Annotated in this window: 51 protein-coding genes and 3 pseudogenes (1 of these 54 running past the window's edge); 28 read left to right on the top strand and 26 right to left on the bottom strand. The window is 63.7% G+C overall.

The genetic code is table 11. The features are described from left to right. Positions 1 to 266, bottom strand: the 5' portion of a protein-coding gene (locus RFN28_RS27640) for a hypothetical protein (RefSeq protein WP_320290303.1). 25 nt of this gene lie to the left of the window's left edge; 266 of the gene's 291 nt are visible here — the first part of the coding sequence; its start codon is at positions 264 to 266; its stop codon lies beyond the left edge, outside the window. A gap of 24 nt (positions 267 to 290) precedes the next feature. Beyond that, positions 291 to 527 (bottom strand): hypothetical protein, encoded by a 237-nt coding sequence (locus tag RFN28_RS27635; protein WP_320290302.1) that lies wholly within the window; start codon positions 525 to 527, stop codon positions 291 to 293. Positions 528 to 654: 127 nt separating this feature from the next. On the opposite strand from RFN28_RS27635, the gene RFN28_RS27630 reads away from it, so the two are divergent. The 5 genes from RFN28_RS27630 to RFN28_RS27610 all read left to right on the top strand — a co-directional run bounded on the left by RFN28_RS27630 (position 655) and on the right by RFN28_RS27610 (position 4103). Continuing rightward, positions 655 to 1395 (top strand): competence/damage-inducible protein A, encoded by a 741-nt coding sequence (locus RFN28_RS27630; protein ID WP_320290301.1) that lies wholly within the window; start codon positions 655 to 657, stop codon positions 1393 to 1395. Positions 1396 to 1537: 142 nt separating this feature from the next. Next, on the top strand, positions 1538 to 2371 hold the full coding sequence (locus tag RFN28_RS27625) for a universal stress protein (RefSeq protein ID WP_320290300.1): 834 nt from the start codon (positions 1538 to 1540) through the stop codon (positions 2369 to 2371). Between the two features lie 113 nt (positions 2372 to 2484). Next, positions 2485 to 2985 (top strand): xanthine phosphoribosyltransferase, encoded by a 501-nt coding sequence (gene gpt, locus RFN28_RS27620; protein WP_040969463.1) that lies wholly within the window; start codon positions 2485 to 2487, stop codon positions 2983 to 2985. A gap of 206 nt (positions 2986 to 3191) precedes the next feature. After that, complete coding sequence (locus tag RFN28_RS27615; protein WP_320290299.1) at positions 3192 to 3680, top strand: NUDIX hydrolase; 489 nt, start codon at positions 3192 to 3194, stop codon at positions 3678 to 3680. A gap of 111 nt (positions 3681 to 3791) precedes the next feature. Next, positions 3792 to 4103, top strand: coding sequence for a PilZ domain-containing protein (locus RFN28_RS27610; RefSeq protein ID WP_320290298.1), 312 nt, complete (start codon positions 3792 to 3794; stop codon positions 4101 to 4103). Positions 4104 to 4147: 44 nt separating this feature from the next. On the opposite strand, the gene RFN28_RS27605 is transcribed toward RFN28_RS27610, so the two are convergent. The 4 genes from RFN28_RS27605 to RFN28_RS27590 all read right to left on the bottom strand — a co-directional run bounded on the left by RFN28_RS27605 (position 4148) and on the right by RFN28_RS27590 (position 9293). Further along, entirely contained in the window at positions 4148 to 5953 is a 1806-nt protein-coding gene (locus tag RFN28_RS27605; RefSeq protein WP_320290297.1) for an ABC transporter ATP-binding protein, read from the bottom strand. A gap of 371 nt (positions 5954 to 6324) precedes the next feature. Beyond that, positions 6325 to 6732: a GNAT family N-acetyltransferase gene (locus RFN28_RS27600; RefSeq protein ID WP_320290296.1), complete on the bottom strand. Its 408-nt coding sequence runs from the start codon at positions 6730 to 6732 to the stop codon at positions 6325 to 6327. 22 nt (positions 6733 to 6754) lie between these two features. After that, positions 6755 to 8467: an NAD+ synthase gene (locus RFN28_RS27595; protein ID WP_320290295.1), complete on the bottom strand. Its 1713-nt coding sequence runs from the start codon at positions 8465 to 8467 to the stop codon at positions 6755 to 6757. A 106-nt stretch (positions 8468 to 8573) separates the two neighbouring features. Further along, positions 8574 to 9293, bottom strand: a complete 720-nt coding sequence (locus tag RFN28_RS27590) for a DNA-3-methyladenine glycosylase I (RefSeq protein WP_320290294.1) — start codon at positions 9291 to 9293, stop codon at positions 8574 to 8576. 151 nt (positions 9294 to 9444) lie between these two features. Here RFN28_RS27590 and RFN28_RS27585 point away from each other — a divergent pair, with 151 nt between their 5' ends. Both RFN28_RS27585 and RFN28_RS27580 read left to right on the top strand, forming a co-directional pair. Beyond that, entirely contained in the window at positions 9445 to 10008 is a 564-nt protein-coding gene (locus RFN28_RS27585) for a DUF1003 domain-containing protein (RefSeq protein WP_320290293.1), read from the top strand. After that, positions 10005 to 10613 carry a DedA family protein gene (locus RFN28_RS27580; protein ID WP_320290292.1) on the top strand — a complete coding sequence of 203 codons (609 nt, stop codon included), beginning with the start codon at positions 10005 to 10007 and terminating at the stop codon, positions 10611 to 10613. Before RFN28_RS27585 ends, RFN28_RS27580 begins: the two co-directional genes overlap by 4 nt. Positions 10614 to 10746: 133 nt before the next feature. Here the strand turns inward: RFN28_RS27580 and RFN28_RS27575 are convergent, their stop codons facing one another. Further along, positions 10747 to 11106, bottom strand: coding sequence for a diacylglycerol kinase (locus RFN28_RS27575; protein ID WP_320290291.1), 360 nt, complete (start codon positions 11104 to 11106; stop codon positions 10747 to 10749). Between the two features lie 76 nt (positions 11107 to 11182). Then, the gene (locus tag RFN28_RS27570; RefSeq protein WP_320290309.1) at positions 11183 to 11602 is read right to left on the bottom strand and encodes a GFA family protein; all 420 of its coding nucleotides are present in this window, start codon (positions 11600 to 11602) and stop codon (positions 11183 to 11185) included. A 322-nt stretch (positions 11603 to 11924) separates the two neighbouring features. On the opposite strand from RFN28_RS27570, the gene RFN28_RS27565 reads away from it, so the two are divergent. The 3 genes from RFN28_RS27565 (at position 11925) to RFN28_RS27555 (ending at position 14194) form a co-directional block, all read left to right on the top strand. Beyond that, entirely contained in the window at positions 11925 to 12995 is a 1071-nt protein-coding gene (locus tag RFN28_RS27565) for a GGDEF domain-containing protein (protein WP_320290290.1), read from the top strand. 94 nt (positions 12996 to 13089) lie between these two features. Then, positions 13090 to 13467: an antitoxin Xre/MbcA/ParS toxin-binding domain-containing protein gene (locus RFN28_RS27560; RefSeq protein ID WP_059185195.1), complete on the top strand. Its 378-nt coding sequence runs from the start codon at positions 13090 to 13092 to the stop codon at positions 13465 to 13467. After that, entirely contained in the window at positions 13427 to 14194 is a 768-nt protein-coding gene (locus RFN28_RS27555; protein ID WP_320290289.1) for an RES family NAD+ phosphorylase, read from the top strand. The genes RFN28_RS27560 and RFN28_RS27555 overlap by 41 nt, the downstream gene beginning before the upstream one ends. Positions 14195 to 14278: 84 nt before the next feature. Here RFN28_RS27555 and RFN28_RS27550 read toward each other — a convergent pair whose 3' ends face one another. The 4 genes from RFN28_RS27550 to RFN28_RS27535 form a co-directional block, all read right to left on the bottom strand. Further along, complete coding sequence (locus RFN28_RS27550) at positions 14279 to 14983, bottom strand: hypothetical protein (RefSeq protein WP_320290288.1); 705 nt, start codon at positions 14981 to 14983, stop codon at positions 14279 to 14281. A 190-nt stretch (positions 14984 to 15173) separates the two neighbouring features. After that, entirely contained in the window at positions 15174 to 16547 is a 1374-nt protein-coding gene (locus RFN28_RS27545; RefSeq protein WP_320290287.1) for a class II 3-deoxy-7-phosphoheptulonate synthase, read from the bottom strand. Positions 16548 to 16885: 338 nt separating this feature from the next. Continuing rightward, positions 16886 to 20383 carry a transcription-repair coupling factor gene (mfd, locus tag RFN28_RS27540; RefSeq protein WP_320290286.1) on the bottom strand — a complete coding sequence of 1166 codons (3498 nt, stop codon included), beginning with the start codon at positions 20381 to 20383 and terminating at the stop codon, positions 16886 to 16888. A 7-nt stretch (positions 20384 to 20390) separates the two neighbouring features. Further along, positions 20391 to 20678: an FAD assembly factor SdhE gene (locus RFN28_RS27535; protein ID WP_320290308.1), complete on the bottom strand. Its 288-nt coding sequence runs from the start codon at positions 20676 to 20678 to the stop codon at positions 20391 to 20393. A gap of 314 nt (positions 20679 to 20992) precedes the next feature. Between RFN28_RS27535 and recG the strand changes: the two genes are divergently transcribed. Continuing rightward, entirely contained in the window at positions 20993 to 23101 is a 2109-nt protein-coding gene (recG, locus tag RFN28_RS27530) for an ATP-dependent DNA helicase RecG (protein ID WP_320290307.1), read from the top strand. On the opposite strand, the gene RFN28_RS27525 is transcribed toward recG, so the two are convergent. Together RFN28_RS27525 and RFN28_RS27520 are read right to left on the bottom strand one after the other, a co-directional pair. Next, on the bottom strand, positions 23053 to 23808 hold the full coding sequence (locus RFN28_RS27525; RefSeq protein WP_320290285.1) for a DUF502 domain-containing protein: 756 nt from the start codon (positions 23806 to 23808) through the stop codon (positions 23053 to 23055). The two genes, recG and RFN28_RS27525, sit on opposite strands and share 49 nt — an antisense overlap. Positions 23809 to 23892: 84 nt before the next feature. Continuing rightward, a pseudogene (locus tag RFN28_RS27520) lies at positions 23893 to 24193 on the bottom strand (HigA family addiction module antitoxin). A 237-nt stretch (positions 24194 to 24430) separates the two neighbouring features. On the opposite strand from RFN28_RS27520, the pseudogene RFN28_RS27515 reads away from it, so the two are divergent. Further along, positions 24431 to 24719 (top strand): annotated as a pseudogene (locus RFN28_RS27515) (GIY-YIG nuclease family protein). Positions 24720 to 24868: 149 nt separating this feature from the next. Here RFN28_RS27515 and glmS read toward each other — a convergent pair. Further along, entirely contained in the window at positions 24869 to 26692 is a 1824-nt protein-coding gene (gene glmS, locus RFN28_RS27510; protein ID WP_320290284.1) for a glutamine--fructose-6-phosphate transaminase (isomerizing), read from the bottom strand. Positions 26693 to 26996: 304 nt separating this feature from the next. On the opposite strand from glmS, the gene RFN28_RS27505 reads away from it, so the two are divergent. After that, positions 26997 to 27392 carry an MAPEG family protein gene (locus RFN28_RS27505; RefSeq protein WP_320290283.1) on the top strand — a complete coding sequence of 132 codons (396 nt, stop codon included), beginning with the start codon at positions 26997 to 26999 and terminating at the stop codon, positions 27390 to 27392. Between the two features lie 125 nt (positions 27393 to 27517). Beyond that, positions 27518 to 27790 carry a hypothetical protein gene (locus RFN28_RS27500; RefSeq protein WP_320290282.1) on the top strand — a complete coding sequence of 91 codons (273 nt, stop codon included), beginning with the start codon at positions 27518 to 27520 and terminating at the stop codon, positions 27788 to 27790. Positions 27791 to 27793: 3 nt separating this feature from the next. Here RFN28_RS27500 and glmU read toward each other — a convergent pair whose 3' ends face one another. Together glmU and RFN28_RS27490 are read right to left on the bottom strand one after the other, a co-directional pair. Next, positions 27794 to 29161 carry a bifunctional UDP-N-acetylglucosamine diphosphorylase/glucosamine-1-phosphate N-acetyltransferase GlmU gene (gene glmU, locus RFN28_RS27495; protein WP_320290281.1) on the bottom strand — a complete coding sequence of 456 codons (1368 nt, stop codon included), beginning with the start codon at positions 29159 to 29161 and terminating at the stop codon, positions 27794 to 27796. A 160-nt stretch (positions 29162 to 29321) separates the two neighbouring features. After that, positions 29322 to 30068 carry a cytochrome c biogenesis CcdA family protein gene (locus RFN28_RS27490; RefSeq protein WP_320290280.1) on the bottom strand — a complete coding sequence of 249 codons (747 nt, stop codon included), beginning with the start codon at positions 30066 to 30068 and terminating at the stop codon, positions 29322 to 29324. 165 nt (positions 30069 to 30233) lie between these two features. Between RFN28_RS27490 and RFN28_RS27485 the strand changes: the two genes are divergently transcribed. The 9 genes from RFN28_RS27485 to rpmG all read left to right on the top strand — a co-directional run bounded on the left by RFN28_RS27485 (position 30234) and on the right by rpmG (position 39754). Continuing rightward, positions 30234 to 30611: a COG4315 family predicted lipoprotein gene (locus RFN28_RS27485; RefSeq protein ID WP_320290279.1), complete on the top strand. Its 378-nt coding sequence runs from the start codon at positions 30234 to 30236 to the stop codon at positions 30609 to 30611. A gap of 262 nt (positions 30612 to 30873) precedes the next feature. Then, positions 30874 to 33441: a type I DNA topoisomerase gene (gene topA / locus RFN28_RS27480; RefSeq protein ID WP_320290278.1), complete on the top strand. Its 2568-nt coding sequence runs from the start codon at positions 30874 to 30876 to the stop codon at positions 33439 to 33441. A 6-nt stretch (positions 33442 to 33447) separates the two neighbouring features. Further along, positions 33448 to 35757: a ribonuclease R gene (gene rnr / locus RFN28_RS27475; RefSeq protein WP_320290277.1), complete on the top strand. Its 2310-nt coding sequence runs from the start codon at positions 33448 to 33450 to the stop codon at positions 35755 to 35757. After that, complete coding sequence (locus RFN28_RS27470; RefSeq protein ID WP_320290276.1) at positions 35757 to 36203, top strand: DUF983 domain-containing protein; 447 nt, start codon at positions 35757 to 35759, stop codon at positions 36201 to 36203. Before rnr ends, RFN28_RS27470 begins: the two co-directional genes overlap by 1 nt. 188 nt (positions 36204 to 36391) lie before the next feature. Continuing rightward, positions 36392 to 37132 carry an NUDIX hydrolase gene (locus tag RFN28_RS27465; protein ID WP_320290275.1) on the top strand — a complete coding sequence of 247 codons (741 nt, stop codon included), beginning with the start codon at positions 36392 to 36394 and terminating at the stop codon, positions 37130 to 37132. 20 nt (positions 37133 to 37152) lie between these two features. After that, entirely contained in the window at positions 37153 to 38328 is a 1176-nt protein-coding gene (locus RFN28_RS27460; RefSeq protein ID WP_320290274.1) for an MFS transporter, read from the top strand. A 204-nt stretch (positions 38329 to 38532) separates the two neighbouring features. Further along, positions 38533 to 39018, top strand: coding sequence for a YqfO family protein (locus RFN28_RS27455; RefSeq protein WP_320290273.1), 486 nt, complete (start codon positions 38533 to 38535; stop codon positions 39016 to 39018). A gap of 47 nt (positions 39019 to 39065) precedes the next feature. Next, a complete protein-coding gene (locus tag RFN28_RS27450; protein ID WP_320290272.1) occupies positions 39066 to 39428 on the top strand; it encodes a YybH family protein in 363 nt (120 codons plus the stop codon). Between the two features lie 158 nt (positions 39429 to 39586). Next, positions 39587 to 39754 carry a 50S ribosomal protein L33 gene (rpmG, locus tag RFN28_RS27445; protein ID WP_006201775.1) on the top strand — a complete coding sequence of 56 codons (168 nt, stop codon included), beginning with the start codon at positions 39587 to 39589 and terminating at the stop codon, positions 39752 to 39754. Between the two features lie 106 nt (positions 39755 to 39860). Here the strand turns inward: rpmG and RFN28_RS27440 are convergent, their stop codons facing one another. The 4 genes from RFN28_RS27440 to RFN28_RS27425 form a co-directional block, all read right to left on the bottom strand. Beyond that, positions 39861 to 40238 (bottom strand): hypothetical protein, encoded by a 378-nt coding sequence (locus RFN28_RS27440; RefSeq protein ID WP_320290271.1) that lies wholly within the window; start codon positions 40236 to 40238, stop codon positions 39861 to 39863. Beyond that, positions 40235 to 40876 (bottom strand): hypothetical protein, encoded by a 642-nt coding sequence (locus RFN28_RS27435; RefSeq protein WP_320290270.1) that lies wholly within the window; start codon positions 40874 to 40876, stop codon positions 40235 to 40237. The genes RFN28_RS27440 and RFN28_RS27435 overlap by 4 nt, the downstream gene beginning before the upstream one ends. A gap of 841 nt (positions 40877 to 41717) precedes the next feature. Continuing rightward, positions 41718 to 43091: a PleD family two-component system response regulator gene (locus RFN28_RS27430; RefSeq protein ID WP_320290269.1), complete on the bottom strand. Its 1374-nt coding sequence runs from the start codon at positions 43089 to 43091 to the stop codon at positions 41718 to 41720. A gap of 21 nt (positions 43092 to 43112) precedes the next feature. Continuing rightward, entirely contained in the window at positions 43113 to 43484 is a 372-nt protein-coding gene (locus RFN28_RS27425) for a response regulator (protein WP_027166515.1), read from the bottom strand. 239 nt (positions 43485 to 43723) lie between these two features. Here RFN28_RS27425 and RFN28_RS27420 point away from each other — a divergent pair, with 239 nt between their 5' ends. Continuing rightward, a complete protein-coding gene (locus RFN28_RS27420) occupies positions 43724 to 44023 on the top strand; it encodes a DUF3572 domain-containing protein (RefSeq protein ID WP_320290268.1) in 300 nt (99 codons plus the stop codon). Continuing rightward, on the top strand, positions 44020 to 44673 hold the full coding sequence (locus tag RFN28_RS27415; protein ID WP_320290267.1) for a hypothetical protein: 654 nt from the start codon (positions 44020 to 44022) through the stop codon (positions 44671 to 44673). The genes RFN28_RS27420 and RFN28_RS27415 overlap by 4 nt, the downstream gene beginning before the upstream one ends. Positions 44674 to 44685: 12 nt before the next feature. Here RFN28_RS27415 and RFN28_RS27410 read toward each other — a convergent pair whose 3' ends face one another. Together RFN28_RS27410 and RFN28_RS27405 are read right to left on the bottom strand one after the other, a co-directional pair. Continuing rightward, positions 44686 to 46248 carry a hypothetical protein gene (locus RFN28_RS27410; protein WP_320290266.1) on the bottom strand — a complete coding sequence of 521 codons (1563 nt, stop codon included), beginning with the start codon at positions 46246 to 46248 and terminating at the stop codon, positions 44686 to 44688. 101 nt (positions 46249 to 46349) lie between these two features. Beyond that, entirely contained in the window at positions 46350 to 46925 is a 576-nt protein-coding gene (locus RFN28_RS27405; RefSeq protein WP_320290265.1) for a GNAT family N-acetyltransferase, read from the bottom strand. A 65-nt stretch (positions 46926 to 46990) separates the two neighbouring features. Here RFN28_RS27405 and RFN28_RS27400 point away from each other — a divergent pair, with 65 nt between their 5' ends. Continuing rightward, positions 46991 to 48319, top strand: a complete 1329-nt coding sequence (locus RFN28_RS27400) for a DNA polymerase IV (protein ID WP_320290264.1) — start codon at positions 46991 to 46993, stop codon at positions 48317 to 48319. A gap of 24 nt (positions 48320 to 48343) precedes the next feature. Here the strand turns inward: RFN28_RS27400 and RFN28_RS27395 are convergent, their stop codons facing one another. After that, the gene (locus tag RFN28_RS27395; RefSeq protein ID WP_320290263.1) at positions 48344 to 48847 is read right to left on the bottom strand and encodes a hypothetical protein; all 504 of its coding nucleotides are present in this window, start codon (positions 48845 to 48847) and stop codon (positions 48344 to 48346) included. A 176-nt stretch (positions 48848 to 49023) separates the two neighbouring features. Here RFN28_RS27395 and RFN28_RS27390 point away from each other — a divergent pair, with 176 nt between their 5' ends. After that, positions 49024 to 49911: a DMT family transporter gene (locus RFN28_RS27390; RefSeq protein WP_320290262.1), complete on the top strand. Its 888-nt coding sequence runs from the start codon at positions 49024 to 49026 to the stop codon at positions 49909 to 49911. Position 49912: 1 nt separating this feature from the next. On the opposite strand, the gene dnaE is transcribed toward RFN28_RS27390, so the two are convergent. Both dnaE and RFN28_RS27380 read right to left on the bottom strand, forming a co-directional pair. Further along, entirely contained in the window at positions 49913 to 53440 is a 3528-nt protein-coding gene (gene dnaE, locus RFN28_RS27385) for a DNA polymerase III subunit alpha (RefSeq protein WP_320290261.1), read from the bottom strand. A 92-nt stretch (positions 53441 to 53532) separates the two neighbouring features. After that, on the bottom strand, positions 53533 to 55545 hold the full coding sequence (locus tag RFN28_RS27380) for an acetyl-CoA carboxylase biotin carboxylase subunit (protein ID WP_320290260.1): 2013 nt from the start codon (positions 55543 to 55545) through the stop codon (positions 53533 to 53535). Between the two features lie 266 nt (positions 55546 to 55811). Here RFN28_RS27380 and RFN28_RS27375 point away from each other — a divergent pair. Then, positions 55812 to 55994: pseudogene (locus RFN28_RS27375) on the top strand (alcohol dehydrogenase catalytic domain-containing protein); the annotation flags it as partial.

The following is a 55994-nucleotide window of genomic DNA, read 5'->3' as shown; positions in this document are numbered from 1 at the left end:
ACGTTCAGCCCGGCATTCGCATTGGGTCCGGCCGTGTCCGAGGCGCATGGGCCGACGGGTCCCTGATTGCCGAGGCTGTCGAGCCCAGCAGCTTCCCCATTAGAATAGATGCTGCCGGTGGTGTAAGGATCGACCGGCACCCGCTCGCGCGAGACAGGACGATCGCTGTGCCACCACCACCACCACGCGTCGTCGGACGACTGCGCCATTGCCGAGCCGGCCATGCCCAGCACGAGCGCAGAGGCTGCAAGAACTTTCGTAAGCATCGGAGTCTCCATTCGGTTGATCGCCTAAGTATTGATGGCAGCGCGAATGAAACCCTGGGTTGGATAAGAGGTTCCAAGAGAAAATCCGGGTAGAGCAAGTTGCTCGACACGTTTGTGTGACGACATCGTGCGCCGCCGCGGAATAGGACGTGGCTGATCGGCGCAATTGCCGTCGAGTTCAGGCCGCGCCGGCAAACGCACGACGCCAGCCGCCGCAACCAGCAGCCCGCCGATCAGCCACGACAAGATCGATATCAGCATTTTCCACCCGAGCCAGACCGTCGCACTTACCCGCAACCGGCTCTGCCACAAGAGCCCGGCCTGCCTGCGCATTGCAGCCGGCTGCCCGCCGCGTTATCTCAGGCGACCTTTGTCGCCGGAGTGAGCCATGCCTGAAATCGTCACCGCCGCCATGCTTGTCATCGGCGACGAGATCCTCTCCGGCCGCACCAAGGACAAGAACATCGGTCACCTCGCCGACATCATGACCGCGATCGGCATCGACCTTAAGGAAGTCCGGATCGTTCCCGACGAGCAAGACGAGATCGTTGCCGCCGTGAACGCGCTGCGCGCCCGCTACACCTATCTCTTCACCACCGGCGGCATCGGCCCGACGCACGACGACATCACCGCGGACTCCGTCGCCAAGGCCTTCGGCGTGCCTTGCGAATACGATGCCAAGGCCTACGGTATGCTCGAAGCAAGCTATGCCCAGCGCGGCATCGAGTTCACCGAGGCGCGCAAGCGCATGGCACGCATGCCGCGCGGCGCCGACCACATCGACAACCCGGTATCGATCGCGCCCGGCTTCCGCATAGGCAATGTTCACGTGATGGCCGGCGTTCCCTCGATCTTCCAGGCGATGCTCGACAATGTCGTGCCGACGCTGAAGACGGGCACCAAGATGCTCTCGGCCACCGTGCACTGCCCGTTCGGCGAAGGCCTGGTCGGCGGGCCGCTGGCCGAGATCCAGAAAGCGCATCCCGACACCATCATCGGCTCCTACCCGAAATATGGCGAAGGCAAGTTTTGGACCGAGCTCGTGGTCCGCGCCCGCAGCGAAGAGGCTCTCGAGGCCGCGCGCAAGGACGTTGAGGCCATGGTGGCGGGCTTGTCGGCCGCCAGCTGACCCAGGCCGCGAGGTCACCGCCGGCCGGAACCAAGCTGGATACGTCAGCGTTTTCTTCTCGGCATGCAACGGGCAGAAAAAGCTCGTCTGCGTTGCCAGGGCTGAAGGCGCATCTTGCGCCGACACTTGTTCGGGGGACAACATGCGCTTCAAGACAATCGTCGCCATTCTGCAGAACGAGCAGGACGCCGAGCGCGTGCTCGACTGCGCCATTCCGCTGGCCGAGCGGTTCGAGAGCCATCTCGTCGGCATCCATGCCGAGGCGCTTCCTGTCCCCTATACGTCGGCCACCGGTTTCCCCGATACGGAATTCCTGCAAGTCTCGGCCGAGATGAACAAGGAGCGCGCCGAAAAGCTGCAGGCGGTCTTTCTCAGGCGCATCGAGGATTCCGGCCTGTCCTTCGAATGGCGCAGCCTGGAAAGCTTCTCCGGCGACAGCGCGCTGGCCGGCATATCGAGCGTGCGCGCGGCGGACCTGATCATCGCCGCGCAGCGCGAGACCGGCGGCGATCCCGGCGCCGATGTCGACACGCTGGTCTATGACGCCGGCCGACCGGTGTTGGTCGTGCCGCATGCCGGGCCGCTCGTCACCACCTTCAGGCGGGTGCTGCTTGCGTGGAACGGCAGCAAGGAGGCGGCTCGCGCCGCATTCGACGCCCTGCCCTTCATCAGCGAAGCGGACAAGACCGACATCCTCGTCATCGATCCTCCGGAGACGCTGGACGAGGCTTCGGAGGCGGCGGGCGCCGAGATTGCGGCTGCCATGTCCCGTCATGGCGCCAATGTCAGCGTTTCGGTGCAGAAGTCGGATGGGGCCTCGGTCGACGACATCATCCAGCAGAGGATCGCCGAATCCGGCGCCGATCTTTTGGTGCTCGGCGCCTACAGCCACTCCTGGCTACGCCAACTTCTGTTCGGCGGCGTCACCCGCACCGTGCTCCGCACGGCAAACATAGCGGTCTTCCTGGCACGATAAGTCCACAGCCATCGCTGGTTGCCACCTTGCCAAGGCTGGCGCTTTCCGGCTAATTCCGCCTGCATTCCATTGTAATTGCGCGCTGCGGCGCGCGCCTGCGGAGTGCGCGAACCATGTCCCTTCCCGAAAAAGCCTTCCCAGTCTCCTGGGACCAGTTCCACCGCGACGCCCGCGCGCTTTCCTGGCGGCTCTCCGGCGCCAACAAGGGTCAGTGGAAGGCGATTGTCTGCATCACACGCGGCGGCCTGGTGCCGGCAGCCATCATCGCACGCGAGCTTGGCATCCGCGTCATCGAGACGGTCTGCGTCGCCTCCTATCACGACTACACGAGCCAGGGCCAGTTGCAGGTGCTGAAGGAGATCTCCCCGTCGCTTCTTGCCGAGGACGGCGCAGGCGTCCTGATCATCGATGACCTCACCGACACCGGCAAGACGGCGGGCATCGTGCGCGCCATGATGCCGAAGGCGCATTTCGCGACCGTCTATGCCAAGCCGAAGGGCCGGCCGCTGGTCGACACTTTCGTCACCGAGGTCAGCCAGGACACCTGGATCTACTTCCCCTGGGATATGGGCTTCACCTACCAGAAGCCGATCGCCGACGATCACGCCGGCTGAGTGGACGGCATATTTTCCAAAGAATCCGGCTTCGAAGGCACGTTCGCACTACGGGATCGCGTCCGATGAGCACAACTACTTTGTGATCCCGACTTTTTCTGGTGGGATTTTCCCGATCGAGTGAAGTTTTTTACTTTTAAAGCCCATAATTCGCCGTAAGATTCGTGAGGTGGCAAACGATTCTGGAGGCTGGGGCAGCTTCTGCAATGTTGACGAGGCCGACGACGCACAACCAGATGACCGAGAGGGTCCGGCGGCTCTTCGGCACGGCGCCGTGTCGCCTGCAGGTTGCCGCCTTGCCCTGGCGCGAAGGTGACAACGGCGTCGAGATCATGCTGATCACCAGCCGCGACACCGGGCGCTGGGTTCTGCCCAAAGGTTGGCCGGAAGCCAGGGAGCCTCTCTGCGAGGCTGCCGCCCGCGAAGCGGGCGAGGAGGCGGGATTGCACGGCACCGTCTCGCATCTCGAGGCCGGCCGCTACTTCTACGGCAAGGTCCTGGCATCCGGCGAGGAGGTGCCTTGCGAAGTCCTGGTGTTTCCGCTCGAGGTCGACCGCGTGGCCGACCGGTGGAAGGAGAAGCGCGCCCGCACCCGCAAATGGGTCGGCTCCGCCGAGGCCGTTCGCATGGTCTACGAGCCCGATCTTTGCCAGATCATCGCCTATTTCTGCGCCGACCCGCATAGATTCGCCTAAGTCCTCGATATATAACTGAATATGCAACTTGATGGGCAGGCCGCGCGTTGCCGTGCGGGAAGATCGGTGCTTTGCTTGTTGCAGTGCCGATTCGGTTAACGGCGTAGATCGATGACAAACACCGCGCAACCACTCGAAGAAAATTCCGGCGAAGACCGGCGCGAACACCGCCAGCGCGTGCTCAAGGGCGGGACGATTATAACCAGTATTCAGAATTCCGAGGTGAACTGCACGTTGCGGAATCAGCACGCCGACGGCGCCGAATTGAAGGTCGCGCCGGAAGCGCGCGTTCCCGATCGTTTCCTGCTCTACGTGCCGGTCGATGGCGTGGCCTATCGCGCGGAAGTCCGCTGGCGCCGCAACGACCGCGTCGGTGTCAAGTTCACTGGCACGGAGCCTAAGCCGAAGCTGCATTACGGCTGACAGCAGGCAAGAAGGCATCCGACCGAAGCCGGATACCTTTCGTTTCACATGACGAGTCCCTTGGTTAGTTCGAGCGCCTGGCGCTCGAACAGCCGCCTGTAGACGCCGCCGTTCAGTCGGATCAGCTCGTCATGCGAGCCTTCCTCGATGATGCAGCCGCGGTCGAAGACCAGCAGCCGGTCGAGCGCACGCACGGTCGAGAGCCGGTGCGCGATGACCAATGTCGTGCGTCCGACCATCAGCCGTTCCATCGCCTCCTGGATCAGCACCTCCGATTCCGAATCGAGGCTCGATGTCGCCTCGTCGAGGATCAGGATGCGCGCGTCGGCCAGGAAAGCGCGCGCGATCGCCACACGCTGGCGCTCGCCGCCCGACAGCTTCACGCCGCGCTCGCCGACCAGGGTTCCGTAGCCCTTGGGCAGGTTGACAATGAAGTCGTGCGCGCTGGCGAGCTTCGCCGCATGCTCGATCTCGGCCCGCGTGGCGCCCGGCCGGGCATAGGCGATGTTCTCGGCCAGCGACCGGTGGAACAGGATCGGCTCCTGTTGCACGATGGCGATCTGGCTGCGCAACGATGCCTGCGCCACCTGCGAGATGTCCTGGCCGTCGATCCCGATCCGGCCCCCATTCACGTCATAGAGGCGCTGGATCAGCTTGACGAAAGTCGTCTTGCCCGATCCCGAATGCCCGACCAGTCCGATGCGTTCGCCCGCGGCGATCTCGACCGAGAAGTCGCGATAGAGCGGCAGCCGGTGATTGCCGTAGTGGAACGTCACCCTGTCGAAGGCGATGCGGCCCTTCGCGATCCGGATCGGCACGGCACCAGGCAGGTCCTCGATGCCGAGCGGCTCGGACTGAAAGTCGACCAGTTCCTCCATATCGTTGATCGAGCGCTGCAGGTTGCGGATATGCGTGCCGATGTCGCGCAGATAGCCTTGCAGGACGAAGAACGATGTCAGCACGAAGGCGACATCGCCGGCGCTCGCCTGCCCCCATGACCACAGCATGAGAGCGAGGCCGATGATGGCGGCTCTCAGCAGCATCAGCATGGCGCCTTGCGTCGTGCCGTTGGCCGTGCCGCGCACCCAGGTGCGGCCGGTGCGCAGGCGCCATTTGGCGACGACGCGGGCAAGCCGCGCCTCCTCGCGGACTTCGGCGCCAAAGCCCTTGACCACCGCGTTGCAGCTCACCGCATCGGCCAACGCGCCGCCGAGGCGCGTATCCCAGCTGTTGGCAAGGCGCGCCGCCGGCGCCACATAGCCGAGCGACAGCATGGCGGTGACGGCGATGAACAGCACCGAGCCGGAGGCGACCACCAACCCCATCATCGGCCAGAACCAGCCGAGCAGCAGCGTCGAACCGACCAGCATGACCAGCGACGGCAGCAGCGCGATCAGGATCGTGTCGTTGAGCAGGTCGAGCGCCCACATGCCGCGCGTGATCTTGCGCACGGTCGATCCGGCAAAGCTGTTGGCGTGCCAATCCGTCGAGAAGCGCTGTACCCGGTGGAAGGTATCCGCGGCGATGTCCGACATCATCTTGAGCGTCAGCCCGACGATCCAGATGAAAGCGGCATTGCGCAGCACGACGCCGGCAAGCGCCAGCGCCATCAGGATGGAGAACGCCCCCATTGCGGCGTGCCAAGCCACCTCGTCGGCGCCGGCGCTGCTGGCGACCGCGTCGACCAGCCGGCCAGAGTACAGCGGCGTCAGCACGTCGGCGAGCGTCGAGAGCAGGAACGCGCCCATGATGAGCGACAGCCGTCCCGGCTGGCGGCTCCAGTGGCAGAGCGTGAAGCCGAGCACGCTGCGAAAGGCGCTGGCGCGCAGATCGATCTTGAAACGAGCCATGATGTCATCCGGGCGCAAGCGAACCCGGTCCCGAGAAGGTCAATTTTGGAAAACCCGCGTCGGCGCCAAGGGCGCCTGGGAATGCGGAGGTTAGTATGGTTGAGCGCGCGCCCGGAGGCGGCGACCGGCAGCCGCAAATACCTGTTCTGCGACCGGCTTTCCGAAGCAACTTCGGACGGCCAGTGCAGACCTAGGCTTCGCGGCCTCGCATAACGATGTCAAATCCTGCCATACGGTCCTCCCGAAAGGGAATCGCGGAGACGTTCTTATAGAGGCGGCTCACCACCTCGCCAAGGCAGGCTGTCCCCAAAACGACATCTGGTCCAAGCACTGGGACTATTTTGCAACAACGGCGGGTTGTGGCCGATCCGTCAAGCCGCAGGTATGCGCTCCAGTCGCATATAGCGGCCGTCGGTCTGGAACCCGAACTTCTGGTAGAGGCTGTGCGCGTCGCTGGTCGTGAGGCTCCAATGAGACACGGTCTTCACCTCGGGGTGTTCCAGCAGAGCCTGCACGAGCCGCCTGCCGATGCCTTGTCCGCGATGCTCCGGCCAGATGATGACGTCGGCAAGATAGGCAAACACCGTGTAGTCGGTGATCGCGCGGGCGAAACCGACCTGCTTGCCGTCGATATATGCGCCGACGCAAAGCGAGTTGGCGAAGGCCCGACGATGCATCTCGTCGTTGCGCGCGCTGCCCCAATAGCTCGCCATCAACTGGTCCGAGGTCGCCCGGAAATCGATCCGAGACAGGTCGAAGCTGATTTCAACGTCAGGCATGGGCAAGCTGATGTGCAGTCCGCTAGCTGCGATCCCGGAACCGGTTGGTGATCGGATAGCGGCGGTCGCGGCCGAAATTCTTCCTTGTAATCTTCACGCCGGGCGCTGCCTGCCGGCGCTTGTATTCGGCGATGTAGAGCAGATGCTCGACACGCGTCACCGTCGCCCGGTCATGGCCGCGCGCGACGATGTCGTCGACGCTCATCTCGTTCTCGACCAGGCACTCGAGAATGTCGTCCAGCACCGGATAGGGCGGCAGCGAATCCTGGTCGGTCTGGTTTTCCCGCAGTTCCGCCGACGGCGCCTTGTCGATGATGTTCTTCGGGATCACCTCGCCCGACGGGCCGAGCGCGCCCGGCGGCACGTGCTCGTTGCGCCAGCGCGCCAGCGCGTAGACCTGCATCTTGTAGAGGTCCTTGATCGGGTTGAAGCCGCCATTCATGTCGCCGTAGAGCGTGGCATAGCCGACCGACATCTCGCTCTTGTTGCCGGTGGTGACGACCATCGAGCCGAACTTGTTCGAGATCGCCATCAGGATCGTGCCGCGTGCCCGGCTCTGCAGATTCTCCTCGGTGATGCCCTCCTCTGTGCCCTCGAAAAGCTGGGTGAGCGCATGTTTGAAGCCTTCGACCGGCTCGGAGATCGGCACGATATCATAGCGGCAGCCGAGCGCGCGGGCGCAGTCCTCGGCATCCTTCAGCGAGTCCTTCGAGGTATAGCGATAGGGCATCATGACCGTGCGCAGCCGCTCTTCGCCGAGCGCGTCGACGGCCAATGCCGCGCAGATCGCGGAGTCGATACCGCCGGAGAGGCCCAGCACCACGTTCTTGAAACCGTTCTTGTTGACGTAGTCGCGCAACCCGAGCATGCAGGCCCGGTAGTCGGCCTCCTCCCGCTCGGGGACTTTTGACATCGGCCCATCCGAGCAGAACCAATGGTCGGAATTATTTGCATTTTGCGCGCCTGCGGCGACGCGGCTTCTCTTCCAGGTGGTGACGGCGACCGCTTCCTCGAACTGGCTCATCTGGAAGGCAAGCGTCTTGTCGGCGCCGATGGCAAAGGACGCGCCGTCGAAGATCAGTTCGTCCTGGCCGCCAAGCTGGTTGGCGTAGATCATCGGCAGGCCGCATTCGATCACCTGCCTGATGACCACCTGGTGGCGGACATCGATCTTGGCGCGATAATAGGGCGAGCCGTTAGGCACCAGGAGGATCTCGGCGCCGCTTTCGGCCAGCGTCTCGCAGACGGCGATATCGCCCCAGATGTCCTCGCAGATCGGAATGCCGAGCCGCACACCACGGAAATTCACCGGCCCCTGCAGTTCGGGCCCGGCCTGGAAGACGCGTTTCTCGTCGAACTCGCCATAGTTCGGCAGATCGAGCTTGTAGCGCTCGGCGATGATCTTGCCGCCGTCGGCGAAGACGATCGAATTATGCGTTCCGGTCTTGCGCTTCAGCGGCGTGCCGATGATGAAGCCCGGGCCGCCATCGGCCGTGTCCCTGGCGAAATCCTCCGCGGCTTTTTCGCAGGCTTTCAGAAAGGCCGGCTTCAGCACAAGATCTTCCGGCGGGTAACCGGCAAGGAAGAGCTCGGTGAAGAGCACGAGGTCGGCACCCTGGCGGGCCGCATCGGCCCTCGCCTCGCGCGCCTTGGCAAGGTTGCCGGCGACATCGCCGACTGTCGGATTGAGCTGGGCGACGGCGATGCGCAGGATGTCGGGAGCGGTCTGGGTCATGCGTCGGATTTAGCGTGGCCGAATTGGCCGGGCAATGGCGATTGCTTGTGCCACCTCGCACATGACCGGCGAGTGCCGGCGAATCCGGCCCGACGGCTGCCGGCGATCAGGCCTGCTCGCCCATATATTCGCGCAATGTTTCCGGCGAATGGTTCTCGCCGATCGACATCGCCAGGATGCGCGAGATGTGGCGCCGAGGCAGCCCTGTCTCGGCCGACCATCGATTGAGCTGGGCCTGGATCTTGTCGAGGTCCCGCTTCGAGGTCGGGCTTTCGGCGATGTCGAGGCCGGCGTCGCGCAGCGCCGCAGCCATATCGGTCGAAACGATGAAGGTGTCCCACTCCAGCCAGCGCAGGAAATACTGGCCGGTGTTGCCGCCGAGCCGGCTGCCGTGCTTGGCAAGATAGGCGGTCAGCCCGACCTGGTCATCGGCCGGCCATTCGGCGAGGAATTTACCGAAGCCGCCATGCTCCTTCGAGACCCGATCAACGAAAGCCGCATTGTCGCGCACGGATTTGATCTTCTGCGGGTTGCGCACGATGCGCTTGTCGGATGCCAGCTCGTGCCAGAAATCGTCGGGCTGGAACAGGAGCCGCTTCGGTTCGAAGCCAAGGAAGGCCTCCTCGAAGCCCGGCCACTTCTGCTCGATGACGCGCCAGACGAAGCCGGCGGCAAAGATGCGCTCGGCCATAGTGGAGAGGATGCGGTCGTCCGCGATTTTCGCCACCGCCGCATTGTCGGGCATCGGCCCGAGCAGCGACGCCAGCGCTTCTTCACCGCCCTTGCGCTTTGCCGCCCGGGCACGAATTTTCTGGAAATCGGCCATCTCCACCCTCGCCTGTCATGATCAATCTATCACTTCCCGTTCGGGTCGGTAGACTCTACCTCTATGGGCAATTCCGGGAAAAGTGGGCTGCGCCTTTCCGCCTGGAATTGCGTGGAAACGGAATACAGGCCTGGCGGATGGAGCGGAGAGCATGAACAAGACGGTCGAAGATCTGGCGAACCGGTGGCTGAGCCGAAAGCCTGACAGCCTCACGGCCCTCGAAAGCCGAGTATTGCAGAGCGCGCTCGACCGCACCACCATCACCAAGGACATCAACAAGGCCGTCGCTTTCCACTCCACCTATGGCGATCGCGTTGCCGACACGATCGCCCGTATCGGCGGCTCATGGTCCTTCATCCTCGGCTTCATCGCCTTTCTGCTCCTGTGGACATTCGGCAATGTCTGGCTGCTGACGCGCAACGCCTTCGATCCCTACCCCTTCATCTTCCTCAACCTGGTGCTCTCCATGGTCGCCGCCCTGCAGGCGCCGGTGATCATGATGTCGCAGAACCGCCAGACCGAGCGCGACCGCATCGACGCGGCCCACGACTACGAGGTCAACCTGAAGGCGGAGATCGAAATCATGGCCCTGCATGAGAAGCTGGACGAACTGCGCCACAGCGAGATCGTCGGCATGCGCGACGAGATCCTGCGCATGGCCGAGCAGATCAGGCAGATCGACGAGAAGCTCTCGGCGCACCCGGCAAGCCGATGACCGAGACCATCCACCGTCTCATCGAGCAATACGGGCTGGTCGCCGTCTTCCTGGGCTGCGTCGCCGAAGGCGAAAGCGCCGCCATCCTCGGCGGCTTTTTCGCGCATCAGCAGGTGTTCGTATTGTGGCAGGCCTTTCTGGCCGCGTTTATCGGCGCCTTCGCCGGCGATACTTTCTTCTTCATTCTCGGCCGCAACTTTGCCGATCATCCCTATGTGGTCAGGCTGCGCAACAGGCCAGGCTTCCGGCACGCCTACCGCCTGCTCAACGCCCATCCCAACATCTACGTGCTGACCAACCGCTACATTTACGGCATGCGCCTTGTCGGCGGCATCGCCGCCGGGCTGTCGACCGTATCGGTGCCGCGCTTCGTCATCCTGAATGCCATCTCATCGGCGGTCTGGGCAGCGCTCTTCGGCACCCTCGGCTATGTCTTCGGCCTCAGCGCGGAGCATTTGGTCGGCCAGGCGCTCGTCCGACACGAGCGCCTCGTCCTGGCGCTGGCTGTTGGTCTTGTGATCGCGATCCTCGCCTGGCTGGTTGCGCACCACGTTGCCGGAAGGGAACGTGCCAAGGACGCTGGAGACGATCAGTCGTTAGACTAATGCATGTCGCCCAAAAGTGCGCAGCGGTTTTGGGAGAACGACATGCATCAAAACAAAGACCTAAAGCGCGTCGCCCGACTCCGTTTCAACGCGACGCGCTTTAGTCTTACGGCCTGCGCCTATGCCGGCAAGATCAGATCGGCGCTCCCACGATGCGTTCGATCAGGGCGATACCCCAGACACCGGCGGCAATCACGATCGAGATCAGCACGGCCAGCGAGCCGCAATCCTTGGCGAGTTGGATGTCGATGTGGAACTCGTGGGAAATGGCATCGCATGCTGCCTCGATGCCGGTGTTGATCACCTCGACCATGATCATCAGCAGGACCGCGCCGATCAGCAACGCATAGCCGCGCCATGACACCGAAATGAACCAGCCGGCCGGCAGGGCGAGAGCGAGCAGCAACAGTTCCTGCTGGAATGCCGCTTCGTGGGCGGCCAGCTTGCGAAATGCCCGCACCGAATTGATGAAAGCGTCGATCAGCCGCTGCATGCCCAGCCCTTTCCGAGTCACAGGCAGGGGATATCGCAACGGCCGGATCAAGGGAATAAGGCAACCGCCGCAAAAATCATTCGTCCGCCACCTTGATCGACGGCGTCGACTTCGGGAACTGCGGCAGTCCGTCTTCGATCGCGTAGTAATCTCCCTTGTCACCGACGAAGATATGACATTCGCCCCGGAGACTGGTTGGCTCGTCGAACGACCCGGCCAGAACCGACACATATCGATCGTCTTTTGGCTTCCAAAACAGCAGCGAACCGCATGTCTTGCAAAAGCCGCGCTTGGCAAAAGCGGACGCTTCGTACCAGGTGAGGTTTTCCGCGCCGTCGATTGCAATGTTGCCATCCGAGACATTGGTCGCGGCATAGAAATGTCCGCTCTGCTTTCGACACTGCGAGCAATGGCAATAGACCACCCCGCGCAGCGGGCCTGTCGTCCTGAAGCGCACCGCCCCGCACAGGCATGATCCACTGTGATTTGCGTCCATTCCGACCCTCCTTCGACGTCGTTCGCGTCCATCGTGCCGGACAAGATTCCAGTTTTGCGGTTGCCAGGCGCAGGCAAATGCGACACCGAAAATGCGCCTTTCAAAAGCCATGTCCGCATCGAATTGCAGCCTGTGGTAGCAGAGACGATGAGGAAATGCAGGCCATTAAGGAAACTTTAGCGCAACTGCATCTATGATTCCTGCAAGCGAAGGTCGTGTTGGGGACGCGCCGTCGCATTCGCAAGTTTGATTCCAATCCCCGTATAGGCGACTCCCGGCGGTGGCAGGTCTCCGGTCGCACTGAAGGGTAGTGAAGCAGACTATGCAACCGGCAGCCGTCCAGACCGATAGGAACAGCGACATCGCCAGCACCGTTGTGGCGACCATGCGCCAGCTCGGCGTGCTTGGCTTGCCGCGCAATTACGAGATCTTTTACGAGGCGCTCAACGGCAGCAATCACGAGCTCAGCCTTGCCGTCGTGTCATTGAGCAACCGGCCGACTCAGGAGGATCTCGACCGCATCGGGCGCACTTTCTTTCCGCAGCACCACGGCCCTACCATTGTCGAGCACGCCCGCGAGATGGTCGCCAAGGAGCTCGAGGACATCGCCGCGCTGCTGCGCAGCGAGCGCACGCACATGGAGAAATACGGCCGCATCCTCGACGAGACGTCGAGCGGCTTGAGCAATCGAAGCCTGCTTTCGCAGGAGCTGCTGCAGAAAATTGCGGGAGCCATGTCCGTCGCCACCAGTTCCACGCTGGATCACAACCACCAGTTCGCCAACACGCTCAGCGAAAAGACCGCCGAGCTCGAAAGCGTCAAATCGAAGCTTGAGGAATACAAGCGGCTGGCCGATACCGATCCGCTGACGCAGATCTGGAACCGCCGCGCCTTCGACAAGGAAATCACCCGCATCTACAACAGCAACCGCGGCATCCTGTTCAACGCGCTGATCCTGGCCGACATCGACCGCTTCAAGGACATCAACGACCGTTACGGCCACCCGGTCGGCGACAAGATCATCCAGATCGTCGCCGAGATTTTCCGGTCCAGCGTTCGCGCCGACATGTTCGTGGCCCGCACCGGCGGCGAGGAGTTCGCGCTCATCGTCGAGGGCGCCAGCGAGGACACCACTTACGAGATCGCCGAGCGCATCCGCGTGCTGATCGAACAGACGCCGTTCACCAGCAGCCAGACCGGCATGAACTACGGCACGGTGACCGTTTCCATGGGCATCTGCATGGCTTCCGAGGCCGACAGCCCCGAAGATCTCTACATCAAGGCCGACCGGGCGCTTTACCGCTCCAAGGTCGGCGGCCGCAACCGCGTCACCAGGCATTCGACCATGGCCGGTCGGACCGGCAAGGGTTGGCTGCTCTATAAGAAAGACTGATATTCCGGCGTATCCCTCGCCCGGCTCCGCCACAGCGCCTCTTTCCAAATGAATTTCTGTGGATTATATTTTCCACAGAAATGAGGGTGCGCTCATGCAACGTCCAGTCGCCGCCGCGACGGCGGCGGAAAATGCCGTCATCACCAAGGCCACGCTGCGCGCGGCCGACCTGCTCGACATCACGGCAAGGACGCTGGCATTGGTTATCGGCGTCTCGGAAGCGACGGTCTCGCGCATGCGCAAGCAGGAATTCCTGCTCGAGCGCGGAACCAAGCCGTTCGAGCTTGCGGTGCTGTTCGTCCGGCTGTTCCGCTCGCTCGACGCCATCGTCGGCGGCGACGAGACCGTCGCCCGGGCATGGCTGAAGAACCCGAACACGGCGCTCGACGGCACGCCGCTGGAAAAGATCCTGACGATTGCCGGACTTGTCGATGTCATCGCCTACCTGGACTCCCGGCGCGCTCTCGTCTGAGGCCGTCAGGCTCGAAGGCAAATATTGGCGGATGGTCGAGGCGCAGCACCGCGTCTCGACGCTGAAACTCGTCGACACGCTCGACGAGCAGGGCCTGCTTGAAGACCTCATCGAGGAAACCAAGCCGCAGATCCCGCTGGAGTGTCGCCACCTCCATTATCTGCTCGCCACGCCGTTCCGCTACGGCTCGATCTATCCGCATGGCTCGCGCTTCCGCCGCGCGGGCAAGACCAAGGGCGTCTACTACGCGGCAGAGACGGTGCTGACGGCGGTGGCGGAAATGGCCTTCTACCGCCTACTGTTCTTTTCTGAATCACCGCAGACCCAATGGCCGCACGACGCGGCCGAATACACCGCCTTTGCCGCGGCGATCAAATGCGAGAAGGCGATCGACCTCACCCGGCCGCCGCTCGACCGCGACGAGAAGGCGTGGACGCATCCGACCGATTATGCCGCCTGCCAGGCCATTGCCGACGTCGCGCGCGAGGCCGAGATGCAGGCGATCCGCTACCGCTCGGCACGCGACCCGAAAGGCGTCAACGTCGCGCTGCTGACGTGCAAGGGCTTTGCCAAGGCCAGGCCGCTGGAGCCGCAGACCTGGCGCATCCGCATCGGCTCGTTCGGCGTCCAGGCGATCTGCGAGTTCCCGGACAGGCGGGTGGAATTCTCACGGACCGCCTTTGCCGATCCGAGACTGGCGAACATGCGCTGGGAGCGCAGGCGCTAATGCATGTCGCCCAAAAGTGCGCGGCGGTTTTGGGAGAACGACATGCATCAAAAAACAAAGGCTTAAAGTGTGCGGCGACACACTTTAAGCCAAGATATTCACGGCACGCGCGGCGACCAGCGCGATCGTCAGCAGCGAGATCATTGCCTCGGCCATCATCAGGAGCTTGGCGCGCTGGGTAAGCGGCAAGGTGTCGGTCGGCGAAAACGCCGTCGCATTGGTGAAGGCCAGGAAGACGTAGTCGACAAAGCCGGGCAGCCAGTCGCGGATCTCGCGATCGGGCAGTGTCATCTGCGGGAACAGAAAATCGGCATGTGCGCGCTTGACCAGGCCGCAGGTCGGCGGGCCGCCGCGGTCGGTGCTCCAGAACCACAGCGCGAAGACGATGACGTTGGTGACCCAGATGTTGAGCGCGTCGACCAGCAGCGTCGTGCCGGCGCCGGCATGGCCTTCGAGCAGCGCCCGAACCAGCAAGATCAGCGACCCGCAATTCATGATGCTGATGACGCCGGTCATCACCAGCGCGGTGCGGCGGATGAAGACGCGAAACCGACCGATCGCGTACCAATGTTCGTGGTCGACGGCCTTCTGGGTCGCCATTTGCGTCCAGGCCGTTGCGATCGACAGCGGCACGAGCAGCGCCGCTTCGATTGCGGGCGCGAGCCAGCGCGGACCGAACGACAAATTGTTGATGACGAGAAGCTGCAGGCAGATGACGACAAGCACCGCAGCGCGCGCCGACCAGAAGTCGATCGCGCGGTGATGAACGATGGCATGCTCGTGACGCATGGCGGACCTGTATCGTGCGCGGCGTTTAGGCCGCGGGGGCGACACCTCCACCTCAATCTTGGTCTTGCGATGGTCGCGTAACTATAAATTTTCGTAAGGTTTGGCGGACTGCGCGGCGCAGGCCCGGTCCTCAAACGAAAAAGCGCCGGAGAAATCCAGCGCTTGATCGATCACACGGATGGGAAGTGGCTCAGGCGTTGGCGGCCTGCTTGTGCTGCACCGGATGGCTCTTCTTCAAGAGATCCGAGACCAGGAAGGCCAGCTCGATCGCCTGATCGGCGTTGAGGCGCGGGTCGCAATGGGTGTGGTAGCGGTCCTGCAGGTCCTCGGCCGTGATGGCACGAGCGCCGCCGGTGCATTCGGTGACGTTCTTGCCGGTCATCTCGACATGGATGCCGCCCGGATGGGTGCCCTCGGCGCGATGCACCTCGAAGAAGGTCTGCACTTCCTTGAGGATGCGGTCGAACGGCCGCGTCTTGTAGCCGGCCGCCTCGATCGTGTTGCCGTGCATCGGGTCGGACGACCACACCACGCTGCGGCCTTCCTTCTGCACCGCCCGCACCAGCTTCGGCAAATGTTCCGCGACCTTGTCGGAGCCGAAGCGCGCGATCAGCGTCAGCCGGCCCGGCTCGTTCTCGGGGTTGAGCAGGTCGATCAGCTCAAGCAGGCCGTCCGGCGTCAGCGAGGGACCGCATTTCAGGCCGAGCGGGTTCTCGATGCCGCGGCAATATTCGACATGCGCATGGTCGGGCTGGCGGGTGCGGTCGCCGATCCAGATCATGTGGCCCGAGGTCGCGTACCAGTCGCCGGAGGTCGAGTCGACGCGGGTAAGCGCCTCTTCATAGCCGAGCAGCAGCGCCTCGTGGCTGGTGTAGAAATCGGTCTCGCGTAGTGCGAAATTGGTCTCGGAGGTGATGCCCACCGCGCGCATGAAATCCATGGTCTCGGTGATGCGGTTGGCAAGCGACTCGTATTTCTCGCCCTGCGGGCTGTCGGCGACGAAGCCCAGCATCCAGCGGTGCACATTCTCCAGGCTGGCATAGCCGCCCTGCGCGAAAGCGCGCAGAAGATTGAGGGTGGCCGCCGACTGGCGGTAGGCCATCTCCTGCCTGGCCGGATCGGGGATTCGCGACTTGGCGTCGAACTCGATGCCGTTGATGATATCGCCACGATAGCTCGGCAGCGTCACGCCGGCCTTGGTCTCGCTGTCGGAGGAGCGCGGCTTGGCGAACTGACCGGCGACGCGGCCGACCTTCACCACCGGCTGCGCGCCGGCGAAGGTGAGCACCACCGACATCTGCAGGAAGACGCGGAAGAAGTCGCGGATGTTGTCGGCGCCATGCTCGGCAAAGCTCTCGGCGCAATCGCCGCCCTGGAGCAGGAAGGCTTCGCCGGCGGCGACCGCCGCCAGCTGCTTCTTCAGCTTGCGCGCCTCGCCGGCAAAGACCAGCGGCGGATAGGTGGCGAGCCGCGCCTCCGTGGCCTGCAGCGCCGCAAGGTCCGGATAGGCCGGGACCTGCTTGATCGGCTTTGCTCTCCACGAATTCGGCGACCATTTCGTCATCGCTGCACCCAACGCCCTTTCAGAGCAATTCCAGGAAAAAGTGCGAAGCGGTTTTCCGTCCGGAATTGCGTCAAACAAACCGGCGAACGCCCTCGCTCGCCATTTCAGCCCCAATATGAGGTGGCGGCTCCTTACACGAAGCCGATTTCCTATTCTAGACAGGAATTTCAGCAGTGGCGAATGGCTTCGCTCGCCAGGGCAGGCCGAGATTCAGGTCAGGCCGAGCCGAAAATGGCGATTTCCTTGAACCGGAGCGGAGCGTACTTGAAAATACGTGAACACCGGAAGCGCAGGAAACTGCCATTTGCAGGCCGGCTTCACCTCAATATCGACCTGCATTATGCGGCTTTATCAACCAACCGCGCCAATTGCGTCATGACAACCGCGGAGCCGGCCAGGCGCTTCTCGGCATTCGGCCAGTCGCGGATGAAGACGACGCTGTGGTCGGCCCTGATCTTGGCCAGTGAGCCCTGCTCGCCGATGAACTTGACCAGCTCGACCGGATTGGGGAACTCGCGCTTGCGGAAATGGATGACGACGCCTTTGGGACCGGCATCGAGCTTCTCGACATTGGCTTTGCGGCAAAGCATTTTGATGAAGACGATCTTCAAAAGATGCGTCACCTCCTCCGGCAGCGGCCCGAAACGGTCGATCAGCTCGGCACCGAAGGCGTCGATCTCCTCGGTGGTTTCGAGGTCGCCGAGGCGGCGATAGAGCCCCATGCGAAGCTGCAGGTCGGGCACATAGCTTTCAGGGATCATCACGGCAGTGCCGACGGCGATCTGCGGCGACCAGCCGCCGTCCTGCACTTCGCCCGTATCCTTCACCTCGGCCACCGCCTCCTCCAGCATCTGCTGGTAGAGCTCGAAACCGACCTCCTTGATGTGGCCGGACTGTTCCTCGCCGAGAAGATTGCCGGCCCCCCTGATGTCGAGGTCGTGGCTGGCGAGTTGGAAGCCGGCGCCGAGCGTGTCGAGCGATTGCAGCACCCTCAGCCGGCGCTCGGCCGTGTCGGTGAGCTTGCGGTTGGCCGGCAGCGTGAACAGCGCATAGGCGCGCACCTTCGAGCGGCCGACGCGGCCGCGCAGCTGGTAGAGCTGGGCGAGCCCGAACATGTCGGCGCGGTGGACGATGAGCGTGTTGGCGGTCGGGATGTCGAGGCCGGATTCGACGATGGTCGTCGACAGAAGCACGTCGTACTGGCCGTCATAGAAGGCGTTCATGATGTCGTCGAGCTCGCCGGCCGGCATCTGGCCATGGGCGACAGCCACCTTCAGCTCCGGCACGGATTCCTTCAGGAAATCATGGATTTCGGCAAGATCGCTGATGCGCGGCACGACATAGAAGGAATGGCCGCCGCGGTAGCGCTCGCGCAGCAGCGTCTCGCGGATCACCAGCGAATCGAAGGGCGACATGAAAGTGCGCACCGCCATGCGGTCGACCGGCGGCGTGGCGATCAGCGACAGCTCGCGCACGCCGGTCAGCGCCAGCTGCAGTGTGCGCGGGATCGGCGTTGCCGACAATGTCAGCACATGCACGTCGTTCTTGAGCTCCTTCAGCCGCTCCTTGTGCTTGACGCCGAAATGCTGCTCCTCGTCGATGATCAAGAGGCCGAGATTCTTGAACGAGATCGAGCTGCCGAGCAGCGCATGCGTGCCGACGACGATGTCGACGGAGCCTTCGGCGACGCCCTTCTTGGTTTCGGCCAGCTCCTTGGCCCCGACCAGGCGCGAGGCCTGCGCGACGCGGATCGGCAGACCGGAGAAGCGCTGCGAGAAGGTCTTGAAATGCTGGCGCGAGAGAAGCGTCGTCGGCACCACGACCGCGACCTGGAACCCCTCCATCGCCGCGATGAAGGCGGCGCGCAGCGCCACCTCCGTCTTGCCGAAGCCGACATCGCCGCAGATCAGCCGATCCATCGGCTTGCCGGCACCGAGATCGTCCATGACGGCGTCGATCGCCGTCTGCTGGTCATCGGTTTCCTCATAGGAAAAGCGTGCCGCGAACTCGCCATAGAGGCCGTCGGCCGGGATCATGGTCGGCGCGGAACGCATCTGCCGCTCAGCTGCGATGCGGATCAGCTGCCCGGCCATGTCGAGCAGGCGCCGCTTCAGCCGTGCCTTGCGCGCCTGCCAGGCGCCGCCGCCGAGCTTGTCGAGCGCGGCTTCCGCCGAATCCGAGCCGTAGCGCGACAGAAGCTCGATGTTCTCGACCGGAAGGAACAGCCGGTCGTCGCCGGCATAGTGGATTTCGAGACAGTCGTGCGGCGCCCCCACCGCCTCGATGGTGCGCAGGCCGACGAAGCGGCCGATGCCGTGGTCGGCGTGGACGACGATGTCGCCCGATGACAGCGACGAGGCCTCGGCGATGAAGTCGGACGCGCGCTTCTTGCGCTTCGCGCGGCGGATCAGCCTATCGCCGAGGATGTCCTGCTCGGCGACCACGAGCAGGTTATCGGTCTCGAAGCCGGATTCGAGCGGCAGCACGGCGAGCCCCGCCTGCCCCGGCTCGAGCTTTTCGACCTCGGCAAGCGAGGCGACAGGCTTCAGATTGCCGAGGTGGTGTTCGGCAAGGATCTGGCCGAGCCGGTCGAGCGAGCCTTCCGTCCAGCCGGCGATGATCACCCGGCGGCGCGCGGCGCGCTCGTCGGCAATATGCTTCACCACGACGTCGAAGACATTGACGTTGGGATCGGCGCGCTCCTCGGCGAAGTTGCGGCCATGCCGCGAGCCGGCATGGAAGACTTTTTTGCCGCCGACATCGGGTGCATCGAAGACGGTGAAGTCGATGTCTTCGCGCGGCCCGAGCGAAGCGCTGAGGTTCTGCGGCGAAAGATAGAGCAGGTCCGGCGCCACCGGCTTATAGGGCACCGCGTCCTTCAGCGCGCCGTCGGCCTGCTTCCGGCGCGCCTCATAGTGGTCGAGGATCAGCGTGTGGCGCTCGGCCAACGCCTCATGCGCCAGATGGTCGAAGACCACCGGCGCCTCCGGCAAGTAGTCGAAAACCGTCTCCAGCCGCTCGTAGAAGAACGGCAGCCAGTGCTCCATGCCGGCAAAGCGCCGGCCCTCGCTGACGGCTGCATAGAGCGCATCGTCGCGCGAGGGAGCGCCGAACGCCTCGATATAGGAACGGCGGAAGCGGCTGATCGTCTCCGGCGTCAGCGCCACCTCGCTCATCGCCTGCAACGCCATCGACTTGCGCTGCCCTGTGGTGCGCTGGGTCGCGACGTCGAAGACGCGGATCGATTCCAGCGTGTCGCCGAAAAAGTCGAGCCTGAGTGCCTCGCTCCAGCCGGGTGCGAACAGGTCGAGGATGCCGCCGCGCACCGCGAACTCGCCGACATCGCGCACTGTCGGCACGCGCTCGAAGCCGGAGGTCTCCAGCCGCGCGATCAGCGCATTCATGTCGATCTGGTTGCCAGGCTTGGCATGGAAGGTCTGTGCTTCGATCAGCCCGGCCGGCGGAATGCGCTGCAAAAGCGCGTTGGCGGTGGTGAGGATCACGGCGCGATGCGGCTTCTTGGCCAGCGCGATCATGGCGGAAAGCGCGTCGAGCCGCCGCGCCGCGGCGTCCGCGCCGGGCGAGACACGGTCGTAAGGCAGGCAGTCCCAGGCCGGCAATTCAAGCACCGGCAGGCCGGGCGCGGCAAAAGCAAGCGCTTCGATGATCGCCGGCAGCCGCTGCCCGTCGCGCGCGACGAACAGCACTGGCTTGTCAGGTGCGATCTCATGCGCCGTCCGCACCAGCGCGAAGGCCTCGTAGCCGTCGGCGACGCCGTCGACGATGAACTGGCCGGCGCGGCCCTTCGGCAGGCCGATGGAAGGAATGAGGCTCATGCGTTTTTCAAAATGTAATGGTCCGGCGCGACGCCAGGATTTTTTGCAGCACCGCGCAATCGATATCGGGCGGAACCGGGCGTTCGCCGGTGATCATCGGCAGGAATTCGGTGTCTGGGATTTCGAGGAGCATTTCATATTGGTCGATTTCATCGCCGGTCAAGGCGCCGATCTCGGCATCGGCGAAGGAGCCCAGGATGAGGTCCATCTCGCGCATGCCGCGGTGCCAGGAGCGGAAAAGGAGTTTGCGGCGACGGGTATCCAATCCCTCGCTTGATCGCTGTGTTCCGGTCATCGCACGCCATCCCTGTCCGAAGCGGCGCATATAGCGTGGATAGAGACCGGTGTCAGCCTTGCAAGGCAAAGTAAGACACCCGACAATCAACCTGAAATGATTGCATTCCTTCGCGCCCCTCTCTGTCCTGCCGGACATCTCCCCCACTTGGGGGGAGATCGGACGGCACCTCCGCTTTCGCCAATCTTCAACGTTGCAGAATGGCTGCATCGCCGAAGCTGCCAATCTCCCCCCTTGTGGGGGAGATGTCCGGCAGGACAGAGGAGGGCGCGAAGGAACTCGGCCTATCCAGCGTCAAAATCGGCGCAGCACTGATGCGTCCTTCCATCCTCGATCCCCTGTTCGTCCCGATAACCTCGCTCGCCGGCGTCGGCCAGAAAGTCGGGACCATGATCGAACGGGTCGTACCGGCCGATCTCGGCGACCGTCCCGGACGCGCCGCCGACCTTCTGTTCGTGCTGCCCAACACGGTGATCGACCGCCGCAACCGGCCAGGCATCGCGCTGTCGGCCGAAGGCCAGATCGTCACACTCGAGGTGCGGGTCGACCGCCACCAGCCGCCGCCGCGCGGCAACCGGTCCGTGCCTTACCGAGTCTACGCCCATGACGACACCGGCGAGATCGCGCTGACCTTCTTCCATGCCCATGCCGCCTATCTGCAGAAGATGCTGCCCGAAGGCGAGCGTGTCGTGATCTCCGGCCGCATGGAATGGTTCAACGGTCGCCCGACCATGGTCCATCCCGACCACATCGCGCCGCTCGACGAGGCCGAGGGCCTGCCGCTGGTCGAGCCGGTTTATCCGCTCACCGCCGGCCTGTCGGCCAAGGTGCTGCGCCGGGCGATCGCCCAGGCGCTCGGTCGCTTGCCGGACCTGCCGGAATGGCAGGACGACGCTTTTATGCGCCGCCACACCTTTCAGTCCTTCGGCGATGCGCTCGCCCGCATCCACAATCCGAAGGACCCGATCGATGTCGCGGTCGAAGGCCCGGCCTGGCGCCGCATTGCCTATGACGAGTTCCTGGCCGGGCAGGTGTCGCTGGCGCTGGTGCGCGCCAGAATACGCCGGCTGTCCGGCCGGCCGCTGGTCGGCGATGGCCGCATTGTCGAACGGCTGCGCGCGGCCCTGCCCTACAAGCTCACCCCGTCACAGGAATTCGCGCTCGGCGAAATCAATGCCGACCTCGCCGATCCCGAACGTATGCTGCGCCTGCTGCAGGGCGATGTCGGCTCCGGCAAGACGGTGGTCGCGCTGCTTGCCATGGGACGCGCGGTCGAGGCCGGCGGCCAGGCGGCGCTGATGGCGCCGACCGAGATCCTGGCGCGCCAGCATCTGGCGACGATTGCTCCGCTGGCGGAAAAAGCCGGCCTCCGCGTCGCCATCCTGACCGGGCGCGAGAAGGGACGCGAGCGCGCAGAGACGCTGGCAGGCCTTGCCAGCGGCGAAATCGACATCGTCGTCGGCACGCACGCGCTGTTCCAGGAAACCGTGACCTTCCACGACCTCGTGCTTGCCGTCGTCGACGAGCAGCATCGCTTCGGTGTCCACCAGCGTCTCGCCATTACCGCCAAGGGCGACGCGCCCGACATGCTGGTGATGACGGCGACACCCATCCCGCGCACGCTGGTGCTCACAGCCTTCGGCGACATGGACGTCTCGAAGCTCACCGAGAAGCCGGCCGGCCGTCAGCCGATCCGCACGGTGACCTTGCCGATGGAGCGGCTGGACGAACTGGTCGGGCGCATGCAGGACGCCATCGCCGAAGGCCAGAAAATCTACTGGATCTGCCCGCTGGTCGAGGAATCGGAAGAGATCAAGCTGATGTCGGCCGAGGACCGCTTCGCTTCGCTGAAGCCGCTGTTCGGCGACCGGATCGGCCTGGTGCACGGCCGCATGAAAGGCGCCGAGAAGGACGAAGCGATGCGCGCCTTCAAAGAGGGCGAGACGCGCATCCTCATCGCAACCACGGTGATCGAGGTCGGCGTCGACGTGCCGGACGCCACGATCATGGTCATCGAGCACGCCGAGCGCTTCGGCCTTGCGCAGCTGCACCAGTTGCGCGGCCGGGTCGGGCGCGGCGACCGGCCGTCTTCCTGCGTGCTGCTCTACAAGGACCCGCCCGGCGAGACGGCGAAGCGCCGGCTGTCGGTGATGCGCGAGACAGAGGACGGCTTCCGCATAGCCGAGGAAGATCTGAAGCTGCGCGGCGAAGGCGAGCTGCTGGGCACTCGCCAGTCCGGCACGCCCGGCTTCCAGGTGGCGCGTATCGAATTCCATGCCGACCTGCTCGAAGCTGCCCGCGACGACGCGCGGCTGATCCTGTCGCGGGATCCGGAACTGCGGTCCGAACGCGGCGAGGCGCTGCGGCTGCTGCTCTACCTGTTCGGCCGCGACGAGGCAGTGCGGCTGCTGCGCGCCGGCTGAGCGGGGCCGATCGCCGGATTGGCAAGCGCCCCTTCGATGGGCTCGCCGTTCAGCGTCACCAGCTTGGTCTTGACCTCCGGCGCCACCATGCCGGCCGAAACGATCAGCTTGGCGCCGTCTTCGATGCTCATGTCGAGCAGCACGATCTCGGATTTATGCACATACATCAGGAAGCCGGTTGTCGGGTTCGGCGTGCAGGGCATGAACACCGCGATGAGCGGATCGCCTTCCTGGTCGAGCTTCTGGTTGATCTCGGTTTCCTTTTCGCTGGCGACGAAGACCAGCGACCAGACGCCCTTCCGCGGATATTCGACCAGCCCGACCTGGCGGAACATGTCACCCTTGTTTGACAGCACCGTCTCGAAAATCTGCTTCAGCGAGCTATAGATGCCGCGCACCAGCGGCATGCGGCCGAGCAGCCGCTCGCCGAAATTGACGATGGCGCGGCCGACGATGTTCGCCGTCATGAAGCCAATGAAGGTGATCAGCACCAGCGCCACGATCAGCCCGAAGCCGGGGACCGGGAACGGCAGGTAGGTGTCGGGATTGTAGCGGGCGGGAATGTAGGGCTTCACCCAGGAATCGACCCAACCGATAAGCGACCAGGCGATATAGGCGGTGATCGCCAGCGGCGCGCAGACGACGAAGCCCGTCAGGAAATAGTTCCTGAGCCGGGCAATGCCAGAGGTCTTCAGGGCGTCGGACATAGGATCACCGCAGCGCAGATTGCGACGCCGAGATTAGTGAACCGCGGGCTCGTTTGGAACTGCGAAGTTTTTAAAGAACGTTCGTCATGCCGCTGCGTCCGGCGGCACGATCTTTTCGAGTTCCGCCGCGATCTTTCTCGCCTCGGTCTCGAGTTCGTAGGCCTTCTGGAAGTTCATCCAGAACTCGGGTGTGGTGTTGAAAAACCTGGCGAAGCGAAGGGCTGTGTCAGGAGTGAGGCTAGCCTCTTCCTTTACAATACGCTCGATACGAGTACGCGGAAGATTAAGCTTCCGTGCCAATGCGCCGGCGCTCATGCCAAAAAGGAACAAGATATTCCTCGCGCAGGAATTCTCCGGGATGGATTGGGCGTGCGAACTTGAGCATAGCTCAGTATCCTCAAAGGGTTAGGGCGAGTACCCCTTCCCACGACATGTATCATGCTATGATACAAACCGAAGCTGCTTCCGTTTGGAATTAGCCGAAACATCCTTCCCTTCGTCATCCACGGGCGGAGCAGGAGCGAAGCTCCTGCGCAGACCCGAGGATCCATTCCGTGACGCCGGCCGAAGAATGCAACCTGTCAGAATGATCGCCTGATCATCCATCCGTTATCCTTCATGCATGACGGGCTATGTCTATATGACAGCAAGCAAGAAGCGCGGCACCATCTACACTGGTGTCACGAACGATCTCGGCCCCCGGATGCCGGAGCACAGATCCGGCGAAGGCTCGCGCTTCACAGGGCGCTACGGCGTGCAACGCCTGGTCTGGTACGAAGAACATTTCGACATCCGTGATGCCATCCAGCGGGAGAAAGTCGCTGAAACGCTGGCCGCGCCAGTGGAAGATCGAACTGATCGAGAAGGCCAATCCGGAGTGGTTCGAGCTTTTCCGCGGCACTGGGTGGTAGCGCTTAATTCTGCACCGCTTTGATCCGCCCAAACGTCACACAGGATCCTAGGGTCTGCGCAGGAGCTTCGCTCCTGCTCCGCCCGTGGATGACGAAAGAAGGGACCATCCGCAGCCGTACTTTGAACTGCGCGAGGTAAGCTAACGGTGCTACTCCACCGTCACCGATTTCGCCAGATTGCGCGGCTGGTCAACGTCGGTGCCCATGAACACAGCCGTAAAGTAGGCGAGCATCTGGATCGGCAGCGCGTAGACGATCGGCGCAATGATCTCCGGCACTTCGGGCAGGATGATCGTCTCCATCGTCTTGATGCTCGCCTGAGCCGCGCCCTTGGCGTCGGTGATCAGGATGATCTTGCCGCCGCGCGCCGCCACTTCCTGCATGTTCGACACCGTCTTTTCGAAGATGCGGTCATAGGGCGCGATCACGATCACCGGCATGTTCTCGTCGATCAGCGCGATCGGGCCATGCTTCAGCTCTCCGCCGGCATAACCCTCGGCGTGGATGTAGGAGATTTCCTTGAGCTTTAGCGCCCCTTCCATGGCGAGCGGGAAATTGGTGTCGCGGCCTAGATAGAGCACATCCTTGTAGCGGGAAAGCTCGCGAGCGATGCGTTCGATCTGCTCGTCGAGCTTCAGCACTTGCGTCGCAAAGCGCGGCGCCTCGGAAAGCTCGCGCACCAGCCGCTTCTCCTCATCGCGCGAGATCGTTCCGCGCGCCACCCCGGCCCGCACCGCCAGCGAAGCCAGCACGGAGAGCTGGCAGGTGAAAGCCTTGGTCGAGGCGACGCCGATCTCCGGCCCGGCAAGCGTCGGCAGCACGACGTCGGATTCGCGCGCCATGGTCGATTCCCGCACGTTGACGACTGCGCCGATCTTCATGCCGGCCTTGCGGCAGTAACGCAGCGAGGCCAGCGTGTCGGCGGTCTCGCCCGATTGCGAGATGAAGAAGGCGGCGTCGTTCGCCGACAGCGGCATCTCGCGGTAGCGGAATTCCGAGGCGACATCGATGTCGACCGGCAGCCGCGCGTAACGCTCGAACCAGTATTTGCTGATCAGCCCGGCGAGATAGGCGGTGCCGCACGCCGAGATCGCCAGCCGGCCGATCCTGGCGAAATCGAAGGGCAGTTCGAGCGGCTTGGAGACGCCGGAGACAAAATCCACGTAATGCGCCAGCGTGTGCGAGATCACTTCCGGCTGCTCATGGATCTCCTTTTCCATGAAATGCCGGCGGTTGCCCTTGTCGACCATGAAGCTGGTCGACAGCGACTGCTGGCGCTTGCGGTCGACCTTGTTGCCGTCGATATCGTAGATGGTGACGCTGTTGCGGCGCACTTCCGCCCAATCGCCGTCTTCCAGATAGGTGACCGCGTTGGTGAAGGGTGCCAGCGCGATGGCGTCGGAGCCCAAAAACATCTCGCCGTCGCCATGGCCGACGGCAAGCGGCGGGCCATTGCGGGCGCCGACGATCAGGTCCTCGTCGCCCTTGAACATGATCGCCAGCGCAAAGGCGCCTGAGAGCCGCCTCAGCGCCTTGTGCGCGGCCTCCACCGGCTTCAGCCCCTTGGCGAGCTCCCGCGCCACCAGATGCGCGACGACCTCGGTGTCGGTCTGCGAGGTGAATGCATAGCCGTCGCGGGTGAGTTCGTCGCGCAGCTCGGCGAAATTCTCGATGATGCCGTTGTGGACGATGGCGACGCCTTCGGAAAAATGCGGATGCGCATTGGTCTCGTTCGGCACACCATGCGTTGCCCAGCGTGTGTGGCCGATGCCGATCGTGCCCTCCAGCGGGTCTTCCTTCAGTCGGCGCTCGAGGTTGATCAGCTTGCCTTCGGCGCGGCGGCGGCCGAGTTTGCCGTTCTCGATGGTGGCGACGCCAGCCGAATCATAGCCGCGATATTCGAGCCGCTTCAGGGCATCGACGATGAGCGGCGCGACCTGCGAATGGCCGACAATTCCAACGATACCGCACATGCCTGCCCCCGATTCCCTGCAGAAATCCGGCGTTATCTAAGGATTGCCGAACCGCCGCGAAAGTCACTTTGCATTTCGTTCCGTGTCAGCCGGAACTGTTTTTGGTACATGCAGCATGACAGACCGCTCTTGCAACCGGGTTACTGCGATTGCTCGGCTTTTCAGACCGCCGGATTCCGATCGTTCATCTTTGCTGCGCAAATCCCATTCTTCGCTACCGTCCTACTCCATCTACGAGCCTCTCGGCTTGCATCCAGCCGAGAGGCCATGATGATGTTTGAAAAACCGACGAAGGGGATCCGAGATGGAACAATATTACCCGGTGGCCATCGTCACGCTTCTGTGCGGCCTGACCATATTCGGCATGGCGCTGACGGTCGCCCGAACGCATTCCAAGACCGGAATCCTGGCGCCGACCATGACAGGCGACCCTCTGCTCGAACGAGCCGTTCGCGCGCATTTGAACACGATCGAATGGCTGCCGATCTTCCTGCCCGCCATGTGGCTGTTCGCCATCTATTGGAGCCCGGTCTGGGCCGCCGGCCTCGGCCTTTTGTGGCTGATCGGCCGCATCGCCTATTTCGTCGGATACCTCTCCGCGCCGCTCAAGCGGTATCCGGGGTTTTTCATCCAGTCGATTGCCACCTTCGTGCTGCTGCTCGGCGCGCTCGGGCGGATCGTGTATTTATGGCTTGCATAAGCGGGACCAGGTCAATTTAGTCGGGCTATGAGTGACGCAAGGGACACTGTAACGCTATGGCGGCCGGTCGGGCCTGTGGAGCTGAAGCTGATCGAAGCGTCGGGACGCGCGAATTTCCGCCGCGATTGCCGGAGCAGCCGATCTTCTATCCGGTCCTTTCCGAGGCCTATGCAGTTCAGATCGCGCGCGACTGGAACGTGCCGGCGAGCGGCTCCGGCTTCGTGACCCGCTGTGATGTTTTGAAAAGCTTTCTCGACGACTATCGGGTCGAGCTCGCCGGCAGCAAGGCGCATCTCGAATATTGGATACCCGCCGAGGATCTCTCTGCATTCAACAAGGCGATCGTCGGCAAGATCGAGGTGACAGCCGCTTTCGGCGAAACCGTAAGCAGCGCTTGACGCTCACACCGCCGCCTTCTTCCTTGCCGCGGCCGCCGAAGCGAAGCGCTCCCGCAATTCCCTGCCCTTGCCGGGCAGCGTCTTCTGGCGGGCGCGGCCGAAGGCCAGCGCGTCGTCCGGCACGCTCTCCGTGATCACGCTGCCCGAAGCGACGTAGCCGCCCTTGCCGATCGTGACGGGCGCCACCAGCGAAGAGTTCGATCCGACAAAGGCTCCCTCGCCGATATCGGTGAAGAATTTCGAATAGCCGTCATAGTTGCAGGTGATGGTGCCGGCGCCAATATTGGCCGCGGCGCCGACGCGCGCATCGCCGATATAGGTCAGGTGGTTGACCTTGGCGCCTTCCTCGATCGTCGCCTGCTTGACTTCGCAGAAATTGCCGACCTTGGCCTTTTGCCTCAGATCGGCGCCCGGCCGAAGCCGCGCGAACGGCCCGACATCGCAGTTGGAAGCGATGGTGGCGCCTTCGATATGGCTGAAGGCATGGATCCTGGCGCCCGAAGCGATCTTGACGCCCGGACCGAACCAGACATTCGGCTCGACAATCGTATCGGCGCCGATTTCGGTGTCGTGCGAGAAATAGACGGTTTCGGGCGCAATCAGCGTCACGCCCGCAAGCATCGCGTCGCGCCGCCGACGCGCCTGCCAGATGGCTTCCGCCTCTGCGAGCTCGGCCCGGTTGTTGATGCCGAGCGCGCTCTCGAAGCTCGCCTCCGTGGCAACCACGTCGAGGCGCTCCGCGCCGGCGATCTCGACGATGTCGGTCAGATAGAACTCGCCCTTGGCGTTGCTATTTCCGACCTTGTCCAGCAATCGAAGCGCATGCTTGCCCGCCACCGCCATCATCCCGGCATTGCAGAAGCCGATTGTCTTCTCCTCCTCGGAGCAGTCCTTCTCCTCGCGGATGGCGACGAGCCGGCCGTCCTCTTCGATCAGCCGGCCGTAGCCGGTCGGATTGGGCGGGCGGAAGCCGATCACCGCGACGGCGGCGCCCTCCGCCAACTTTTGCCGCGCCGTCGCCAAGGCTCCAGCGTCGATCAGCGGCGTGTCGCCGAACATGACGAGAATATCGTCATAACCCTTTGATATCGCTTCGCGAGCGGCAAGTACGGCATGCGCTGTGCCGAGCCGGTTCTCCTGCACGAAGGTCTCCGCTTTCGGTGCGAATTTCTGCGCCGCCTGGCGCATCTCCTCCGCGCCGTGGCCGATAACCAGCGCAAGCCCTGTTGCGCCGGCAGCTTCGGCTGCCTTCACAACGTGGGCCACCATCGGCAGGCCGGCAATCGCGTGCAGTACCTTGGGCATCGCGCTTTTCATGCGCGTGCCCTCGCCGGCGGCGAGGATGACGGACAGGCAGGATCTCTGGCTCATGAAAGGGCAACCGTGCGAAAAAGATCAGGAATCGGAACCATCTAGCATTGGCGGCATGCTCCACCAATGCGGTTAAATTCCGGTGAGACGGTTGAGCAACTGACTTTTAATCAGTCGCTCTATGCCGCTCTCGGATGCGGTCGATGTCGCTGTGGCGCACCTACCCCAACCTTCCCAGCGCCGGAAAATTCTCCAGCAGCCAATAGGATGCGCTCTGCACGCCGCCGGTGAGGAAGAACACGCCGGCGACGACCAGCAGCGCGCCGATCGCTTTTTCCACGCGGCCGAGATGGACGCGGAATTTTCCGAGGAAGCGCATGAAGGCGCCGGAAAACAGCGCCGCAATCAGGAACGGAACGCCGAGCCCGAGCGAATAGGCGGCGAGCAGGAGCGCGCCCTCGCCCACCGTCTCCCGGCCGCCGGCAAGCGTCAGGATCGGCCCCAGCACCGGGCCAATGCAGGGCGTCCAGCCGAAGGCGAAGGCCAGTCCCATGACATAGGCCGCGACCATGTTGGCGGGCTTGCCTTGCGACTGGAAGCGCGCCTCGCGCGACAAAAGCGGGATGCGCAGGATGCCGAGGAAGTTCAGGCCCATGATGATAATCAGCGCGCCCGCCACCATCGCCAGCGGTTCCTGCCAGACGCGCAGCAGACGGCCGATGGTCGAGGCGCCGGCGCCGAGCGCGACGAAGACGGTGGAGAAGCCGAGAACGAAGGCCAAAGAGGCATAAAGCAGAGCGCCGCGCGTGCCTTCACGCGCCGTCACGCCATGATTGCCGCGGAAATCGTCGACCGAGACGCCGGCCATGTAGCAGAGATAGGGCGGCACCAGCGGCAGCACGCAGGGCGACAGGAACGAGATCGCCCCTGCCCCGACCGCGCTGACATAGCCGATGTCCAATGCCATTTCATGAGGACCTGATTGTGCTGGCGCCGATATAGCGATGTGGCAGCCTCCATGCCAATCACCATTCTGTGGCACGTCGCCGCCTCACCGAGGAAGAAACGGCCTCTCCGACGCGTTGATTGGACAGCGCGCGATTGCCGCGCGCCGTTCTCAGGGAGATTTGCCATGAAATCGATTGCACTTGGATTCGCGACGCTCTTGCTCTGCACCGCTGCGACTCACGCCGCCGAGGCGTGGAAGGAGGCCGAAGTCGGGGGCAAGAAGATCTATACCGATGCCATGGGCATGACGCTCTACACCTATGACAAGGACGAGAAGGGCAAATCCAACTGCTACGACAAATGCGCAGCCAACTGGCCGCCGCTGAAGGCCGAGGCGGGTGCCAAGGCGGACGACGAATGGACGGTCATCGAGCGCACCGACGGCACCAAGATGTGGGCCTATGACGGCAAGCCGGTCTATACCTTCGTCAAGGACAAGAAGGCCGGCGACATGACTGGCGAAGGCGTCGCCGGCGCCTGGCACGTTGTCGCGGCCGACTGAGTTACTCGAAGAATCGGCGGGCTGCCGGGGATTCTCCGCCGCCAGCCTGCCACCTCGCGGCCTGCGAGGCGTGACCTTCGTCTCCCCAAAAATGTGATCGTCGCCATACACTCTAAGAGTGTATCGCCGGCGGCAGCCCGGCAAATTGGCTCCTTCCCCTTGACCGATTGCAAAAGCACGGCCATGTGAGCGACGAAAAGAGTGGGATTTCGTCGCGCGTCGCGGAGTTTCTTCCGCCGCCTCACAGCTGATATGAGAGCTCATGGACGTCGTCGTCGTCGAATCGCCGGCCAAGGCGAAGACAATCAACAAATATCTGGGCAAGAACTATAAGGTCCTGGCCTCGTTCGGTCATGTCCGCGATCTGCCGGCCAAGGACGGCTCGGTGCGCCCCGACGAGGACTTCGCCATGTCCTGGTCGGTCGACACCGCCTCCGGCAAGCGCCTCGCCGACATCGCCAAGGCGGTCAAGGACGCCGACGGGCTGATCCTCGCCACCGACCCGGATCGCGAGGGCGAAGCGATTTCTTGGCATGTGCTGGAAGTGCTGCGGCAGAAGCGCGCGCTGAAGGACAAGCCGGTCAGCCGCGTCGTCTTCAACGCCATCACCAAGGCTTCCGTGATGGAGGCCATGGCCAATCCGCGCCAGATCGATGCGCCGCTGGTCGACGCCTATCTCGCCCGCCGCGCGCTCGACTATCTCGTCGGCTTCACGCTCTCGCCCGTGCTCTGGCGCAAGCTGCCGGGCGCCCGTTCAGCGGGGCGCGTGCAGTCGGTGGCGCTGCGCCTCGTCTGCGATCGCGAATCCGAGATCGAGCGCTTCATCCGCGAGGAATACTGGCAGATCGCCGCCATCCTCGACACGCCGCGCAACGACAGCTTCGAGGCGCGGCTGATCGCCTATGCCGGAAAGAAGCTGCAGAAGCTCGACATCGCCAACAAGGCGCAGGCCGACGACATCAAGGCGATGCTGGAAGGCGCTGCCTTCAAGGCGCTCTCGGTCGAAGCCAAGCCCACTAGGCGTAATCCCGGCCCGCCCTTCACCACCTCGACGCTGCAGCAGGCAGCCTCCTCGCGGCTCGGCTTCTCGGCCAACCGCACCATGCAGGTCGCGCAGAAGCTCTATGAAGGCATGGATGTCGGCGGCGAGACCGCCGGCCTCATCACCTATATGCGAACCGACGGCGTGCAGATGGCGCCGGAGGCGATCGCCGCCGCGCGCGATGCCATCGTGAGCGAGTTCGGCGCAAAGTACCTGCCGGAAAATCCGCGCTATTACTCGGTCAAGGCCAAGAACGCCCAGGAAGCGCATGAGGCGATCCGCCCGACCGATTTCAAGCGCACGCCGGCATCGGTGCGGCAATATCTCGATGCCGACCAGGCGCGCCTCTATGAGTTGATCTGGAAGCGCGCCATCGCCAGCCAGATGCAGCCGGCCGAGATCGAGCGCACCACGGTCGAGATCGAAGCTGTCAACGGCGCCCGCACCGCCGAGCTTCGCGCGGTCGGCTCGGTCGTCCGCTTCGATGGTTTCATCGCCGCCTATACCGACCAGAAGGACGAGGACGCCGAGGACGAGGAAAGCCGCCGCCTGCCCGAGATCCGAGCCGGTGAGCAGCTTGCCCGCCAGGCGATCAACGCCACCCAGCACACGACCGAGCCGCCGCCGCGCTATTCCGAGGCGACGCTGATCAAGAAGCTGGAAGAGCTCGGCATCGGCAGGCCGTCGACCTACACGGCGATCCTGAAGACGCTGGAGGACCGCGACTACGTCGCTATCGACCGGCGCAAGCTGGTGCCGCAGGCGAAGGGCCGGCTGCTCTCGGCCTTCCTCGAAAGCTTCTTCGAGCGCTATGTCGAATATGACTTCACCGCTTCGCTCGAGGAGAAGCTCGACGAGATCTCCGACGGCAAGCTTGCCTGGAAGGACGTGCTGCGCGACTTCTGGAAGGATTTTTCGGGCGCCGTCGACGACATCAAGGAGTTGCGCGTCTCCGATGTGCTGGAAGCGCTCAACGACGATCTGGCGCCGCTGGTGTTCCCCGCCCGCGAAGACGGCTCGAACCCGCGCATCTGCCCGAAATGCGGCACCGGCAACCTGTCGCTGAAGCTCGGCAAGTTCGGCGCCTTCGTCGGCTGCTCGAACTATCCGGAGTGCTCCTACACCCGCCAGCTCGGCGACGCCGCCAATCCCAATGGCGAGAACGGCAATGGCGAGGACGGCGTCAAGCTGCTCGGCAAGGACCCGTATACGGCCGAGGAGATCACTCTGCGCAGCGGCCGTTTCGGCCCCTATATCCAGCGCGGCGAAGGCAAGGACGCCAAGCGCTCAAGCCTGCCCAAGGGCTGGACGGCCGACTCGATCGACCATGAGAAGGCGATCGCGCTGCTGTCGCTGCCGCGCGACGTGGGCAAGCATCCGGAGACCGGCAAGATGATCTCCGCCGGCCTTGGGCGCTACGGGCCCTTCGTGTTGCACGACGGCACTTACGCAAATCTCGAAAGCATCGAGGACGTATTCTCGATCGGCTTGAACCGCGCCGTCTCGGTGATCGCCGAGAAGCAGCAGAAGGGCAAGGCCGGCCGCAACGGCACCACGCCGGCTGCGTTGAAGGAACTGGGCGACCATCCCGACGGCGGCGGCAAGATCGTGGTGCGTGACGGCCGCTACGGACCCTATGTCAATTACGGCAAGATCAATGCGACGTTGCCCAAGGGCAAGGATCCGCAGTCGGTGACGATGGAAGAGGCGATCGCCCTGATTGCCGAGAAGGAAGCCAAGGGCGGAGGCGGCAAGAAGCCGTTCCGCAGGGCGGCGAAGAAAGGATAGTAGGACGTGGCGCGCAGGATCTCCGGAAGAAGCCACGGCGATCCGCGCAGCGCCGACACGAGGGCCAAGGTTGTCAAGGACGACTACCGGCCATCGCGCGACGAAATCCTGCGCTACATCGCCGAGAATCCCGATTGCTCCGGAAAACGCGAGATCGCCAAGGCCTTCGCGCTGCGCGGCCAGGACCGCATCTGGCTGAAGGACCTTTTGCGTGACCTGCAGGATGACGGCCTGCTGACCAGGAACCGCAAGCGGCTCACCCGCGCCGGCGCCCTGCCCCATGTCGCGGTGCTCGACATTGTCGGCCGCGATGCCGACGGCGTGCTGCTGGCCAATCCGAGCGAATATACCGGCCCCGGCTCGCCGCCCGTCATCGCCATCCGCGTTTCGCGTGGTGCCACAGGCCCTATCCCCGGCACAGGCGACCGCGTGCTCGCCAAGACCTTCCCGACCGACGACCCATCCGGGCCTGCTTACACCGGACGGGTGATGAAGATCTTCAAGAAGCGCAGCGAAGCCGTGCTCGGCGTCTTCCGCGTGCTGAAGGACGGCAGCTTCCGCATCGAGCCGGTGGAGCGGCGCCAGCCCGAGCTGGTCGTCGACAAGGAATTCCAGAACGGCGCCAAGAACGGCGACCTGGTCGAGGTCGAGCCGGCGCGCGCCTCGCGCTATGGCCTGCCGCACGCCAAGGTGCTGGCGGTGCTGGGCTCGCTGACCAGCGAGAAGGCGGTCTCGATGATCGCCATCCACGCCCACGATATCCCGCATTTCTTTCCGGCCGATGTGACCGCCGAGGCCGACGCCATGAAGCCGGCGGCGCTTGCCGGCCGCGAGGACTGGCGCGATCTGCCGCTGATCACCATCGATCCCGCCGATGCCAAGGACCATGACGACGCCGTCTTCGCCACGCCCGACACCGACGCGAAGAACCCCGGCGGCGTTATCGCCACTGTGGCGATCGCCGATGTCGCCGCCTATGTCCGCTACGGCACGCCGCTCGACCGCGAGGCGCTGAAGCGCGGCAACTCCGTCTATTTCCCGGACCGCGTCGTGCCGATGCTGCCCGAGCGCATCTCCAACGATCTCTGCTCGCTGCGCGAAGGCGAGGACCGCCCCGCGATCGCCGTGCGCATGACCTTTTCGGCGGAAGGCCGCAAGCTCAGGCACTCCTTCCACCGCATTATGATGAAGTCAGCGGCCAAGCTTGCCTACACACAGGCGCAGGCCGCGATTGATGGCACACCGGACGACAAGACCGGGCCGATCCTCGACAGCGTTCTGAAGCCTCTGTGGGATGCCTATGCGGTGCTGAAGCGCGGCCGCGACAGTCGCCAGCCGCTGGAGCTCGAATTGCCGGAGCGCAAGATCCTGCTCAAGGACGACGGCACCGTCGACCGGGTCGTGGTGCCGGAACGCCTCGACGCCCACAAGCTGATCGAGGAATTCATGATCCAGGCCAATGTCGCGGCCGCGGAGACGCTTGAAGGCAAGAAGGAACCGCTGGTCTACCGCATCCATGATGCGCCGTCGCTGGTGAAGCAGGAATCGCTGCGCGAGTTCCTGCACACGCTCGGCCTGTCGCTGGCGCGTGGCGCGCAGATGCGGCCCGGGCAGTTCAACGGCATTCTGGAGCGCGTGCGCGGCGCCGACAACGAGGCGCTGGTCAACGAGGTGGTGCTGCGATCGCAGAGCCAGGCCGAGTATTCGCCGAAGAACATCGGCCATTTCGGCCTTAACCTCAGGCGCTATGCGCATTTCACCTCACCGATCCGCCGCTATGCGGATCTCATCGTGCATCGCGGACTGATTGCCGCGCTCGGCCTCGGTCCCGGCGGCCTGACGCAGCAGGAGGCCGATCGGCTGGAGGAAGTCGGGGCACTGATCTCGGCCACGGAACGCCGCGCCATGGCCGCTGAACGCGACACGGTCGACCGGCTGATCGCCGCCTATCTTGCCGAGCGCATCAACGACACCTTCGACGCGCGCATCTCCGGCGTCACCAAGGCGGGACTCTTTGTCCAATTGCCGCGATACGGCGCGGATGGTTTCATCCCGGTGTCGAGCCTTGACGGCGATTACTATATCTACGACGAAACCGCTCGCTCGCTGTTTGGAGAACGCACCGGCAAAGGCTATCAGCTTGCCGACCGCGTCGAGGTGCGGCTGCTCGAGGTCGCGCCGATGGCCGGAGCGATGCGTTTCGAGATGCTGAGCGACCCGAAGCCGCTGCCAGGCTCGCGACGGTCGTTCCACAAGGCCAAGGGCCGCGCCCGCGCATCGCAGTCGCGCTCCGGGCCGCGCGGCAGGAGAAGATGATGCCAAAGGGCATGGAAAAACAGGTTTTCGGCGGCGAGCATCATTCGGGCCGCGTCGCGCGTCCGCTGTGGACGGCAATCAAGCGCGGCCTCCTCGGCCGCTGCCCGCATTGCGGCGAAGGCAAGCTGTTTTACGCCTTCACCAAGACGGTCGAGAAATGCAGTGTCTGCGGCGAGGAGCTTCATCACCATCGCGCCGACGACCTTCCCGCCTATCTGGTGATCGTCATCGTCGGCCACATCGTGGTCGGCGCCTTCATGACCGTGGAGGCGACCTCGACGCTCACGCTGTGGCAGCACGCGCTTATCTGGGTGCCGCTGACCTTTAGCCTGGCCGTCGCGCTGCTGCAGCCGGTCAAGGGTGCTGTCATCGGCCTGCAATGGGCACTCTATATGCACGGCTTCGGCGGTGAGAAGGACGAGTTTGAGCCGCATTCGGGGGCTTAAGCAGCGGCTCTGCGCTTGATTGAAAACGCCAGTCCCCTCCAAGCGTTTGTTTCCACGCAATTGCGGACAGAAAACCGCTGCGCACTTTCCTGTCATTGCTCAAGCCGCGGCGTTTCGTCCGGCCTGGGACAAAGACCCAAACACGCAAGCCACTTTCACATTCGAGGAGTTTCCGCTAGGTCGAGCGCATGGAAGGAATGACCAAGGCGGATGTCGATAAACTCGATAAAGGCTTGGCCGTGCGCGGCGGCAAAGCGCTTCGTCCGCGCGACGCCGCAACCTTGATCCTGCTTGACCGCAGCGGCAGGGACGTTGTGGTGCTGATGGGCCGGCGCCATGCCGGCCATGCCTTCATGCCGGGAAAATTCGTCTTCCCCGGCGGCCGCACCGACCCAGCCGACAGCCGCATTCCGGTGGCCGCCCCTCTGCACGCCAAGGAAGAGGAACGGCTTGCCAGCGGCCCTGGCCGCGCGAGCACTGCCCGGGCGCGCGCCATCGCCTTGTCGGCGATCCGCGAGACTTACGAGGAAGCCGGCCTGCTGATCGGCCGCAAGGCCCCGTTCGCGACCGCCAAGCCCGACTGGCAGGGTTTCGTCGAACATGGCGTGACGCCGTCGCTGGATGCCCTGCGTTTCATTGCCCGCGCCATCACGCCGCCCAACCGCGTGCGCCGCTTCGACACGCGCTTCTTCAGCGCCTGGCGCGATGATGTCGCCGTCGAATTGCCGCAGGGCGGCCCGACCAACGAGCTGGAAGAACTTGTCTGGCTCCCGCTCGCGGAAGCCCGCAGGGCCGATATTCCCGACATTACCCGCATGATCCTGGAAGAACTGGAAAAACGGCTCGCCCACGATCCCTTGCTGCGTCCGGGCGGCGCAGTGCCGTTCTTCCGGCTCGTCCGAAACCGCTTCGTCCGCGAAGTCCTTTAGAAACAGAGCATCCATATCCCATGACGGTCGATACCCAGCAAAAGGGCGACGAACGCGTACACTGGCTGCCGATGATTGCGGCGATCTCCTCGATCAGCGTCGTCGGCATCGCCATCGGCCTCGGCATGCCGCTGCTCAGCGTCATCCTCGAAACGCGCGGCCACTCCGCCTCGATGATCGGCCTCAACACGGCGGTCGCCGGCCTTGCCTCGATCGCCGGCGCGCCGCTCGCCACGCCGCTCGCCATGCGGCTTGGCGTCGCCTGGACCATGCTTTTGATGATCGCGGTCGGCGCGCTCGCCTTCGTCGGCTTCCATTTCGCGCCGGATTTCTGGATGTGGTTTCCGCTGCGCGTCGCGCTGCACATCTCGCTGACGGTGCTCTTCATTCTCTCGGAATTCTGGATCAGCACGTCGGCGCCGCCGCATCGCCGCGGCCTGGTGCTCGGCATCTACGCCACGGTGCTATCGCTAGGCTTCGCCGCAGGACCCTGGCTGTTCGCCCATCTGGGCAGCTCAGGCTTCCTGCCGTTCGGCGTCACCATCGCGCTGGTGACGCTCGCCGCCATTCCGGTGATCGCGGCGCGCAACGAGAGCCCGACGATCGTCGCCGATGGCGAAACCAGCCACTTCCTGCGCTATGTCTGGATGGTGCCGACCGCGACCTTCGCCGTGCTGGTGTTCGGCGCGGTCGAGACCGGAGGCTTCTCGCTTTTCCCGGTCTATGGCAGCCGCATCGGCTATTCGGAGGCAGACGCGGCGCTGCTGCTCACCATGATCGGCCTTGGCAACGTGCTCCTGCAGATCCCGATCGGCATGATCAGCGACCGCGTTTCCGACCGCCGCCACCTGCTTTTGGCCTGCGCCACGGTCGGGCTCGCCGGCACCGCCTTCATGCCGCTCTTCGCGCAGAACTGGCATCTGATGGCGGCGCTGCTCTTCGTGTGGGGCGGCGTCGTCGCCGCCATGTACACGATCGGCCTCGCCCATCTCGGCTCGCAGCTTTCCGGCCATGAGCTCGCCTCCGCCAACGCCGCCTTTGTGCTCTGCTACGGCGTCGGCATGGTGATCGGCCCGCAGGCGATCGGCATCGGCATGGATGCGTTCGGCCCCTCGGGCTTCGGCTGGTCGCTCGCCCTCTTCTTTGCCGCCTACATGCTGCTGGTCTGCGTCAGGCTGGTGCGAAAGATTCTCTAAAGCATGTCTCCCGAAAGTGGGAACCGGTTTCGGGATAAAGACATGCGTAAAATCAAAAACCTAAAGCGCATGGAGCGAATCTGAAAGATCGCGACGCGCTTTAGACACAAGTCGCCGGGGCATCGACCTATCCTGACATCACCGTGTCAGCAGCACCTCTGCTATACCCTCGCTCCAACGCAGGAAGAGTGAGGACCGTATCAGATGATCGACAGCGGCTTTGAAACCAGATCCCTCAGGATGGAACTGCTTCTGCTTGTCACCTTCCAGGCGCCGGCGGCTGATGTCGAGCGCATCATGGAGGCGGTGGTGGCGATTACGCCGCTGCGCATGGGCAAGTACGACGGCAACGCCTATCAGTCGGCGCAAGGCATCGAGCGCTACCGGCCGCTCGAAGGGGCCGCCGCGGGCGCCGAGATCGAATTGCGCCGGCGGCCGGGCACTGTCGAGGTGTCGTTCGAGCTGCCCGACGACCAGGCGCTCGCCGCGCGTGTCGTCGAGGCGATATTCCAGGCCCACTCCTACCAGGAGCCGGTCATCCGCATCCAGCCGCTGCTGACCAGCCGCTCCAAGGGCCTCGACGACCGCGCCAATCCGAACCGCTGGTGGAACACGACCGGCGACTGGAAGACTGTCGATCAGGATCGGCTCGGCAAGGTGCCACGGGCGGAAACGGTCGCGGCCGAGTGACGCCGGAGCGCGGTAGCGTTTGAATTCACTGTCGGAGGAGGCCTGCTATGAATGACGAGGCAGACCGCAGGCCGGCGCACGATCCCCAGGATCTGGCGCGGCTATTGGTTTCTCGCCAGCAGGCGGGAGATGCGGAAGCAATGGCGGCTCTTTACGAACCCGGTGCCATCCTCGATATCGGCGGTGGACAGCTGGCCCGCGGCAGGGAGGCCATCCACGATTTCTACGCCAAGCTGGCTGCAACGAGGCAAAAGTTTGAGCTTGGAGATCAGCGTCCGGCAATCGTCAAGGGGGAATTGGCGCTGACCTCGACGCGCCTTCACGATGGCACGGTGACTGTGGAAATTGCCCGCCGGCAGGGCGACGGAACATGGCTTTGGGCGATCGACCAACCGTCCATCCTTCCGTGAGCGGTGGCTCAGCGCACCGAAACCCGAGACGATCCCCGGAGCCTCACGGGCTTGACTTTCCGGGCGCGTTCTTTATGTGTCGCGCCAAGTTTCCCGCGTCCGGGTGTTTTCCCGTGCTCCAGCGGCCAAAACTCCACGAACATTAACGGACGAACATCATGGCCAAAGCCGCAAACATCAAGATCAAGCTTCTGTCGACCGCCGACACCGGTTTCTTCTACGTGACCAGCAAGAACAGCCGCACCAAGACGGACAAGCTGTCGTTCCGCAAGTACGACCCGGTCGCCAAGAAGCACGTCGAGTTCAAGGAAACCAAGATCAAGTAATCTGGTTTGTCCTGAAATGCCGAAACGCCGCCCACCGGGCGGCGTTTTTGTTTGGCAGGTATTTTCGAGTCGCGGCAAGCCAAGCATGGACCGCTGGCTTGGTCCCCTACTTCCCTTGCAGGAAATCCATGAACGGCGGGAAAGTGAGGAGCAGACCGACGAGGAGGAGCGCAAAAGCAGCGATATTGACCCTGCTCATCGCCACTGCCTTGTTCCCCCAACGACGGCCGAGGATAAACCACGCTACCAGCCAGACAATGATGGCCACGGTCGTCACGCCGGAGAGAGCTCCTGACGGCTTGTAGAAGGTCAGCAAACCGTTGATCGCCTTCGATGCGTCGCCGGCGAGAGCGAGGATGCCGATAGCGGCGCAACCGATGCCTGCGGCGAGAATGGCCGCCGCGCCCGGGCCATTAGGTATGGTTTCGGGGATCTTTTCACCGGTTTGACTTTGGCCGACGACCGGCTTCTGCGAGATGGTCATGGCTGTTCTCCTTCCGGCTGCGCGGCCGGTGGCTGCACTCCAGGTGTTTGGGCTGGTGTCTGGGCACCCTCCGGCTCCTCTCCTTGTATCAGCACGATCGATTGGCCGCCGCGGACGGGAGCGTATTTATTGAGGAACGCGCCCAGTGCGCCGGCTGCGCCCGTCGCGAAGAAGGCCGCGACCGCAAAAGCCAAGACCGAGATGCGCATGTTCCGGTGCTGAATGATCGTTCGTCCGTACTTCATGGTGACATAGGCCACCATGGTCATTGCGATCGGCGCCAGCCAGGCGACATGCTCCTTCCATTCCATGCCGAGAGAATGCCACTCGGATGTTCTCGGGCTCGACAGCAGAAGGCTCCGCGGATAGTTCGAAAGATCGGTCACCCCGGCCGGCGGAACGGCGCGATACCATGGATAGACGCTGTAGGCGCCAGAAAACACCGTGAGCCAGGAAAGAACCACCATCGAAACAAGCCAGAAGTTGAGCAGCGACTGTTCCCTTCTGCTCATTGGCGGCGCCCCTGGGGCCGACATTCTGTAGAGACCGGCAATGGCACCGGAAAATGCGAGCATGAAAAGGGCGCCGAAGCCCATTCCATGAAGCACCGTCATTAGATCGCGAGTGGTGATTTCCATCGAAAATCTCCTTCCCTTTACCCCTTTCGTTTTTTGTTCCTGGCTGCTCATTATAGATCGACAGGCTCCACCTCTCTTGACGTCGATCAAAAAATTAGCCGGCTTGCAGAAGCTTGAACTTCCCCTGTCGCCCGCATCAACTGCGACTGGGCTCTACGCCACGCTGTGAGTGGTCCGATATCAGCGGGATGCCCGGTTTGAGGCTGCCCTCGGCTCCCACGGGCCGAAATGCCTGCTTAGCGGCGACCAGGCAGGTTCCGGCGCCACATTACGGTCGATCCGGTCGCGCAATTCTTCACAACACTCGTCGACAACGACGCGTTGGTTCAAGTCTCCGAAAGCCCGGGAAACCGGAGATGGCTGGAGCCTGATGTCTTCTTTTTGGAAATTCGGGGGCCGGTCGGCGGATGGCAGCGGTACGAGGAGGCCACTATGTGCCAGCGCCGGCCGGCCGACCCCACGGACCCAGGAGATGCGGCGGACCTGAGCATCATGGGGTATTTTTTCGGATCGAGCCGGGCAGTCTACCCTCGTGCCGGCTTCGTCTTCGGTCTATGCGACGCAGATTTGCGCAAGAACGTATGAAAATCAACCATTTCTTAACCACGGCTCGCGAATCGCTTGGGTTAAGGTAAATTCGTAACCCTGTCGGATGACCGGATATTAGCGGCCCCTGCAATGCATGCCGCTCAAAAGTGTGTGGCGGTTTTGGGAAACCGACATGCACAAATCAAAAGACCTAACGCATGTCGCCCAAAAGTGCGCAGCGGTTTTGGGAGAACGACTTCGTGAATACAAAACCTGAAGCGCGTCGCCTAAATCCGCTTCAGCGCGACGCGCTTCAAGCGGCCTTGGCGACGACCCGGTTGCGGCCGCCGCTCTTTGCCTCGTAGAGCGCAAGGTCGGTGCGCTTCATCAGCGCAGCGACCGTATCGGCTCCCTTCAGCACCGACGACACGCCGACGCTGACCGTCACCTCGATCATCTTGCCGTCGGTCCCGATCGCAAAAGGCACCTGCGCGATCTCGGCGCGGATGCGCTCGGCCACCTTCTCGGCAATCGGCCCATCGGTGTCCGGCATGACCACGACGAATTCCTCGCCGCCGAACCGGCAGGCGAGATCGATGCCCCGCACATTCTTGCGCAGCCGCCTCGCGAACTCGCGCAGCACGTCGTCGCCGCCGTCATGGCCGTGCGTGTCGTTGATCGACTTGAAGCGGTCGAGATCGGTGATCATCACCGACAGCGGCCGCCGCCGCGCCACGGCGCGGTCGAACAGCGTCTGCAGGTGGCTGTCGAGGTAGCGGCGGTTATGCAGTCCGGTCAGCCCGTCGGTCACCGCCATTTCGATGGTCTGGGTGACGCTGGCGCGCAGCTGGTCGTTGTAGCGCTTGCGCCGCACCTGCGTGCGCAGGCGCGCCGTCAGCTCGTGCTGATCGATCGGGCGCGTCAGATAGTCGTTGATGCCGAGTTCGAGGCCACGGATGATGCGGCCCTCCTCGCCCTCATCGGCCAGCAGGATGATCGGCAGGAAGCGGGTCCGGTCGAGCGAGCGCAGCTGCGAGCAGAGTCTCAGCGCATCGAAGTCGGCAAAGGCCGTCGAGATCAGCACGCACTCATAGGCTGTTTCGGCGGCCTGGAAGAAGCCGGCATTCGGATCGGTGGCGACGTCGAGCTCGGCGCTGCCGCGCAGCATCTTCTGGATGCGCTCGATCGACGACTTGCGCTCGTCGATCAGAAGCACCTTGGGCTTGGTGTCCTCAGTCGCGAAGTTGCGGCTCAAAAGCTCCTCGATGCCGATATTGCGCGTGGTCGAGGCGCGCAGGCGCAACTCGTCGGTCAGCGACTTCAGCCTGACCAGGCTCTTCACCCGCGTCATCAGTTGCAGGTCGTTGACCGGCTTGGTGAGGAAATCGTCGGCGCCGGCCTCGAGACCGCGCACCCGGTCCGACACCTGGTCGAGCGCGGTGATCATGACCACCGGAATGTGCGAAGTCGCCGGGTCGCTCTTCAGCCGCTTGCAGACCTCGAACCCGTCCATGCCCGGCATCATCACGTCGAGCAGCACGACATCGACCTTGCCGTTTTCGCAGGTCTCGATCGCGTCCGGGCCGTTGCCGGCCGTCAGCACTTCGAAATATTCGGCGAGCAGCCGGACCTCCAGCAGCCGCACATTGGCGGGGATGTCATCGACGACGAGGATCCGCGCGGTCATCTCAAAGGCTCCGGCTCGGCATCAGGCATCGCCCAGATAGGATTTGATCGTCTCGATGAAGCGCGGCACCGAGATCGGCTTGGAAATATAGGCCTCGCAGCCGCCCTGGCGGATGCGCTCCTCGTCGCCCTTCATCGCGAAGGCGGTGACGGCGATGACCGGGATCGAATGCAATTCGTCGTCTTCCTTCAGCCATTTGGTCACTTCCAGGCCCGAAACCTCGGGCAACTGGATGTCCATGAGGATCAGGTCCGGCCGATGCTGGCGCGCAAGGTCCAGCGCTTCCAGACCGTTGCGCGTGCGAACCGTCTCGTAACCACTGGCTTCGATGAGGTCCCGAAAGAGCTTCATGTTGAGCTCATTGTCCTCGACGATCATGACCTTCTTAGCCATCAAATTCCCGTCCCGACGTCCCCGGAACCGAAGACCGCCGTCATGCGTCCTTGCCGGATCGCACCCAACCCGCATGTACCTTACGTCAATATGATTGACGAAACACAAACCGGCCGTTGGAAAAGCGCACCGATTCCACTTGCGGGTGCAGAGGCTGAAGCGGCTGAGACTTGCCGCAGGCGACGCTTGCCATTACTTCGGAAGGAAGACTCAAAAAATCCACATCGGCAAAGGTAGCGATGGCGAACGCAGCGTCAATGCGCGAGGAGGCGGAAACCCTTGCCGTCAGGGCGCTGGGCTTCATCGCCGGCGATCCGGAACTGTTGCCACGTTTCCTGGCGATCACCGGCATCGAGGCGAACTCGATCCGCAAGGCGGCGCAGGAGCCGGGCTTCCTCGGCGGGGTGCTGCAGTTCATCCTCGCCCACGAGCCGACGCTTCTGCGTTTCGCGGAGGAGACCGGCACACCGCCCGCCGCCGTCGGCAAGGCCTTGCGGGCGCTGCCGCTCGGCAATGACGATCACGAGCGCTCGACATGAGCGACGATCCGGAGACCGCGCGCCAGATCGAGGAGCTTGCCGCTGACGACCGGCCGCTCCTGGTGCTGGACGTGGACGATGTCGTGCTCGAGTTCATCCGGCCCTTCCCGCTCTACCTGATATCGCGCGGCTTCGGGCTGACGCTCGCCTCCTTCCGTCTCACCGGCAACATCGCCGAAACGGAATCCGGTCGATTGATCGAGCAGGCCGAGGTGACCGCGCTTCTGGGAGACTTCTTCGACGCGCAGGCCGACTGGCAAGACGTCATCGACGGCGCCGCGGAAGCGCTGGCTTCGCTGGGCGAGCGCGCCGAGATCGTGCTCTTGACCGCCATGCCGCACAAACATCGCGTCGTGCGCCGGGCGCATCTCGACGCGCTCGGCCTGAGCTACCCGCTGCTCACCACGGAAATGGCGAAGGGACCGGCCATCGCCAAGCTGCGCGGCGCCAAAGGCAGGCCGGTCGCCTTCGTCGATGACCAGCCCTCCAACCTGCTGTCGGCACGTAATTCGGTTGCTGACGCGCATCTCTTCCACCTGATGGCCGACAACGCGCTGCGCGCCTTCCTGCCGCCGACGCCGGACGACATCATCGCCGTGAACGATTGGCCCGAAGCCGCGCCTAAGATCGCCAGCGCGCTCGGTCTCTAAAGTGGCCCTGCGCTAAGGCTGCAGCTTCGCTCCGGCGCCGCCATTGTCATCCTGGCCGGAGCCGTCATCTTGGTCCGCGCCGTCATCCTGACCCGAGCCGGAGTCCTGGCCGGCGCCATCGTTCTGAACTGCATCAGCCGGCTTCAGCATGGCGCCGTTGACCGTGACCGAACCGTCGGCCTTGGCATCGATGACCCATTCCAGCCGGCCGTCCGGCAACGCCTTGCCAAAACCTTTGACGGCGAGTGCGAAGGGGAAAGCCTGCGCCATTTGCTCGTCGCTCTTGGCGCCCTCCTGCAGGGCCTGCACGATCTTGTCATAGCCCGCGACATCGACGGTCATGGTCGCATCCGGCTTCTTGCCCGGGAACGTCATCTCGCCTTCCATCGCGACCTCGATATCGCCATTCTTCACCGTGCTGTGTCCGAGGACAAATTTGGGCGTCTTGGCCAGGAAGTCGGCGACCAGAGCGTCGCCGAACTCATCCGACAGCGGCGGATTCTTATTGAGATCAAAGGCTTCGATCGCCTTCTTCGCCATGGTGTCGAGATCGATATTGGCGCCGCCGAAATTCAGGTCGACATCCGTAGGCAGCAGCGCGATGCTCCAGCCGGGCAGCGTCTGCTGCGGGATCGTCAGGCCGGAGGCCTTGATGGCGTAATCGACCTTGCCGTTCTGGGAGACGCCGTCCATGCCGAATGCGGTGCTGAACTGCTTGGCTCCGAATTTGCCGACAGGGCTCTCCACCTCGAAATCCTTGAAGCCGTAGGTGCCGTCGATCCTTTCCCAGATGGGCAGCGCGGCCAGCATGAGCGATTTGAGCTCCGCCTGGTTCGCCTTGAGCTTGGCTTCGTCCTCATTGGCCACGGCAAAGGCGAGCAGGTCGAGCAGCGGCTTTGTCCGCACGCCCTTGCCGTTCGCATCCACCGACAGTTCCGGCGTTCTCAGCGTGATCGGAAAATTCATTCCGTTGTTGGGATCGTCGATCTTGATCGTCTCGGCGAAGCTCGAGACTTTTTGCGCCGCTTTGAAGTCGACGCCGCCATTGGCCGACTTGGTGGCGGCAATGGTCGCGGTGCCGGCGCCGGTGGTGAGGTCCGCCTGCTGCTTGGCTTCCCGCGATGTCATCGTCATGCCGCCGATCGAGCTGGCGCCGCTGGTGAAGGCGGCGAGAATCGGATCGTAGACGGCGGTGCCCTTGCCGTCCTTGACCGCGAGCTGCATGCTTTGCAGGCCTTCCGGTCCGTTGAATTCGAAAGACATGCTCTGGGAGAAATCCGACGCGACGTCCCAGGATCCATCGCTGCGCGGCTTCACCATCAAGGCATAAGGCGCAAGGTCGAATTTCAACGGCTTCTGGTCCGGCAGGGCGTTGACCAGTGCCTTGATGTCGAGCGCGATCTTATAGGCGTCGCCTTCGACCGAGACCTTGAGCACGCCCTTGTCGAAAGCCTGCTTGCCGAAATAGCGCGCCAGATTGTCGGAAAGCTGCTTCGCGCCCTGGCTATCGACCGTCTGGGCCAAGACAGGCGCGCTGAATGCAAGAACTGCAACAACTGGCAAAACACGCTTCACGTCGGTTCTCCGTTCTCGGAAGGCGAAATCGTTTCGTGCTTCTGGTAGGAAAGAAGCGTTACAGCCGCAAGACGGCGACTGTACGCCAAAAGCCCGCGCCGCTAAAGCACCAGCCGCATCAGCGGCCGGCCGGGCTTGCGTTCCACAAGCCTCTCGAACCCTGCCTTCTCGAACACGCGCGATGAGCCGACGAACAGTCCGATCGAGCGCGAATCGCGCGACAGATCGATCGGGCAGGCCTCCAGCAGCCTGGCGCCATTCTCGCGCGCGAACGCTATGCCGCCATCGACGAGGCGGTGCGTAATCCCCCTGCCCCGCGCCTTGGCGCGGATGAAGAAACAGGAGATCGCCCAGACAGTCGGATCGCCGGCATCGGCAGGATCGACCGGTGCCGAACCCCTGCCCTGGTTGTTCCATTCGGGCACGTCGGCGCGCGGACCGATCTGCATCCAGCCGACGGCCCTGTCCTCCTCGAAAGCCAGAAGCCCCGGCGGCGGGCCGGCTTCGATGCGGGCCTTGATGTGATCCTTGTTGTGCTCGCGGTCGCTCGCGCGGCGCTCCGCCGGCGTCAGCCGGAAATGCGTGCACCAGCAGCCGTAACAGGCGCCTTGCTTGCCAAAAAGATCCTCGAAATCGGTCCAGCGCTCAGGGGTCAGCGGTACTATGGTCGTGCTCATGCGTTCTCCCCAGGCCAAGCTTGTTGCCGGCCCTGCACTGTCGTACCATTGCGTTTGTTCTCTTTATGTTCGCAGCGATGGCGGCTCCTGTCAACAATCCCGAACACGGTTTTTGCCGCGACTGCCTCGCCCTGCAGCGCAGCGAGACGCGCCGCTGCGAGCGCTGCGGCAGCCCCCGCCTTGCCCGCCACCCGGAACTCTACCGGCTGCACATCGCCCATATCGACTGCGACGCTTTCTACGCCGCGATCGAAAAGCGCGACAATCCGGCGCTGAAGGACAAGCCGGTGATCGTCGGCGGCGGCAGGCGCGGCGTCGTCTCCACCGCCTGCTACATCGCCCGCATCCAGGGTGTGCGTTCGGCCATGCCGATGTTCAAGGCGCTCGAAGCCTGCCCGGACGCCGTGGTGATTCCTCCCAACATGGAAAAATACGTCCGGGTCGGCCGCGAGGTGCGCGCGCTGATGCAGGCGCTGACGCCGCTGGTCGAACCGCTGTCGATCGACGAGGCCTTTCTCGATCTCGCCGGCACCGAGCGGCTGCATGGCATGCCGCCGGCGCTTGTGCTGGCGCGCTTCGCGCAAACCGTCGAAAAGGAACTCGGCATCACCGTTTCGGCCGGCCTCTCCTATTGCAAATTCCTCGCCAAGATCGCGTCGGACTTCCGCAAGCCGCGCGGCTTCTCGGTCATCGGCGAGGCGGAAGCGCCGAGCTTCCTCGCCGGACAGCCGGTGACGCTGATCTGGGGCGTCGGCAAGGCGCTGGCCGCGACGCTGGAACGCGACGGCGTCCGCACCATCGCCCAGCTGCAGCGTATGGAGCGCGGCGAGCTGATGCGCCGCTATGGCGTGATGGGCGACCGGCTCTACCGGCTTTCGCGCGGCGAGGACGACCGCCGCGTCGACCCCGACGGTGACGCCAAGAGCGTGTCGGCCGAAACCACCTTCGACAACGATATCGCCGCCCTGGCGGAGTTGGTGCCGGTGCTGCGCGGCCTTTCGGAGAAAGTCTCGGCACGGCTGAAGAAATCCGGCATTGCCGGGCGCACCGTGGTGCTGAAGCTGAAGACGCAGGATTTCAAGCTCCGCACCCGCAACCGCCAGCTTGGCGACCCGACACGGCTGGCCGACCGCATCTTCCAGACCGGGCTCGACCTGCTGCGCCGCGAGGCGGACGGCACGAAATTCCGCCTGCTCGGCATAGGCGTCAGCGATCTCTGCGATGACGAGAAGGCCGATCCGCCCGATCTCGTCGACCTCCAGTCGAGGAAGCGCGCGTTGGCCGAGGGTGCGATCGACGCGCTGCGCGACAAGTTCGGCAAGAAGGCTGTCGAAACCGGCTATACATTCGGCAAAGGCCGGGCCGCCAATCCGCCCGAGCCGATCGAGGATTAAGATCGGCCGATATTTGCAGCTCCATCAGCTGCGCCGCAGATCGATCCGGCTTGTCACCATTGTTTTGCCGGTTTCCGGATCGGTATCGGTCACCGTCAGCCGCATGCCGTCGCTGCTGGTCTTCTCGACGGTCAATCGCGCCTTACGATCGCCGTTGACCAACTTTGCCCAACGGATGCCGAGATTGAGTGCATTGCCCGAACGGCTGCCGTTCAATTGCGCCGGCCCGGTGCGCGAGCCGATATAGACACCGCTGTAGCCCCTGCCGGTGGCCTTCAGATCGGCGCTGATTTCGCGCGTCATCAGGACAAGCCCCCGGCATTCGCCGTCCAGCGACAGCGATGTCGCAGTGGCGCCTGACTTGAAGGTGCAGGAGATATTCACCGTCGGCGCGTTCGCACTCACCTTGAGGGTGCCATTGCCGGCGAAGCTGCCCTGGAACGAGCGCAGGAAATCGGCATCGTCGGCACGCGCATTCACCGCGGTCATCAGTCCGCCGGCGAGCAAAAGCAGCATCATCGATTTCATCGGAAGTCCCCTCCAGCATCGGAAGTGCCAAGGCTGTGAATATGACGACTCGAACGCCTGCAAGGGCCGCAGGTTCCGCTCTGAAGGTGACTGTTTTTTAACACCGCGCGGGCTGGCCCAGTCGAATGCTGCGACTACAGATTGCGGTCGAAAGCCCGGTTTGCGAAATAGCGGTCATGGCACCCGCTCCCTCTATCCCCAAGGCCGCGTTCTGGATGGCGATGTCGATCGCCTCCTTCCTGGGGATGTCGATTGCCGGCCGTGAAACGACGGCCGAGCTCAACGTCTTCCAGGTGCTGGAACTGCGCTCGGTGATCGGTTTCTTGATCCTTTTGCCGCTGGTGATGACCAACGGCGGCTTCGCGGCGATGCGCACGAAGCGTCCGCTTGCCCATGTCGCACGCAATGTCATCCACTACACCGGGCAGGCGGCGTGGCTCTATGCGCTGACGCTGATCCCGCTCGCGGTGCTGATCTCGATCGAATTCACGACGCCGATCTGGACCGCCATCCTGGCCGTCAGCTTCCTCGGCGAGAGACTTTCGAAAGCACGACTGACTGCGATCGCGCTCGGCTTGATCGGCGTGGTGATCATCGTGCGCCCCAGCGCCGGCTCGATGGATCCCGGCCAACTTATCGTCCTTGGTGCCGCCGTCTGCTTCGGCATCTCGATGGTCCTGGTAAAATCGATGACCCGCACCGAAAGCGTCGTGCGCATCATTTTCTGGATGCTGATCATCCAGTCGGCGGCCGGCCTCATTCCGGCTCTCTACGAGTGGCGCAATCCATCGCTCGCGCTCTGGCCGTGGATCGTCGTTATCGCCTTCACCGGCATGTCGTCGCATTTCTGCCTGGCGCGAGCGCTCGCTTATGCCGACGCCACGATCATCTCGCCGATGGACTTCCTTCGAGTGCCGCTATCGGCGCTGGTCGGCTGGCTGCTCTATCGCGAACAGATCGATGTCTTCACCGCCGGCGGCGCCATGCTGATCCTGATGGGTAACCTGCTCAATCTGCAGAGGAAGGCGCCTCAGGCCGCGGAAGCAGAGGCGGCGGTTTCCTGAGCTAGACCAGTTCCACTTCCACCACGCCGGGCACCGCGCGCATCGCCGAGGCGACCTGCGGCGAGATGCGGTAGCGGTTGGGCAGTTCGATCTCCACCTCCCCCTGCCCGGCTTCCTTGATCAGCACGAAACTGACCTGCCCCTCGCCCTTCACGGCAAGCTGGTTGGCAAGGATGTTGATCGGCTGGGCGTCGCGCACGAAGATGCGCAGCGCCTTCTGGATGCGGCTCGCCTCATCCTCCAGCGACTGTACGGTCTGGATGCGCAGATTGATGCCCTCCGGCCGGTCTTCCGCCGAAACCGTGATCACGACAGAGCGGCCAGGCTCCAGCATGTCGCGATATTGCGCCAGGCCTTCGGAGAACAGCACCGCCTCATACTGGCCCGTCGTGTCGGAAAACTGCACGACGCCCATCTTGTTGCCGGTGCGGGTCTTGCGTTCCTGCTTGGTGGTGACCGTGCCGGCGAGCCGGCCGGCCGCGGCCCCGCGCTTCACGGCGGCCGAGAACTCCGCCCAGTTCTGCACCCGCATCTTCTGCAGGGCAGTCTTGTATTCGTCGAGCGGATGCGCCGAAAGGTAGAAGCCGACGACCTGGAATTCACGATGCAGCCGGTCGGCGGCAAGCCACGAATCGGTCGCCGGCAGGTTGAGCGCCTGCGACTGGCTCCCAAGCGAAGCGCCGAAAATGTCGGCCTGGCCGGAGATGGCATTCTGCTGCGCCAGCGATGCCAGCCCCATCATGCGCTCCACTCCGGCCAACATCTGGGCACGATCGTGGCCGAAGCAATCCAGCGCGCCGGCCATGATCAGGCTTTCGAAGACACGCTTGCCGACGATCTTCGGATCGACCCGCTCGCAGAAATCGGCCAGGCTCTTGAACGGCTTCTCGCCGCGCTTCTCGACGATGTGCTCGACCGCCGCGTCGCCGACGCCTTTTAGCGCCGCCAGCGAATAGAAGATCTTATTCTCGCCGACTTCGAAGGGACGGAAACTGGTCATCACCGAAGGCGCCACCACCTCGATGCCGAGACGCATCGCATCCTGCCGGAAATCGGCCAATTTGTCGGTGTTGCCCATGTCGAGCGTCATCGACGCCGCCAGGAACTCGACGGGATAATGCGCCTTGAGATAGGCGGTCTGATAGGACACCACCGCATAGGCGGCCGCGTGCGACTTGTTGAAGCCGTAGTCGGCGAACTTCGCCAGGAGGTCGAAGATGAAGTCGGCCTGTGGTTTGCCGACGCCGCGCTCGACCGCGCCGGAGACGAAGCGCTCGCGCTGCTTGTCCATCTCGGCGCGGATCTTCTTGCCCATGGCGCGGCGCAGGAGATCGGCTTCGCCGAGCGAATAGCCGGACAGCTCCTGTGCGATCTGCATCACCTGTTCCTGGTAGACGATGACGCCCTGCGTCTCCTTCACCAGATGGTCGATCTTGGGGTGGATCGAGGCCATCTCCTCCTCGCCATGCTTTCTGGCGTTGTAGGTCGGGATGTTTTCCATCGGGCCTGGGCGATAGAGCGCGACCAGCGCGATGATGTCCTCGATGCAGTCCGGTCGCATGCCGATCAGCGCCTTGCGCATGCCCGCACTTTCAACCTGGAACACGCCGACCACCTCGCCGCGCGACAGCATCGAATAGGTGTCCCTGTCGTCCAGCGGAATGCGGGCAAGGTCGATGTCGACGCCGCGCCGGCGGATGAGCTTCACCGCCGTCTCAAGCACCGTCAGCGTCTTCAGGCCGAGGAAGTCGAATTTAACCAGCCCCGCCTGCTCGACATATTTCATGTTGAACTGGGTGACCGGCATGTCCGAGCGCGGATCGCGGTACATCGGCACCAGCTCCGACAGCGGCCGGTCGCCGATGACGATGCCGGCGGCATGCGTGGAGGCATGGCGATAGAGGCCTTCGAGCTTCTGCGCCGTGTCGAGCAGAGTCTGCACGATCGGCTCCTTCTCCGCCTCCTCGGCGAAGCGCGGCTCGTTGGCGATGGCATCCGCCAGCTTGACCGGATTGGCCGGATTCTGCGGCACCATCTTGGAGAGCTTGTCGACCTGGCCGTAAGGCATCTGCAGCACGCGGCCGACGTCGCGCAGCACGGCGCGCGCCTGCAGCGTTCCGAAGGTGATGATCTGACCGACCTGGTCGCGGCCGTATTTCTGCTGGACGTAGCGGATGACCTCCTCGCGCCGGTCCTGGCAGAAGTCGATGTCGAAGTCGGGCATCGAGACGCGATCGGGATTGAGGAAGCGCTCGAACAGCAGCGAGAAGCGCAGCGGGTCGATGTCGGTGATGGTGGTGGAATAGGCGACCAGCGAGCCGGCGCCCGAACCGCGCCCGGGCCCGACCGGAATGCCTTGCGACTTGGCCCATTTGATGAAGTCGGCGACGATCAGGAAGTAGCCGGGGAACTTCATCTTCTCGATGATGCCGAGCTCGAATTCGAGCCGCTCGCGATATTGCTCGACCGTATAGCCGGGCGTCGGCCCGTGCTTTGCCAGCCGCGCTTCCAGACCTTCGCGTGCCTGACGGGCAAGCTCGGCGGCCTCCGCCTTCTCGGCCGCATCCTTGTCGGCGGCGTCGGCGCCGGTGAAGCGCGGCAGGATCGGGCTGCGGTTCTTTGGATAGTAGGAGCAGCGCATCGCGATCTCGACCGTGTTGTCGATCGCTTCCGGCAGATCCGAGAACAGCCGCGCCATCTCGGCCTGGCCGCGCAGGAAATTGTCCGGCGAAAGCCGGCGGCGATTGTCGGCGGCGACCACCGAGCCTTCGGCAATGGCGATCAGCGCGTCATGCGCCTCGTAATCCTCGCGCTTGGAGAAGAAGGCCTCGTTGGTGGCCACCAGCGGCAGTTCGTGGGTGTAGGCGAGGTCGACGGTCGACTTCTCGACCATGCGGTCATAGCCCTGGACGCGCTCCAATTCGACATAAAGCCGGTCGCCGAACAGGGTTTTGAGAAAGAGCAGCCGCTGCTCGGCGAGGTCGCGGCGGTCCGCCTTGAGCGCGCTGCCGATCGGGCCGCGCGGGCCGCCTGTCAGGCAGATCATGCCACCGCAATGGCTTTCCAGCATCGCGCTGGTCATATGCACCGGCTCGCCCGGGGGCGTGTCCAGATAGACCCGGCTGATCAGCCGGACCAGATTGGCGTAGCCGCCCTCGCTGGCGGCGATCAGCGCGACCGGCGACATCTCCGGCCCATGCCGGCGGCGGTCGCGCTGGGCCTCGGCCGCTTCGCCGGCAAAGGTGAGATCGATCTGGCAGCCGATGATCGGTTGGATGCCGTCCTTGACCGCCTTCTGGGCGAATTCAAGCGCGCCGAACAGATTGCTGGTGTCGGTCACAGCGATGGCCGGCGCTTCGTCCTTGACCGCGTGGCCGATGATGGCGCCGAGCTGCAGGGCGCCCTCGAGCAGCGAATAGGCCGAATGCACGCGCAGATGGATGAAGGTCCGCGCCGGCGCCTCCGGCTGCGCCGCCTTCACCGCTGCTTCGCGCTGCAACGGGTCGCGTGGAAGTCGTTCATCCGCCATGGGGCTCGTGTCGCTCGAAAGGACTCAACATTCGGGTGAGATGTATTGTCCGCAAGCGCGTGATGCGAGTCCAGCGATTGCCTGTGCACAGATCAGGCGAACTCCATGATCACCGCGTCGACCGCCAGGCTGTCGCCGGGCTTGGCGTTAAGCTTCGCCACGATCAGGTCGCGCTCGGCGCGCAGCACGTTTTCCATCTTCATCGCCTCGACCACGGCCAGCGTCTCGCCGGCCTTGACCTCCTGCCCCTCCGCGACGGCGATCGACACGACGAGGCCGGGCATCGGGCAGAGCAGCATTTTCGAGGTGTCCGGCGGCAGCTTCTCCGGCATCAGCCTTTCAAGCTCCGCCGTACGCGGCAGCATGGCTTGAGCCGTCACGGACATCCCTCTCCAGGCGATGCGAAGACCGTTCAGTACCGGTCGGACCTGCGCCGCTATTCCTTGGCCGCCGACCGTGCCATGCCAGATTGCGTCACCCGGCCGCCAACCGGAGGCGACGGTCAGCGGCTTGCCGCCATCGATCGACAGATCGATCTCCGTCGGAATGGAGACCATGCCGTCGACGATGCCGGCCAAAAGATAGTCGGTGCCGATCTTCACCACCCAGTCGCGCTTGAGATGGCCGGAATGCGGCGCCAGCCGCCCGCCGAGGCGATCGAGCCGATCCCGGCGCAGCAGCTCGATCGCGGTGGCGATCGCGGCAAACACTGCCTTTTCCTCGCCGTCCGGCTCGACCGGCGAAAAGCCCTGCGGATATTCCTCGGCGATGAAGCCGGTCGAAAGCCGCCCCTCGCGCCAGCGCGGATGCTGCATCAGCGCCGCCAGGAACGGGATGTTATGCTCGATGCCGTCGACGACGAAGCTGTCGAGGGCCTCCGACATGGCGTCTATGGCCGCCAGCCGGTTCGGCGCCCAGGTGCAGAGCTTTGCCACCATCGGGTCGTAGAACATCGAGATTTCGGAGCCTTCGGCGACGCCGGTGTCGTTGCGGATCACGACATCGCCGAACGTCCCTTCTTCCGGCGGCCGGTAGCGCGTCAGCCTGCCGATCGACGGCAGGAAATTGCGGAAAGGGTCCTCGGCGTAGAGGCGGCTTTCCACCGCCCAGCCGTTCAGCTTCACCTCGCTCTGCCTGATGCCGAGCTTCTCGCCGGCGGCAATACGGATCATCTGCTCGACCAGGTCGACGCCGGTGACGAGTTCCGTCACCGGATGCTCGACCTGCAATCTCGTATTCATTTCAAGGAAATAGAAGTTCTTGTCCTTGTCGACGATGAACTCGACGGTGCCGGCGCTCTGGTAGTCGACGGCTTTGGCCAGCGCCACCGCCTGCTCGCCCATGGCCTTGCGCGTCTTGGCGTCGAGGAACGGCGACGGCGCCTCCTCGACCACCTTCTGGTTGCGGCGCTGGATCGAGCACTCGCGCTCGCCGAGATAGATCGCATTGCCATGCGCGTCGGCCAGCACCTGGATCTCGATATGGCGCGGGTCAACGACGAATTTCTCGATGAAGACCCTGTCGTCGCCGAAGGAGCTTTTCGCTTCCGAGCGCGCGCGCTCGAAGCCGTCGCGCACTTCCGTCTCGCTCCAGGCGATGCGCATGCCCTTGCCGCCGCCGCCGGCCGAGGCTTTCAGCATGACCGGGTAACCGATCTCGCCGGCGATCCTTTCGGCATGGTCGGCGTTCTCGATGACGCCCAGCCAGCCGGGCACCGTCGAGACTTTCGCCTGGCTCGCGAATTTCTTCGATTCGATCTTGTCGCCCATCGCGCGGATCGCCTTGGGCTTGGGTCCGATGAAGACGATGCCTTCCTTCTCCAACGCCTCGCAGAAGGAGGCGCGCTCGGACTGGAAGCCGTAGCCGGGATGCACCGCCTCGGCGCCGGTCTCCTTGCAGGCGGCAATGATCTTCTCAGGCAGGAGATAGCTCTGCGCGGCCGGCGACGGCCCGATATGCACGGCCTCGTCGGCCAGTTCGACATGCACGGCATCGCGATCGGCGTCCGAAAAGACCGCCACCGTGGCAATCCCCATCTTGCGCGCCGTCTTGATCACGCGACAGGCGATCTCGCCACGATTGGCGATCAGGATCTTCTTGAACATTCGGACGTCGTTCCTCCGGCGAAGCCGTCCAGTTCTATGGACAATCCCGCCGTGTCTCAAGTGGCCGGCGGCGCATGCGCGCTTTGCGCCTGTTGCGAATACGGCGCCGAAAAACGTCGCAAGGAAAGTTGGCCATCTTCAAAGAACTCGGTAAGGTGACCATGGGCTTACACAAACGGCGGGCAGCCAGCGATCTCGCATCGTATGGCAAAGCTGGCGGCTTGCCGGAACCTGAAACTTGTCGACTGCCTTGGGAGGAATGCCTCATGAAAACGCGAGCCGCAGTAGCCGTTGGTGCCGGAAAGCCGCTGGAGATCATGGAGGTGGACCTCGAAGGCCCGCGCGAGGGCGAGGTGCTGGTCGAGGTCAAGGCGACCGGCATCTGCCATACCGATGAGTTCACTTTGTCGGGCGCCGATCCGGAGGGCATCTTTCCGGCGATTCTGGGC

Source organism: Mesorhizobium album (assembly GCF_033977205.1).
Lineage (GTDB): Bacteria > Pseudomonadota > Alphaproteobacteria > Rhizobiales > Rhizobiaceae > Mesorhizobium > Mesorhizobium album.
The sequence above is the reverse complement of the archived record's forward strand: the minus strand, read 5'-3'. Positions and strand labels throughout refer to the sequence as shown.

Bases quoted from the DNA above. Each gene is read 5' to 3' on its own strand.
- RFN28_RS27635 (WP_320290302.1), bottom strand. From the start codon at position 527: ATGCTGATATCGATCTTGTCGTGGCTGATCGGCGGGCTGCTGGTTGCG.
- RFN28_RS27630 (WP_320290301.1), top strand. From the start codon at position 655: ATGCCTGAAATCGTCACCGCCGCCATGCTTGTCATCGGCGACGAGATC.
- RFN28_RS27625 (WP_320290300.1), top strand. From the start codon at position 1,538: ATGCGCTTCAAGACAATCGTCGCCATTCTGCAGAACGAGCAGGACGCC.
- gpt (WP_040969463.1), top strand. From the start codon at position 2,485: ATGTCCCTTCCCGAAAAAGCCTTCCCAGTCTCCTGGGACCAGTTCCAC.
- RFN28_RS27615 (WP_320290299.1), top strand. From the start codon at position 3,192: ATGTTGACGAGGCCGACGACGCACAACCAGATGACCGAGAGGGTCCGG.
- RFN28_RS27610 (WP_320290298.1), top strand. From the start codon at position 3,792: ATGACAAACACCGCGCAACCACTCGAAGAAAATTCCGGCGAAGACCGG.
- RFN28_RS27605 (WP_320290297.1), bottom strand. From the start codon at position 5,953: ATGGCTCGTTTCAAGATCGATCTGCGCGCCAGCGCCTTTCGCAGCGTG.
- RFN28_RS27600 (WP_320290296.1), bottom strand. From the start codon at position 6,732: ATGCCTGACGTTGAAATCAGCTTCGACCTGTCTCGGATCGATTTCCGG.
- RFN28_RS27595 (WP_320290295.1), bottom strand. From the start codon at position 8,467: ATGACCCAGACCGCTCCCGACATCCTGCGCATCGCCGTCGCCCAGCTC.
- RFN28_RS27590 (WP_320290294.1), bottom strand. From the start codon at position 9,293: ATGGCCGATTTCCAGAAAATTCGTGCCCGGGCGGCAAAGCGCAAGGGC.
- RFN28_RS27585 (WP_320290293.1), top strand. From the start codon at position 9,445: ATGAACAAGACGGTCGAAGATCTGGCGAACCGGTGGCTGAGCCGAAAG.
- RFN28_RS27580 (WP_320290292.1), top strand. From the start codon at position 10,005: ATGACCGAGACCATCCACCGTCTCATCGAGCAATACGGGCTGGTCGCC.
- RFN28_RS27575 (WP_320290291.1), bottom strand. From the start codon at position 11,106: ATGCAGCGGCTGATCGACGCTTTCATCAATTCGGTGCGGGCATTTCGC.
- RFN28_RS27570 (WP_320290309.1), bottom strand. From the start codon at position 11,602: ATGGACGCAAATCACAGTGGATCATGCCTGTGCGGGGCGGTGCGCTTC.
- RFN28_RS27565 (WP_320290290.1), top strand. From the start codon at position 11,925: ATGCAACCGGCAGCCGTCCAGACCGATAGGAACAGCGACATCGCCAGC.
- RFN28_RS27560 (WP_059185195.1), top strand. From the start codon at position 13,090: ATGCAACGTCCAGTCGCCGCCGCGACGGCGGCGGAAAATGCCGTCATC.
- RFN28_RS27555 (WP_320290289.1), top strand. From the start codon at position 13,427: ATGTCATCGCCTACCTGGACTCCCGGCGCGCTCTCGTCTGAGGCCGTC.
- RFN28_RS27550 (WP_320290288.1), bottom strand. From the start codon at position 14,983: ATGCGTCACGAGCATGCCATCGTTCATCACCGCGCGATCGACTTCTGG.
- RFN28_RS27545 (WP_320290287.1), bottom strand. From the start codon at position 16,547: ATGACGAAATGGTCGCCGAATTCGTGGAGAGCAAAGCCGATCAAGCAG.
- mfd (WP_320290286.1), bottom strand. From the start codon at position 20,383: ATGAGCCTCATTCCTTCCATCGGCCTGCCGAAGGGCCGCGCCGGCCAG.
- RFN28_RS27535 (WP_320290308.1), bottom strand. From the start codon at position 20,678: ATGACCGGAACACAGCGATCAAGCGAGGGATTGGATACCCGTCGCCGC.
- recG (WP_320290307.1), top strand. From the start codon at position 20,993: ATGCGTCCTTCCATCCTCGATCCCCTGTTCGTCCCGATAACCTCGCTC.
- RFN28_RS27525 (WP_320290285.1), bottom strand. From the start codon at position 23,808: ATGTCCGACGCCCTGAAGACCTCTGGCATTGCCCGGCTCAGGAACTAT.
- glmS (WP_320290284.1), bottom strand. From the start codon at position 26,692: ATGTGCGGTATCGTTGGAATTGTCGGCCATTCGCAGGTCGCGCCGCTC.
- RFN28_RS27505 (WP_320290283.1), top strand. From the start codon at position 26,997: ATGGAACAATATTACCCGGTGGCCATCGTCACGCTTCTGTGCGGCCTG.
- glmU (WP_320290281.1), bottom strand. From the start codon at position 29,161: ATGAGCCAGAGATCCTGCCTGTCCGTCATCCTCGCCGCCGGCGAGGGC.
- RFN28_RS27490 (WP_320290280.1), bottom strand. From the start codon at position 30,068: ATGGCATTGGACATCGGCTATGTCAGCGCGGTCGGGGCAGGGGCGATC.
- RFN28_RS27485 (WP_320290279.1), top strand. From the start codon at position 30,234: ATGAAATCGATTGCACTTGGATTCGCGACGCTCTTGCTCTGCACCGCT.
- topA (WP_320290278.1), top strand. From the start codon at position 30,874: ATGGACGTCGTCGTCGTCGAATCGCCGGCCAAGGCGAAGACAATCAAC.
- RFN28_RS27470 (WP_320290276.1), top strand. From the start codon at position 35,757: ATGCCAAAGGGCATGGAAAAACAGGTTTTCGGCGGCGAGCATCATTCG.
- RFN28_RS27465 (WP_320290275.1), top strand. From the start codon at position 36,392: ATGGAAGGAATGACCAAGGCGGATGTCGATAAACTCGATAAAGGCTTG.
- RFN28_RS27460 (WP_320290274.1), top strand. From the start codon at position 37,153: ATGACGGTCGATACCCAGCAAAAGGGCGACGAACGCGTACACTGGCTG.
- RFN28_RS27455 (WP_320290273.1), top strand. From the start codon at position 38,533: ATGATCGACAGCGGCTTTGAAACCAGATCCCTCAGGATGGAACTGCTT.
- RFN28_RS27450 (WP_320290272.1), top strand. From the start codon at position 39,066: ATGAATGACGAGGCAGACCGCAGGCCGGCGCACGATCCCCAGGATCTG.
- rpmG (WP_006201775.1), top strand. From the start codon at position 39,587: ATGGCCAAAGCCGCAAACATCAAGATCAAGCTTCTGTCGACCGCCGAC.
- RFN28_RS27440 (WP_320290271.1), bottom strand. From the start codon at position 40,238: ATGACCATCTCGCAGAAGCCGGTCGTCGGCCAAAGTCAAACCGGTGAA.
- RFN28_RS27435 (WP_320290270.1), bottom strand. From the start codon at position 40,876: ATGGAAATCACCACTCGCGATCTAATGACGGTGCTTCATGGAATGGGC.
- RFN28_RS27430 (WP_320290269.1), bottom strand. From the start codon at position 43,091: ATGACCGCGCGGATCCTCGTCGTCGATGACATCCCCGCCAATGTGCGG.
- RFN28_RS27425 (WP_027166515.1), bottom strand. From the start codon at position 43,484: ATGGCTAAGAAGGTCATGATCGTCGAGGACAATGAGCTCAACATGAAG.
- RFN28_RS27420 (WP_320290268.1), top strand. From the start codon at position 43,724: ATGGCGAACGCAGCGTCAATGCGCGAGGAGGCGGAAACCCTTGCCGTC.
- RFN28_RS27415 (WP_320290267.1), top strand. From the start codon at position 44,020: ATGAGCGACGATCCGGAGACCGCGCGCCAGATCGAGGAGCTTGCCGCT.
- RFN28_RS27405 (WP_320290265.1), bottom strand. From the start codon at position 46,925: ATGAGCACGACCATAGTACCGCTGACCCCTGAGCGCTGGACCGATTTC.
- RFN28_RS27400 (WP_320290264.1), top strand. From the start codon at position 46,991: ATGTTCGCAGCGATGGCGGCTCCTGTCAACAATCCCGAACACGGTTTT.
- RFN28_RS27395 (WP_320290263.1), bottom strand. From the start codon at position 48,847: ATGAAATCGATGATGCTGCTTTTGCTCGCCGGCGGACTGATGACCGCG.
- RFN28_RS27390 (WP_320290262.1), top strand. From the start codon at position 49,024: ATGGCACCCGCTCCCTCTATCCCCAAGGCCGCGTTCTGGATGGCGATG.
- dnaE (WP_320290261.1), bottom strand. From the start codon at position 53,440: ATGGCGGATGAACGACTTCCACGCGACCCGTTGCAGCGCGAAGCAGCG.
- RFN28_RS27380 (WP_320290260.1), bottom strand. From the start codon at position 55,545: ATGTTCAAGAAGATCCTGATCGCCAATCGTGGCGAGATCGCCTGTCGC.